55 protein-coding genes, 3 tRNA genes, 1 riboswitch and 2 other annotated features (2 of these 61 cut by a window edge) are annotated in these 57,671 nt (G+C 47.7%); of the genes, 47 read left to right on the top strand and 11 right to left on the bottom strand.

The annotated features are described in order from the left end of the window. A protein-coding gene (locus tag C1710_RS00890) for a methionine ABC transporter permease (protein WP_102279050.1) crosses the window boundary here: on the top strand, positions 1 to 506 show its 3' portion. The gene continues 175 nt to the left of window position 1, outside the view; the window shows 506 of its 681 coding nt (coding positions 176–681); the start codon falls outside the window, past its left edge; it ends in the stop codon at positions 504 to 506. Between the two features lie 21 nt (positions 507 to 527). Further along, the gene (locus tag C1710_RS00885; RefSeq protein WP_102279047.1) at positions 528 to 1,376 is read left to right on the top strand and encodes a MetQ/NlpA family ABC transporter substrate-binding protein; all 849 of its coding nucleotides are present in this window, start codon (positions 528 to 530) and stop codon (positions 1,374 to 1,376) included. A 60-nt stretch (positions 1,377 to 1,436) separates the two neighbouring features. Here C1710_RS00885 and C1710_RS00880 read toward each other — a convergent pair whose 3' ends face one another. Beyond that, on the bottom strand, positions 1,437 to 2,162 hold the full coding sequence (locus C1710_RS00880; protein ID WP_102279045.1) for a hypothetical protein: 726 nt from the start codon (positions 2,160 to 2,162) through the stop codon (positions 1,437 to 1,439). 100 nt (positions 2,163 to 2,262) lie between these two features. Then, a riboswitch (SMK box riboswitch) is annotated at positions 2,263 to 2,364 on the top strand. Here C1710_RS00880 and metK point away from each other — a divergent pair. From metK to C1710_RS00855, 5 genes are all read left to right on the top strand, one after another. Beyond that, a complete protein-coding gene (metK, locus tag C1710_RS00875) occupies positions 2,365 to 3,555 on the top strand; it encodes a methionine adenosyltransferase (protein ID WP_102279042.1) in 1,191 nt (396 codons plus the stop codon). 44 nt (positions 3,556 to 3,599) lie between these two features. Then, positions 3,600 to 3,803, top strand: a binding site (T-box leader). Between the two features lie 57 nt (positions 3,804 to 3,860). Continuing rightward, positions 3,861 to 6,281 carry a leucine--tRNA ligase gene (leuS, locus tag C1710_RS00870; protein WP_102279040.1) on the top strand — a complete coding sequence of 807 codons (2,421 nt, stop codon included), beginning with the start codon at positions 3,861 to 3,863 and terminating at the stop codon, positions 6,279 to 6,281. A 126-nt stretch (positions 6,282 to 6,407) separates the two neighbouring features. After that, on the top strand, positions 6,408 to 6,671 hold the full coding sequence (locus C1710_RS00865; protein WP_102279037.1) for a type II toxin-antitoxin system HicB family antitoxin: 264 nt from the start codon (positions 6,408 to 6,410) through the stop codon (positions 6,669 to 6,671). A gap of 67 nt (positions 6,672 to 6,738) precedes the next feature. Further along, on the top strand, positions 6,739 to 8,382 hold the full coding sequence (locus tag C1710_RS00860; RefSeq protein WP_235857937.1) for a putative polysaccharide biosynthesis protein: 1,644 nt from the start codon (positions 6,739 to 6,741) through the stop codon (positions 8,380 to 8,382). Positions 8,383 to 8,523: 141 nt separating this feature from the next. Then, the gene (locus C1710_RS00855; RefSeq protein WP_102279034.1) at positions 8,524 to 8,961 is read left to right on the top strand and encodes a CopY/TcrY family copper transport repressor; all 438 of its coding nucleotides are present in this window, start codon (positions 8,524 to 8,526) and stop codon (positions 8,959 to 8,961) included. 29 nt (positions 8,962 to 8,990) lie between these two features. On the opposite strand, the gene C1710_RS00850 is transcribed toward C1710_RS00855, so the two are convergent. Further along, entirely contained in the window at positions 8,991 to 9,851 is an 861-nt protein-coding gene (locus C1710_RS00850) for an NAD(P)H-hydrate dehydratase (RefSeq protein WP_102279031.1), read from the bottom strand. A 118-nt stretch (positions 9,852 to 9,969) separates the two neighbouring features. Here C1710_RS00850 and C1710_RS00845 point away from each other — a divergent pair, with 118 nt between their 5' ends. The 8 genes from C1710_RS00845 to C1710_RS00810 all read left to right on the top strand — a co-directional run bounded on the left by C1710_RS00845 (position 9,970) and on the right by C1710_RS00810 (position 17,061). Further along, complete coding sequence (locus C1710_RS00845; protein ID WP_102279028.1) at positions 9,970 to 10,464, top strand: universal stress protein; 495 nt, start codon at positions 9,970 to 9,972, stop codon at positions 10,462 to 10,464. Between the two features lie 80 nt (positions 10,465 to 10,544). Continuing rightward, positions 10,545 to 11,549, top strand: coding sequence for a glycoside hydrolase family 73 protein (locus C1710_RS00840; protein WP_102279026.1), 1,005 nt, complete (start codon positions 10,545 to 10,547; stop codon positions 11,547 to 11,549). Between the two features lie 55 nt (positions 11,550 to 11,604). Continuing rightward, complete coding sequence (locus C1710_RS00835) at positions 11,605 to 12,207, top strand: hypothetical protein (protein ID WP_102279023.1); 603 nt, start codon at positions 11,605 to 11,607, stop codon at positions 12,205 to 12,207. An 86-nt stretch (positions 12,208 to 12,293) separates the two neighbouring features. Then, positions 12,294 to 13,304: a ribose utilization transcriptional repressor RbsR gene (gene rbsR, locus C1710_RS00830; RefSeq protein ID WP_102279021.1), complete on the top strand. Its 1,011-nt coding sequence runs from the start codon at positions 12,294 to 12,296 to the stop codon at positions 13,302 to 13,304. A 50-nt stretch (positions 13,305 to 13,354) separates the two neighbouring features. After that, positions 13,355 to 14,062, top strand: a complete 708-nt coding sequence (locus C1710_RS00825; protein WP_180961265.1) for a CPBP family intramembrane glutamic endopeptidase — start codon at positions 13,355 to 13,357, stop codon at positions 14,060 to 14,062. Positions 14,063 to 14,508: 446 nt separating this feature from the next. After that, positions 14,509 to 14,737, top strand: a binding site (T-box leader). Positions 14,738 to 14,894: 157 nt separating this feature from the next. Beyond that, positions 14,895 to 15,542 (top strand): amino acid ABC transporter permease, encoded by a 648-nt coding sequence (locus C1710_RS00820; protein ID WP_102279017.1) that lies wholly within the window; start codon positions 14,895 to 14,897, stop codon positions 15,540 to 15,542. A 12-nt stretch (positions 15,543 to 15,554) separates the two neighbouring features. Further along, on the top strand, positions 15,555 to 16,196 hold the full coding sequence (locus C1710_RS00815) for an amino acid ABC transporter ATP-binding protein (RefSeq protein WP_102279015.1): 642 nt from the start codon (positions 15,555 to 15,557) through the stop codon (positions 16,194 to 16,196). A 19-nt stretch (positions 16,197 to 16,215) separates the two neighbouring features. Next, on the top strand, positions 16,216 to 17,061 hold the full coding sequence (locus tag C1710_RS00810) for an amino acid ABC transporter substrate-binding protein (protein WP_102279013.1): 846 nt from the start codon (positions 16,216 to 16,218) through the stop codon (positions 17,059 to 17,061). Positions 17,062 to 17,110: 49 nt separating this feature from the next. On the opposite strand, the gene C1710_RS00805 is transcribed toward C1710_RS00810, so the two are convergent. Continuing rightward, positions 17,111 to 17,374 carry a hypothetical protein gene (locus tag C1710_RS00805; RefSeq protein ID WP_102279011.1) on the bottom strand — a complete coding sequence of 88 codons (264 nt, stop codon included), beginning with the start codon at positions 17,372 to 17,374 and terminating at the stop codon, positions 17,111 to 17,113. Positions 17,375 to 17,432: 58 nt separating this feature from the next. Further along, the gene (gene brnQ / locus C1710_RS00800) at positions 17,433 to 18,809 is read right to left on the bottom strand and encodes a branched-chain amino acid transport system II carrier protein (RefSeq protein ID WP_102279008.1); all 1,377 of its coding nucleotides are present in this window, start codon (positions 18,807 to 18,809) and stop codon (positions 17,433 to 17,435) included. 531 nt (positions 18,810 to 19,340) lie between these two features. Here brnQ and C1710_RS00795 point away from each other — a divergent pair. After that, positions 19,341 to 19,424, top strand: a tRNA-Leu gene (locus tag C1710_RS00795). A gap of 207 nt (positions 19,425 to 19,631) precedes the next feature. Here the strand turns inward: C1710_RS00795 and C1710_RS00790 are convergent. Then, positions 19,632 to 20,921: an ISL3 family transposase gene (locus C1710_RS00790; RefSeq protein ID WP_102279005.1), complete on the bottom strand. Its 1,290-nt coding sequence runs from the start codon at positions 20,919 to 20,921 to the stop codon at positions 19,632 to 19,634. Between the two features lie 55 nt (positions 20,922 to 20,976). Then, the gene (locus C1710_RS00785; RefSeq protein WP_235857936.1) at positions 20,977 to 22,323 is read right to left on the bottom strand and encodes an ISL3 family transposase; all 1,347 of its coding nucleotides are present in this window, start codon (positions 22,321 to 22,323) and stop codon (positions 20,977 to 20,979) included. Positions 22,324 to 22,697: 374 nt separating this feature from the next. Here C1710_RS00785 and C1710_RS00780 point away from each other — a divergent pair, with 374 nt between their 5' ends. Together C1710_RS00780 and C1710_RS00775 are read left to right on the top strand one after the other, a co-directional pair. Further along, positions 22,698 to 24,632: an elongation factor G gene (locus C1710_RS00780; RefSeq protein ID WP_102279002.1), complete on the top strand. Its 1,935-nt coding sequence runs from the start codon at positions 22,698 to 22,700 to the stop codon at positions 24,630 to 24,632. Positions 24,633 to 24,678: 46 nt separating this feature from the next. Then, a tRNA-Arg gene (locus C1710_RS00775) sits at positions 24,679 to 24,751 on the top strand. A 75-nt stretch (positions 24,752 to 24,826) separates the two neighbouring features. On the opposite strand, the gene C1710_RS00770 is transcribed toward C1710_RS00775, so the two are convergent. Continuing rightward, positions 24,827 to 25,105: a YbjQ family protein gene (locus C1710_RS00770; protein ID WP_102281687.1), complete on the bottom strand. Its 279-nt coding sequence runs from the start codon at positions 25,103 to 25,105 to the stop codon at positions 24,827 to 24,829. Between the two features lie 112 nt (positions 25,106 to 25,217). On the opposite strand from C1710_RS00770, the gene folB reads away from it, so the two are divergent. From folB to folP, 5 genes are read left to right on the top strand one after another with little or no spacing between them, the layout of a single operon-like run. Then, positions 25,218 to 25,595, top strand: a complete 378-nt coding sequence (folB, locus tag C1710_RS00765) for a dihydroneopterin aldolase (RefSeq protein ID WP_268874799.1) — start codon at positions 25,218 to 25,220, stop codon at positions 25,593 to 25,595. Beyond that, on the top strand, positions 25,588 to 26,088 hold the full coding sequence (folK, locus tag C1710_RS00760; protein ID WP_102278998.1) for a 2-amino-4-hydroxy-6-hydroxymethyldihydropteridine diphosphokinase: 501 nt from the start codon (positions 25,588 to 25,590) through the stop codon (positions 26,086 to 26,088). The genes folB and folK overlap by 8 nt, the downstream gene beginning before the upstream one ends. Continuing rightward, a complete protein-coding gene (gene folE, locus C1710_RS00755) occupies positions 26,088 to 26,666 on the top strand; it encodes a GTP cyclohydrolase I FolE (RefSeq protein ID WP_102278996.1) in 579 nt (192 codons plus the stop codon). Before folK ends, folE begins: the two co-directional genes overlap by 1 nt. Further along, positions 26,647 to 27,945 carry a bifunctional folylpolyglutamate synthase/dihydrofolate synthase gene (locus C1710_RS00750; protein ID WP_102278994.1) on the top strand — a complete coding sequence of 433 codons (1,299 nt, stop codon included), beginning with the start codon at positions 26,647 to 26,649 and terminating at the stop codon, positions 27,943 to 27,945. The genes folE and C1710_RS00750 overlap by 20 nt, the downstream gene beginning before the upstream one ends. 17 nt (positions 27,946 to 27,962) lie before the next feature. Continuing rightward, a complete protein-coding gene (gene folP, locus C1710_RS00745) occupies positions 27,963 to 29,126 on the top strand; it encodes a dihydropteroate synthase (RefSeq protein WP_235857935.1) in 1,164 nt (387 codons plus the stop codon). Here the strand turns inward: folP and C1710_RS00740 are convergent. Next, entirely contained in the window at positions 29,091 to 29,432 is a 342-nt protein-coding gene (locus C1710_RS00740) for a hypothetical protein (RefSeq protein ID WP_102278992.1), read from the bottom strand. The genes folP and C1710_RS00740 overlap by 36 nt on opposite strands. Positions 29,433 to 29,560: 128 nt before the next feature. Between C1710_RS00740 and C1710_RS00735 the strand changes: the two genes are divergently transcribed. From C1710_RS00735 to C1710_RS08185, 11 genes are all read left to right on the top strand, one after another. Continuing rightward, on the top strand, positions 29,561 to 29,938 hold the full coding sequence (locus tag C1710_RS00735; RefSeq protein ID WP_102278989.1) for a hypothetical protein: 378 nt from the start codon (positions 29,561 to 29,563) through the stop codon (positions 29,936 to 29,938). Positions 29,939 to 29,985: 47 nt separating this feature from the next. Next, positions 29,986 to 30,056, top strand: a tRNA-Gly gene (locus C1710_RS00730). Positions 30,057 to 30,302: 246 nt separating this feature from the next. Beyond that, complete coding sequence (gene argS / locus C1710_RS00725; RefSeq protein WP_102278986.1) at positions 30,303 to 31,991, top strand: arginine--tRNA ligase; 1,689 nt, start codon at positions 30,303 to 30,305, stop codon at positions 31,989 to 31,991. A 167-nt stretch (positions 31,992 to 32,158) separates the two neighbouring features. Next, positions 32,159 to 34,270, top strand: coding sequence for a PBP1A family penicillin-binding protein (locus C1710_RS00720; protein WP_102278983.1), 2,112 nt, complete (start codon positions 32,159 to 32,161; stop codon positions 34,268 to 34,270). Positions 34,271 to 34,349: 79 nt separating this feature from the next. After that, positions 34,350 to 34,727: a YlbF family regulator gene (locus C1710_RS00715; protein WP_102278981.1), complete on the top strand. Its 378-nt coding sequence runs from the start codon at positions 34,350 to 34,352 to the stop codon at positions 34,725 to 34,727. Positions 34,728 to 34,803: 76 nt separating this feature from the next. Continuing rightward, the gene (locus tag C1710_RS00710) at positions 34,804 to 36,015 is read left to right on the top strand and encodes a metallophosphoesterase family protein (protein WP_102278979.1); all 1,212 of its coding nucleotides are present in this window, start codon (positions 34,804 to 34,806) and stop codon (positions 36,013 to 36,015) included. Further along, the gene (locus C1710_RS00705; protein WP_102278977.1) at positions 35,996 to 38,506 is read left to right on the top strand and encodes an ATP-binding protein; all 2,511 of its coding nucleotides are present in this window, start codon (positions 35,996 to 35,998) and stop codon (positions 38,504 to 38,506) included. The genes C1710_RS00710 and C1710_RS00705 overlap by 20 nt, the downstream gene beginning before the upstream one ends. Then, positions 38,499 to 39,497, top strand: coding sequence for a 3'-5' exoribonuclease YhaM family protein (locus C1710_RS00700; protein WP_102278974.1), 999 nt, complete (start codon positions 38,499 to 38,501; stop codon positions 39,495 to 39,497). The genes C1710_RS00705 and C1710_RS00700 overlap by 8 nt, the downstream gene beginning before the upstream one ends. Before the next feature lie 92 nt (positions 39,498 to 39,589). Beyond that, entirely contained in the window at positions 39,590 to 40,540 is a 951-nt protein-coding gene (locus C1710_RS00695; RefSeq protein ID WP_102278972.1) for a peptidylprolyl isomerase PrsA, read from the top strand. Positions 40,541 to 40,631: 91 nt separating this feature from the next. Further along, positions 40,632 to 41,156: a helix-turn-helix domain-containing protein gene (locus C1710_RS08285; RefSeq protein ID WP_102278970.1), complete on the top strand. Its 525-nt coding sequence runs from the start codon at positions 40,632 to 40,634 to the stop codon at positions 41,154 to 41,156. Continuing rightward, positions 41,081 to 42,010, top strand: coding sequence for an IS3 family transposase (locus C1710_RS08185; RefSeq protein WP_235857997.1), 930 nt, complete (start codon positions 41,081 to 41,083; stop codon positions 42,008 to 42,010). The genes C1710_RS08285 and C1710_RS08185 overlap by 76 nt, the downstream gene beginning before the upstream one ends. Positions 42,011 to 42,122: 112 nt before the next feature. On the opposite strand, the gene C1710_RS00680 is transcribed toward C1710_RS08185, so the two are convergent. Both C1710_RS00680 and C1710_RS00675 read right to left on the bottom strand, forming a co-directional pair. Continuing rightward, positions 42,123 to 42,458, bottom strand: a complete 336-nt coding sequence (locus C1710_RS00680) for a hypothetical protein (RefSeq protein WP_102278964.1) — start codon at positions 42,456 to 42,458, stop codon at positions 42,123 to 42,125. Then, positions 42,459 to 42,899, bottom strand: a complete 441-nt coding sequence (locus C1710_RS00675; protein WP_102278962.1) for an HIT family protein — start codon at positions 42,897 to 42,899, stop codon at positions 42,459 to 42,461. A gap of 121 nt (positions 42,900 to 43,020) precedes the next feature. Between C1710_RS00675 and C1710_RS00670 the strand changes: the two genes are divergently transcribed. From C1710_RS00670 to C1710_RS00655, 4 genes are read left to right on the top strand one after another with little or no spacing between them, the layout of a single operon-like run. Continuing rightward, a complete protein-coding gene (locus C1710_RS00670; RefSeq protein ID WP_102278960.1) occupies positions 43,021 to 43,758 on the top strand; it encodes an ABC transporter ATP-binding protein in 738 nt (245 codons plus the stop codon). Next, positions 43,751 to 44,965, top strand: a complete 1,215-nt coding sequence (locus C1710_RS00665) for an ABC transporter permease (protein WP_180961264.1) — start codon at positions 43,751 to 43,753, stop codon at positions 44,963 to 44,965. The genes C1710_RS00670 and C1710_RS00665 overlap by 8 nt, the downstream gene beginning before the upstream one ends. A 12-nt stretch (positions 44,966 to 44,977) precedes the next feature. After that, a complete protein-coding gene (trmB, locus tag C1710_RS00660; RefSeq protein ID WP_102278954.1) occupies positions 44,978 to 45,622 on the top strand; it encodes a tRNA (guanosine(46)-N7)-methyltransferase TrmB in 645 nt (214 codons plus the stop codon). 47 nt (positions 45,623 to 45,669) lie between these two features. After that, complete coding sequence (locus tag C1710_RS00655) at positions 45,670 to 48,183, top strand: AAA family ATPase (protein WP_102278952.1); 2,514 nt, start codon at positions 45,670 to 45,672, stop codon at positions 48,181 to 48,183. A gap of 52 nt (positions 48,184 to 48,235) precedes the next feature. On the opposite strand, the gene C1710_RS00650 is transcribed toward C1710_RS00655, so the two are convergent. Continuing rightward, positions 48,236 to 48,562 (bottom strand): hypothetical protein, encoded by a 327-nt coding sequence (locus tag C1710_RS00650; RefSeq protein WP_102278950.1) that lies wholly within the window; start codon positions 48,560 to 48,562, stop codon positions 48,236 to 48,238. 150 nt (positions 48,563 to 48,712) lie between these two features. On the opposite strand from C1710_RS00650, the gene C1710_RS00645 reads away from it, so the two are divergent. The 9 genes from C1710_RS00645 to C1710_RS00605 form a co-directional block, all read left to right on the top strand. Continuing rightward, complete coding sequence (locus C1710_RS00645; protein ID WP_102278947.1) at positions 48,713 to 49,036, top strand: thioredoxin family protein; 324 nt, start codon at positions 48,713 to 48,715, stop codon at positions 49,034 to 49,036. Positions 49,037 to 49,087: 51 nt separating this feature from the next. Continuing rightward, positions 49,088 to 49,732 (top strand): YtpR family tRNA-binding protein, encoded by a 645-nt coding sequence (gene ytpR / locus C1710_RS00640; protein WP_102278944.1) that lies wholly within the window; start codon positions 49,088 to 49,090, stop codon positions 49,730 to 49,732. A 107-nt stretch (positions 49,733 to 49,839) separates the two neighbouring features. Then, on the top strand, positions 49,840 to 51,144 hold the full coding sequence (murC, locus tag C1710_RS00635; RefSeq protein WP_102278942.1) for a UDP-N-acetylmuramate--L-alanine ligase: 1,305 nt from the start codon (positions 49,840 to 49,842) through the stop codon (positions 51,142 to 51,144). Between the two features lie 84 nt (positions 51,145 to 51,228). Then, on the top strand, positions 51,229 to 51,945 hold the full coding sequence (locus C1710_RS00630) for a Bax inhibitor-1/YccA family protein (RefSeq protein ID WP_102278940.1): 717 nt from the start codon (positions 51,229 to 51,231) through the stop codon (positions 51,943 to 51,945). Between the two features lie 124 nt (positions 51,946 to 52,069). Continuing rightward, positions 52,070 to 54,739, top strand: coding sequence for a DNA polymerase I (gene polA / locus C1710_RS00625; protein WP_102278938.1), 2,670 nt, complete (start codon positions 52,070 to 52,072; stop codon positions 54,737 to 54,739). Between the two features lie 13 nt (positions 54,740 to 54,752). After that, positions 54,753 to 55,586 carry a DNA-formamidopyrimidine glycosylase gene (mutM, locus tag C1710_RS00620; RefSeq protein ID WP_102278936.1) on the top strand — a complete coding sequence of 278 codons (834 nt, stop codon included), beginning with the start codon at positions 54,753 to 54,755 and terminating at the stop codon, positions 55,584 to 55,586. Positions 55,587 to 55,590: 4 nt separating this feature from the next. Next, positions 55,591 to 56,193 carry a dephospho-CoA kinase gene (gene coaE / locus C1710_RS00615; protein WP_102278933.1) on the top strand — a complete coding sequence of 201 codons (603 nt, stop codon included), beginning with the start codon at positions 55,591 to 55,593 and terminating at the stop codon, positions 56,191 to 56,193. Continuing rightward, entirely contained in the window at positions 56,190 to 56,660 is a 471-nt protein-coding gene (gene nrdR, locus C1710_RS00610) for a transcriptional regulator NrdR (protein WP_102278930.1), read from the top strand. The genes coaE and nrdR overlap by 4 nt, the downstream gene beginning before the upstream one ends. A gap of 13 nt (positions 56,661 to 56,673) precedes the next feature. Beyond that, on the top strand, positions 56,674 to 57,671 hold the 5' portion of the coding sequence (locus C1710_RS00605; protein WP_180961263.1) for a replication initiation and membrane attachment family protein. Its footprint extends 379 nt past the window's final position; the window shows 998 of its 1,377 coding nt (coding positions 1–998); its start codon is at positions 56,674 to 56,676; the stop codon falls past the right edge of the window.

Raw genomic sequence — 57,671 nt, 5'->3', positions numbered from 1 at the left:
ATAAACCCTTTTTCCAGGTACTCGATAAGGTAGTCAACATTGTCCGGGCCATTCCGTTCATTATCCTGCTGGCGCTGCTGGCAACGGTCACCCAGCACATTGTCGGTACTACTATCGGTTCCAAGGCCGCGTTGGTCCCGTTGGTTGTGTGTGTGATTCCGTTTTACGGTCGGCAAATCGAAACGGCACTGCTGGAAGTTGATCCTGGAGTGGTTGAAGCAGCGCAAGCAATGGGGATTAGCCGGATGGGAATCATTTTCCGCGTCTACTTGCGTGAGGGTCTGATTAGTATCGTTCGGGTATCGGCGTTGACAATCATCAGCCTGATCAGTTTAACGGCGATGGCCGGCGCGGTCGGCGGTGGTGGTCTTGGGGACCTGGCTATTTCTCAGGGCTATAACCGTTTTGAAAATGATATTACTGTCGTCGCAACGTTGCTGATTTTATTGTTAGTTTTGATTAGCCAATTGATTTGTAACTTAATCATCAAGAAACTTAGTCATTAATTTCGAGAGGGGATCATTCATATGAAGTTTAAAAAGTTATTATTAGGTGCCGCCACTATTGCTGCTGTTGTTGGTTTGACTACCACTGTTAGCCTGGCTCACCAAAAGCCTGTCCATGCTGCTGACAAGACGGTCAAGATTGGGTTGACCGGCTCTAATGAAACGCCAGTTTGGAAAAACGTTGCCTCACGACTAAAGAAGCAGGGAATTAACCTGAAGATTGTTACCTTCTCCGACTACAACCAGCCAAACAAGGCGCTGGCTAACGGGGATCTGGACCTGAATGCCTTTCAGACCAAGATTTTCCTTGACAACTACAACAAGGAACACCACACTCACCTGGTCAGCATTGGTAACACGATCGTTTCACCACTAGGTGTTTACTCGAAGAAAGTGAAGTCAATTAAGGCGATTAAGAATGGCTCAACGATTGCTATTCCTAACGATGCCACTAATGAAGGACGGGCCCTTCTTTTGCTGCAGAGCGCGGGGTTAATCAAGGTTAAGAACAACTCCAGCAACACGCCAACGGCAAGTGACATTACTTCCAACAAGAAGCACCTGAAGATTAAGACGCTTGACGCCTCGCAAACTGCCCGGTCACTGCGTTCCGTTGAAGCATCAGTGATTAATGGAGGGGTGGCTGCCGATGCTGGGCTGAAGCCTGCCAAGGACGCCCTGATTCGGGAAAAGCTTAACAAGCAGATTAAGCCGTACGTTAACGTTATCGCTGCTAAGAGCAGTAAGAAGAACGACCCAACCTACAAGAAGGTTGTTAAGGCTTACCAAACTGAAGCAACCAAGAAGGTTATCAACCAAACCAGCAAGGGTGCTGAACTACCAGCATGGAACAAGTTTGGTAAAAAGTAATATATGTACAACAAAAGACGTTGCCGAAAAGCAACGTCTTTTGTTGTGTTAACCGTTAATTTAGCTCCAGTAAGTAAGGATGATTACCAGCATTTCTGTGAAGGAGACGAGGGCCATTTGTTTGTCTAGATCGTCTCTTTGCTGCATGATGAACCAGCTGACGACGATGATAATGACGGCGACAATTACTGGTAGTTTAAGGGACCGGAGACAGAGGCAGGCAATGGCAAAGATACCAGTGATCACCTGGTCGAGCATCCGGTGGTTGTTATGACTAACAAATGGAACAGTTTGATAGAATAAGACGATGGCAAATAACGGGAGTAAGTCTTGGATGTAGGAGGCGGCAACAAAGCCGGTGGTTAAACGAACCAGCGCAATAGGAATACTAAAGCAGAAGGTGAGGCTGTAGGCGATAAGTCCTGTTTCAGCTGGACGATCTAACATCCCGGTCTGGATAAGCAGCATTGTTAATGGAAAGAGGACTAGGAGGGCCACTAGCAGTACATTACCATTCCAGAGACCACTGAAGGCAAAAATGACCGTTGCCAACAAAACGGGAAGATTGAGTGCTGAGCGGAGATGGTGCTCGTACATTATGACAATGGTAAAAGCGGCAAGTAGTTCGTAAATAAAGAGCGGGGCGAGGTGGATCTTGAATGACGTCGTGCTAATTCCTACGGCATAAGCGAGGGGAACATATGACCAGCAGATCATTTGGACAATCACGTTGGGAATAATTAGTGGCCAGTTGATGGCCCGCCACTGCGCGGCAAGTTTATTCATAGTAAGAGGGCTCCTTATTAGTATTCTAAGGACTTATTATAGCAGTTACAGTCACGATAAAGTTGCGTTTAATTATAGAATTGTGATAATATTTTCATCGTTATGAAGCAAATTCCCGATAGGATTCGTGGGTGTCCACGAAGATGCCTTGTAACCGACTATCTACGCAATTGATGCAGCATTAATGGGGGAATTATTAAAGATGAAAGAACGACACTTGTTTACTTCGGAATCGGTTTCTGAGGGTCACCCGGATAAGATTGCCGACCAGATTTCTGATTCACTGTTAGACGCAATGCTGGAACAAGATCCTGACTCGCGTTGTGCAATTGAAACTTCAGTAACGACCGGGCTCGTCCTGGTGTTCGGGGAAGTTTCGACAAAGGCGCACGTTAACGTCCAAAAGGTGGTTCGGCAAACGATCTTGTCGCTGGGCTATACTAATGCGAAGTTCGGTTTCGATGGCAAGACCTGTGCGGTTCTGGTGGCATTGGATGAACAATCACCGGATATTGCCCAGGGGGTTGACGCGGCTCTTGAAAGTCGTGATGAAAATGACAATGATGTATTGAATAAGATTGGTGCTGGCGACCAGGGGTTGATGTTTGGTTACGCCACTGATGAAACACCAGAATACATGCCACTATCACTGGTTTTGAGTCACCACTTAATGCAAAAACAGGCCCAGCTGCGCAAGAGTGGCGAATTGCCATACCTGCGTCCTGATGCCAAGGCTGAAGTGACGGTCGAATACGACAATAATGATAAGCCAGTACGGGTTGACACGGTGGTACTCAGTACGCAGCACGATCCAGAAGTTTCTCAAGAGCAGCTGCACAAAGATGTTAAGGAACATTTGATTAAAAAAGTGATCCCGGCTGAACTCCTCGATGAACGGACCCGTTACCTGATTAACCCGACGGGGCGCTTTGTCATTGGTGGCCCCCAGGGGGACGCGGGGTTAACCGGTCGGAAAGTGATCGTTGACACGTATGGTGGCGCTGCCCACCATGGTGGCGGGGCCTTCTCTGGCAAGGACGCCACAAAGGTGGACCGGTCTGCTAGTTATGCTGCCCGCTACATCGCCAAGAACCTGGTAGCGGCTGGCTACGCTAAGAAGGCCGAAATTCAAGTTGCTTATGCTATCGGGGTCGCTCAACCGGTTTCCATCCGGATTGACACTTACGGTACCGGGACAAAGAGTGAGGCCGAAATGATTGCGGCTGTTCGGAAGGTCTTTGACCTGCGTCCTGCCGGAATTATTAAGATGCTGGATCTGAAACGGCCAATCTACCGGCAGACTGCCGCTTATGGTCACTTTGGCCGTGACGACATTTCCTTGCCATGGGAACAGCTAGACAAGGTTGAAGAATTAAAGAAAATTCTGGGCTAGTTAGTTCTAGCAGTTGAATTTTTTCTCAAAAGTTGCTAGAATATAGCCACTTTATTACCGAGAGATAGTAGAAAATCGCTCATTATCAGCGACCACGTGGTTGGTGAGAACGTGGAATGGGTCTTTTTGAACTGGCTTGGTCAAATTGCCACTGAAGGACAGTAAGTGGCGACGCTGGTTGCGTTATCGCCGCAGAGTGTCCCGCAATGCGGGAAAGATAGGTGGTACCGCGAAGAATCGTCCTGTTGAGTAGTAATACTCGATGGGACTTTTTTGTTGGTACAGAAAAAAGGAGCGATGAATTAATGGCTTACGATCATTCCACAATCGAAAAAAAGTGGCAGAAATTCTGGAAGAAAAACCAGACTTTCAAGGCCGCTCTTAATAAGGATCAGAAGAAGTACTATGTCTTAGATATGTTCCCTTACCCATCGGGGCAGGGACTTCACGTTGGTCACCCCGAAGGCTACACCGCCACCGACGCGGTTGCCCGGATGAAGCGAATGCAAGGATTTAACGTCCTGCACCCCATGGGCTTTGACGCTTTCGGATTGCCAGCCGAACAGTACGCCCTGAAGACGGGTCACAATCCGAAGGGGTTTACTGACAAGAACATCAACCATTTCCGTGACCAAATCCAGTCACTTGGCTTTTCCTACGACTGGTCGCGTGAAGTCAACACGACCGATTCTGAATACTACAAGTGGACGCAGTGGATCTTTGAACAGCTTTATAAGAAGGGCCTAGCTTACGAAGATGAAATTGAAGTCAACTGGGCACCAGACTTCATGGGCGGAACGGTTGTCGCCAATGAAGAAGTTGTTGATGGTAAGACCAAGCGGGGTGGTTACCCGGTTTACCGCAAGCCGATGAAGCAGTGGGTCCTGAAGATCACTGCCTATGCGGACCGGTTGATTAAGGACCTCGACCTGGTTGACTGGCCGGAAAACATTAAGGAAATGCAGCGCAACTGGATTGGTCGTTCAGAAGGGGCTGAAATCCGCTTTGCAGTCGACGGTCATGACGGAAAAGTGATCACTGTCTACTCGACACGACCAGATACCCTTTACGGTGCCAGCTATATTGTTTTGTCACCCGAGCATGAACTGGTTAACCAAATTACCACTGCTGAACAAGAGGCCGCGGTAAAGGCTTACCAGGAACAGGCGGCACGGCGTTCTGAACGGGAACGGACTGACGACAGTAAGGAAAAGACCGGTGTCTTCACCGGGGCTTACGCTATCAACCCGGTCACCGGCGACAAGCTGCCAATTTGGATTGGTGACTATGTCCTTCCATCATACGGGACGGGAGCGATTATGGCGGTGCCAGCACACGATGAACGTGACTGGGAATTTGCCAAGAAGTTTGACCTGCCAATCAAGGAAGTTATCGCTGGCGGCAACGTCGAAGAAAAGCCATACACTGGAAGCGGGAAGCACGTTAACTCGCCACTGGTCGATGGCTTAGATAACAAAGCGGCGATCAAGAAGATGATTGACTGGCTGGAAGAACACCATGCCGGCAAAGCCAAGGTTAACTACAAGCTGCGTGACTGGATCTTCAGCCGTCAACGCTACTGGGGGGAACCAATTCCGGTTATTCACTGGGATGATGGAACGACCTCACTGGTTCCAGAAGACCAGTTGCCAGTAATGCTGCCGGATACCGATGACATCAAACCGTCGGGGACAGGCGAGAGTCCGCTGGCAAACGTCAAGGACTGGGTCAATGTTTACGATGAAAACGGCCGGCACGGCCTTCGTGAAACTAACACGATGCCACAGTGGGCCGGCTCTTCATGGTACTGGTTGCGTTACTGTGATCCGCACAATGACCAGGCCTTTGCTTCAAAGGAAGCACTGGATTACTGGTCACCAGTAGATCTCTATGTCGGTGGTTCCGAACATGCCGTCTTGCACCTGCTCTATGCCCGTTTCTGGCACAAGGTTTTGTACGACTTGGGACTGGTACCAACGCCAGAACCGTTTATGAAGCTGGTTAACCAGGGGATGATCCTCGGGGAAAATCATGAGAAGATGAGTAAGTCGAAGGGCAACGTCGTTAACCCGGACGAAATTGTTGACCAGTACGGTGCTGATACCTTGCGTCTTTACGAAATGTTCATGGGACCACTAACCGAATCAGTGCCGTGGGATCCCAAGGGACTTCACGGGGCCAACAAGTGGGTTCACCGGGTATGGCGTCTCCTGATGGACGATAACAACCACTTGCGTGACCGCGTTTCGACCATTAATGATGGCAAGTTAACGGCGGTTTACAACCAAACGGTTAAGAAGGTAACGGATGACTACGAACGGTTACACTTCAACACGGCTATTTCACAACTGATGGTCTTTGTTAACGAAGCCTACAAGGTTGATGACTTACCGGTTGAATACATGGAAGGCTTCGTGAAGATGTTAGCCCCAATCATGCCACACTTGGCAGAAGAATTATGGAGCCACTTCCACGAAAGCGACACCATTACTTACCAACCGTGGCCAAAGTATGATGAATCTGCTCTGCAGTCCAGCACGATTGAGATGATGGTCCAGGTTAACGGGAAGCTTCGCGCTAAGTTGCAGGTCGAAAAAGATAGTGACCGTGATGACTTGCAAAAGTTAGCATTAGCTAACGAACACGTGAAGAAGTTTGTTGACGGCAAGGACATCAAACGGGTGATTGTTGTTCCAAACAAGATTATCAACATCGTGGCTAAGTAGTTCTTAATACGAAGAAGGTGACTGTCAGTTGGCAGCCATCTTTTTAAGTTGTGAATAAGTTTAGCTTGCTTGCAGGCTCAAAAACCTAGGATGCGTTATAATCAGCAGAAAAATAAGAGGTGCGAAATGAATAAGGTGACATATCCAGCGGTTTTTACCAAGACAAGGAAGGGGATCCGGGTTGATTTTCCGGACCTGCCAGATGCGTTTGCTGAAGGTGATGATAAGCAGCTGGCGATCAGCAATGCTAAATTATCACTGGCGATGGTGATTATTGACCAGCAAACCCACTTTGAAGAAGTGCCAACCCCCAGTTGCCGTTCCTTAGTTGAAGCCAAGTACCCAGTAGGGACAGTTTGCGAGATTACCGTTGACCTTGACCAGTATTAAGCCATTGCAGTGCTGAGGTGACCAGGGTAAAATAGACGGGTCGACTTTACATGAGGGAGTTTTGAAGATGGCAAATCAAATTGGCAGTGGCCAAAGTGGTCAGCAGAGTGCCAAGCAAAAAATGATTACGGGGTCGGCCTGGATGACGGCCGGCAGTATTACCTCACGGATTCTTGGGGCAATTTACATCATCCCGTGGGTCACCTGGTTTGGGATCTATAGTAACCAGGCCAACGCGGCTTATGCCCAGGGGTATAATATTTACAATATGTTCATTACCATCGCCACGGCGGGTATTCCGTCAGCTATTTCAAAGATGGTGGCCCACTATAACGGGTTAAACCAGGCTAACATGAGTCGTAAACTTTACCGTGCCGGCATTACGGTGGCCATTGTTTCTGGGATTATCTGTGCTGCCATCATGATGGTGGGCGCGCCACTCTTTGCCAAGGGGGATAAGACTGTCACCCCGGTGATTCGTTCGCTTTCCTGGGCCATCCTGGTTATTCCGTGGATGAGTATCACTCGGGGGTATCTGCAGGGATACAGTTGGATGGCGCCATCAGCCATGTCCCAGTTTGTTGAACAACTTTTCCGGGTTATTTACATGCTGTCGGCAACTTACCTAATCATGAAGCTTGGTTCGGGTAACTGGGTCCATGCCGTTACCCAGTCGACCTTTGCCGCCTTTATCGGGGCCATCGGCAGTGTCGCCGTCCTCGGTTGGTCTTACCTGCGGCACTTAGGTGAAATGAAAGAAATGAGTGATCGTGCAGAACCGTTAACCCAGGATGTTTCGGCCTTTCGGCTCATTTTAGACATTGTTTACCAGGCCATTCCTTTCATTATTATTGAATCGGGGATTACGATTTTCCAGTTGGTTGATCAGTACACCTTTGACCCGATGATGAAGGCAGTAGGCCACTTCACCCACTACCAACTGGATGTTTTGTACGCCCTCTTCAGCTTTAACGCCAATAAGTTGTACATGATTGTGATTTCCTTGGCTGCTGCCATGGCGGTTACGGCCATTCCATTGCTAGCAGAAGCACGGGTTCAGGACGACCAGCAGGAGATGCGTGACCAAATATCCAACATTTTGATGCTGTTTTACTTCGTGATGATCCCCGCTTCGTTAGGCTTGTCAGCATTAGCCCAGCCTATTTACACTGTCTTTTATCGTTATGACCCGGCGGGGGTGACGATGTTGAAGTTTGCTTCCTACATTTCCATTACCCTGGGCCTTTACACTGTTGCGGCCGCGATGATGCAGGGGATTTCCGAAAACATGCGGATGATGAAGTTCCTGGTTATTGGGCTGGTGATTAAGCTGGTAATCCAGTTTCCGTTGATTTGGCTGTTTAAGGGTGTTGGTCCACTGCTGGCGACCGGCTTATCCATGACGGTGATTAATTATCTGATTTTGCATTCCTTTAACGAGGAATTTCGCCTACCATTTCATCAAATGGCGAAGGATACCAACCAAATTCTGTTGTTTTCGCTGATTATGTACGCGGTAACGGCCGCTTTGGTGATGGTGGTGAATCTCTTTACCAGTCCGTATGGCCGCTTTGCGGCAGCGCTGACGATGGTAGTCGGCGTTATCCTTGGCGGAGGGATTTATGCTTACCTCAGCTTAAGGTCACGGCTGGCCGACCGTCTGCTGGGGCCTCGTGTTGGTGTATTGCGCGAAAAACTACACATTCGGTAAAAATACTTAAATAAGGGTCGTTAAGGTTTCGACAGGTGTCGGGCATTAGCGACCTTTTTGTTATAGTGTAGGTGGGTGGTTGCTTGCTAATTATAGTTGACAGTTGTAAACTAATGAAGAGCAGAAAAAGGAGGGCTGAAAATGGCAGCAAACGAACTGATGATTTCGCCAGCGGAATGGCAGGTGATGCGGGTGGTGTGGACCCGTGGTGACGTGACAAGCACTGAATTGACTCACCTCTTGGCTGACAGTACTGGTTGGCAAGCGGCAACGGTGAAAACACTCTTGCGGCGGCTGGTCAAAAAGGGATTTGTGACAACGACTCGTCAGGGACGTGCCTTTCATTACCGCCCACTAGTTGACGAACGGGCAACGATGGAAAAAGCTGCTGACCAGCTATTTGACTCCCTGTGTGCCCATCAGAATGGGCCAACCATCGCGGAAGTTATTAAGCATGTCGAGTTAAGTACTAATGATATTGATCAAATTGAAAAAGTACTAGATAAGAAAAGAAAAAAGGCACCAGCAGTGGTTAATTGCAACTGTGTCGGTTGCGATCACCAAGCTGATGCTTCTTAATTATTATGGCTCCCAACGGGGAGTCTTTTTTAGTTGTGGAAGCCGATCGTGTGCGGCTTTGTTTGTAAGGACATTTTTTTCATGTAGGCTGGCAGCGCGCGGCTGATCTGGTGGGGCAAGACAATGTATTGGTGGCTGGCAATTTGTTCCGCAACGTCACTGTGGGCGTAAACCGCAGCGAGAACTGCTCGGACCCCCTGCTGGTGAAACTGCGCGGTAAAACCGCCGACCATCCCCGCAAGGGTGTCGCCCATCCCCCCAACTGCCTGGGCAGGAGTGCCAATTGGCAGCTGATAAACCTGGTCGCGATCGTAGATTTCCGTGCGGTGAGACTTCAGGACGACCGTTGCTCCCAGCGATTTGACGATTGGTTGGTTAGCTGTCGGTTGCTGGTTAGCAATTTTGATTCCGGATAACCGTTGCCATTCCATCTGATGTGGTGTTAAAACAACGCGGGCATCAGGCATTGATAAGTTGTCCCGGGCCATGATGGTGATTGCTGACCCGTCGATGACGACTGTCTGCTCCCGCTTGACGTGGTCTAAAACAACGTGGAGGGTGTGGGTGCTGGACTGGTCGTCACCTAACCCGGGACCAACGACGACGGTTGTTGCCTTTTCGACGAGATTAGCTAATTGGGGATCATTATTGATGTCAGCAAACATTGCCTCCGGAACTTGGGCATGGAGTGCTCCGGCATTGAGTGACGCGGTACAAGTGGTGACGAGACCGGCACCAGAATAAACTGCCGCCATTGTCGCCATGATAATAGCACCGCCAAAGTTCTCATTACCGCCAACGAGGGTCACCTTACCATAAGTTCCCTTAAAGCTGTCAGCGGGTCGTGGACGAACTACTTCTGAAACGATCTGACTGTTAATTTTTTTCACGATAAACCCCTTCCTTTGGTACCTTTTGTCCTTATTATGACATTCTTTGACCGACGAAACCAGAAAGGCAGTTGCAGTAATGATATAATTAGCGTAAGTGATGACGGGAGGCGTTATTATGACGGCATATCGGAAAGTGCTGGTGGGAATTGATGGTTCAAAACAATCAACCATGGCACTGAAGAAGGCAATCGCTACGGCAAAGCGCAATCAGGCACAACTTTACCTACTCAGTATTGTTAATGGACCAGCCAATGACCGGCAATCTTCTTTTGGCTTTCTTGACCAGTCGGCTTACCAGCAAACTACTGAGACGATGGAAAAGCTGTTAGCCAAGAAAAAAGAAGAGGCAGTTGCTGCTGGAGTGCCTAAGGTACAAACCCGGGTGCTTAGTGGTAATGCGAAGGTCGAATTAAGTACTGGTTTTGTCGCTCAGGAAGAGATCGATTTAGTTGTCATTGGTGCGTCTGGACTGAATGTTGTAGGACGGATGATTGTTGGTTCAACCACTGCGTACGTTGTCCGGGAGGCACCGTGTGATGTTATGGTGGTTAGAACGGACGAGGATAATAAACCACTGGCAATTGAGAAGGCATCGTACCCCAAAATGTAAACTGATTAACGGTCCAGGCGACCGTTTTTTTCGTGTAGGCTTCGTTTTTTTACCGTACTTGATAGTGAGGGGGTAGAAAAATGAAAGCAAGGATGTTGGTGGCGACTGTGATGGTCACCCAGTTTATTGGTCTTTTCCCAGTGAGAAACGCCAATGCTGTCGAAACGACAGAAGAGCAGCGTTACTGGTCTGGTTACCAGGTAGGAAGAAATGACGCCCGTCAACATTGTCAGCACCAGTGGCAGGACCCTTTTATCTCGGCAGGCTACCAGCGGGGACTGCAGGAACAGCAAGAGGAAGACCGTCGTCAACCGGCAGGGGACTCAAACGATCAGGTAAAATCATCAGCGACACCGGTAGAGACACCAGCGGATGAAGAACCGCAGCAGCCGGTGAAGGCACTCCCCTTGTCAGTTGCTCAGCGTCAGTTTGTTAACCGCTTGGCACCAGCAGCACAGCGGCTCGGTTCGCAGTATGACCTTTTTCCGTCAGTCTTACTGGCCCAGGCGGCACTGGAAAGTAGCTGGGGGCAAAGTGACTTAGCGTTGAACCACCATAACTTATTTGGCATTAAGGCGTTGCCAAACCAACCGGCAGTCAGTCTTCCCACATTCGAAGATGGTAGGTCGGGGATGGTTAAGACAACTGCCGCCTTTTGTCACTACGTTAGTGATGATGAGGCGCTGGGCGCTTATGCTAAACTCTTGCAATCACCACTTTATGCGGGGGTTCACCGGCAACATGCTCACACTTATCAAGCAGCAACGCGGGCACTAACTGGCGTTTTCGCTACAGACCACCTCTATCACCAAAAGTTAAATCACCTGATTGAAGCTTACCAACTTGACCACTATGATCGTTCAGAAATGTCAGAAAATGAGCAAGGGCAGGAGAAACCGCGATTGGTTCAGCCGACTAATGAACAGAAACCGCCTGTCTCAACCAAGCAAAAATCTGTTGGTACGGCGGCCACCAATAATGTAGTTGCAACAAAGAAAATGGCCTGGTACTGGTGGCCAGTTTCGATTATTAGCGGTGGGTCCCTAACCTGGTTGGTGGATTTTTGGCGACACCGGCCCCACTAAGTTTGTCAAACTTCCTCGTCAATGAGAAAATGAATTGTTCGAGGAGGAAATTAAAATGGAGAAAATGAGTGCGGCAGCCATTCGTAGTGAACTAACGATTGCTCAGCAACAGGGGACCTTGGTCGAGATTTATAACTTGGGCAGTGATGACAGCTTTGACGTCGGTTTTGTCATTACGATGGATCACTTGTATGTCCTCATGCTGGTAATTGACTGGGATGGTAAGCTCAATTGTCTGATGGTGACCCGCTTATCTAGTGTGAACCGGGTCCGGAGTAATACCGATTATTTGACCACGGTGACCGCGAAGAGCAAGGTGGCCCGGGAAAACGGGTACTTTGATATTTGGCATTTGCAACACTTTTTACAAACTCATGACTTTACTAACAAGCCACTGTTGATGACATTACTAAAGGATTCCGCGGAAAACCACTTGCCGGTGGTAATTGGAACTAACAAGTACAAGGGTCGTGATGATTTTGAAGGGATCATAACGGTCATTTCACCACGATCACTGACAATGAATTACTATAATGAGCACGACTTGTCGTCTTTGTGGGAATACCAGGTCTTGATGGCTAATGTAGACTACTTACGCGTTCGGGGATATCAGATGGCACAGACGCGTGGGGTCTTTTGCGATATTTTTCATCAATGAAAATCAAGAAAGCGTTTGCTCATTAAAAACAGTTGGCGTAAACTGGATACAGTAAACTGATTTACCAAACCGGAAGGATATCTTTGATGAAGAAAAAAGTAACTATTCGCGATGTGGCCCGTCAGGCGGGAGTGTCGGTAACGACCGTTTCCCAAATTTTAAATGGCAAGGGCCAGCGCTTTAGCAAGCGTACGCGTGAGCACGTTTTAGAGCTACGCGATAAGCTCAACTACGTTCCAGACTTTAATGCCCGTAACCTGATCCTCCATAGCTCGCAAACCATTGGTGTTCTCGTCCCCAGCATGTCGAACTCCTTCTTTAGTTCGTTTATCCAGGGGGTGCAGGACAAGTGCCGGACAAGGGAAATTATGCCATTGGTGTTTGGCGCCAACCATGATGAGAAGCTAGAAAGGTACTATTTAACCCAGCTGGTTGCACGATCGGTTGACGGCCTGATTATTGCTTCGTCGACGATTACCACCAAGACGATCGATGAAATTCTCCGCCCGGCCCACCTACCGTACGTGCTCTTTGATCAAAATGGTAGTCGGGGCGGGGATCGCTTGGAAGTTGATGACTACCAGGGCGGTCGGCTGGCCGCTTTACACCTCGCGTCACTAGGACACCGACACGTCGTGATGGTAATGCCTAATGATGCGACGACCAATGTGCACCAGCGATTAGCTGGTTTTGTATCAGGACTGGAAGAGCATCATATTTCCTTTGTGCCTGACAGAGATGTTGTGTCAGCAAAACTGACAAAACGTGGTGGGTACGAAGCCACCAAGGCAGTTCTCGAAAGGCAGCCAACGGCGGTGTTTGCGGCTAATGATGAAATCGCCATTGGCCTCATGCGCGGTTTCAAAGAGCAGGGCGTGAAGGTGCCAGATGATATTTCGGTCATGGGTTACGACGGGATCGACTTTGACGAGTACGTGACGCCAGCACTAACGACTGTTCAACAGCCTACTCACCAGATCGGGGCGGCAGCTGTTCAGATGCTTTTTAAGCGGATTGACAACAGTGCGATTGAACTGCAGCGGGTCTTTTTGCCGGTTCAGTTAATTAGCCGGCAGAGTACAGCAAAGTTGAAATAATTGCGACTGTCCGTTAAGATGGGCACATCAATAACGGACGGGTGATGACAATGGAAAACAATCGATGGCTGGTGCACCAGCGGCCGTCAACTAGCCTTTGGAAGCGGGTTTTAATAATGGTTGGCCTCGGGTTGGTCATCCAACTTCCACCGACAATTTTGTTGGCGTTACATAATCATCGACATTTTGATAGGTTGACCTGGTCAATTTTAAGTGTTTACCTTGTGGCCTTTGTCTTGATTATCTTGCTTGCCTTGAAAGTGTACCGGACCTATGATCGACATTTGCACCGCCCTCAGGGTTTTGGAAAACGATTGAAATGGGTGATCGGGGGCTACGTTGCAATTCTCATCGGTGAAGGCTTTTTATCACGGTTGAATTACCTGCTTTACCATGAGACGTCAACGGCTAACAATAATAATATTGCGCAGCTCATGGGGAATAACCCGGTGACTGTGATTACGATGGGGCTGACCGCGGTGATTCTGACACCGATTGCGGAGGAGTTAATCTTTCGTGGTGCGTTGATGAACCTATTCTTTAAGGATAATTCAGTAGTTTGGCAGGTTATTTTATCTGGATTAGTATTCGGCAGTGAACATGCCAGCACTAACCCCGTTAGTTTTTTCATCTACGTTTACCTGGGGATGGTATTGGCAGTTGTTTACGTGAAGAGTGGCGACATCAAAAACTCGATGCTGCTTCACGCACTAAATAACCTCATTGCGATGATGGTGCTCCTTAACGGTATCCATTGATGAGCCGAATTTGACTAACGCTTCGCTAGTAGAGCGGGCGTTTTTTGGTTAGTTTTTAAGAAAACATTAAGTCTGTTCTTTTTATTGCAACCGCTTACAAAAAATGGTATATTAAAGATGCGGAAGGATAGATTAGAAAGTACGAGAGTAGCTTTCTGTGGACGCCTGGCAGTTGAAAATTAGTAGGCTAGCAGCAGCGTAAGTATGACTAGAAACAGTAACTATAAAGACAAATCATAAAGTCATCAGCGTGCACCAGTGCTTAAAATTAGCAGCTTTGCGGAAGATTGAATCAAAAGAAAAGATACCAATACTTATCGACACACATGCTTCAGCGCAAAGATGCAAATAGATTCCTTCCCAAAGTGGCTCGTCCCGTCCGGGGGCGGGCTTTTTTGGTTTTAGTGTTGACAAGAGATAAAATGAGTGTATTATTAAAACAACATTAAAAAGCAAAGAACAGACTAGTAGCGGAAAAGTTGTTACCAGAAAGTCGCCGGTTGATGCAAGGGGACAGCAAACTGACCGTGAATCACATCTGCGAGTTGAGTTTCTGAAAACAGTAAGAAATTACGGTGGCTGCCCGTTATAGCGCAGAGTTTACTTTTGAACTTGCTAAGGCTGCTTTTGCGAGAAAGCAGCAAGATGAGGTGGAACCGCGGAATCGCCCTCGTACCAGAAGTGGTACGAGGTTTTTCTTTTTCAGGAGTGAACTTGTTGAGGTGTTCAGTGTGAGCTGTCCACAAATGTGAGGTGGAACCGCGACTAGTCGTCCTCCATGGTGTTAAAGCCATGGGGGACTTTGTTTTTAATTAAGGGGAGGTCTTTAACAATGTCATTACACTACATAAGCGAAATTTTACCGTCGATTTTCAGTGGCTGCGGGGTCACCTTATCATTGTTCTTTTGGACATTATTGGGTTCACTACCGTTGGGGATCCTAGTTAGCCTGGGGTTGAATTCTCGTTTTGCACCGCTTCGCTGGATACTAAACGTTTATGTTTGGTTAATGCGGGGTACCCCACTGCTACTGCAGTTGATATTTGTCTTTTATGGACTGCCAATCTGGGGGATCGTTTTTCAGCGTTACCACGCCGCAGTATTTGCCTTTATCTTTAACTACGCTGCCTACTTCGCGGAAATTTTTCGCGGCGGGTTTCAATCAATTGATGATGGACAATACGAAGCTGCCCGACTGCTGGGGCTAAGCTACGGACAAACCATTCGCAAGATTGTCATTCCTCAAGTGGTCAAAATTGTTATCCCATCCATCGGGAACGAAGTGATTAACCTGGTTAAGGATTCATCACTGGTTTATGTCATTGGTTTAGGCGACCTGCTCCGTGCGGGAAACGTTGCGACGGCGCGGGACGTAACGCTGGTGCCATTGCTGGTAGTTGCGTTGATGTACCTGTTAATGATCGCTATTTGTACCTGGGGATTAAACCGGGTTGAAAAGCGTTATGCCTACTTCAAGTAAGGGGGAATCGAAATGTTAACTGTCAGAAACCTAAATAAGGCCTTCAACGGTCGTCAAATTCTCGATAATGTCAGCTTAACGGTTAACGACGGCGATGTATTGTGCATCGTTGGACCGTCAGGCGCTGGTAAAACTACCTTACTGCGGTGCATTACGGGGCTGGAGGCAGCAGATAGCGGCGAATTTAAACTTAATGATCAGTCCTTCGATCCCCAAACGGATGGAGAACGAATCTTTGGGGTCGTTTTTCAAGACTTTAACCTGTTTCCTAACTTGTCGGTCAACGAAAACATTACGTTGGCGCCGCGATTGGTGCAGAAACTCTCAGTTGCCGAAGCTGACCAAAAAGCAGGAAAGCTGGAGCAAGAACTAGGACTGGGTCAGGTTAAGGACCAGTATCCCTGGCAACTATCGGGTGGGCAAAAACAACGGGTAGCAATTGCCCGTGCTTTAGCAATGAAACCCCAGATCCTTTGCTATGACGAACCAACCTCAGCACTAGACCCCAACCTGCGTGATGAAGTTGCCAAGTTGATTTTGAAGCTTAAACAGGGTGGTACTACCCAGCTGATTATTACTCACGATATGGAATTTGCACAAAAGGTGGCCGATCAACTCTTGCAGGTTGAAGCAATTAACGACGGTCAAGACTAGAATGAAAGGGGGCCGATTTATGAGGAGAAAAGAGCTAAAATACGTTTTATTTTTGTTGCTGGTGCCGTTCTTCTTGCTCAGCGGTTGTACTAATGAAACTCAGCGGGCCAACCACCAGGATACCTGGCAGAGGATTGAGCGCCGTCACAAGGTAATTATCGGTCTCGATGACAGTTTTGTGCCAATGGGATTCCGCAAAAAGAATGGCCAATTGGTTGGCTATGACGTCGACCTAGCGCGGGCCGTCTTTAAGCAGTATGGGATTAAGGCCGAATTTCAGACCATTGACTGGTCGATGAAGGAAACAGAACTAAAAAACGGGACGATCGACTTGCTCTGGAACGGTTATTCGGTGACTCCTCAACGTGCGAAAAAGGTGGCTTTTAGCAGGGTATACTTGAAAAACGCACAAGTATTGGTGACGAAGAAAAAGGCTGGCATCAAGAATTTTAATGACATGAAGGGAAAAACACTGGGGACCCAGAGTGGTTCCACTGGCCAACAGGCGTTGGAAGATAAGCCCCACTTGTTATTGGATAAGATTGCTAAGAAAAAGCCGGTTCTCTACGATACTTATCCCGATGCGTTTATCGACCTTAACGCCGGCCGAATTCAAGGTATTTTAATGGATAAGGTGTACGCGGAATATTACATCAAGCACATGGCTAAACCAGACGAATATTCCATTTACGCCAACCCACAAATGCCGGCCGATCTATTTGCTGTTGGGATGCGGAAAGGTGATAAAACCCTTCGTCGGAAAGTGAATGCTGGCTTAGGACGCCTTCAACATAATGGACAATTGTCTAAGATTAATGAAAAGTGGTTTGGGGTAAAGAGTTCATACCTGGGGCCTGATAATTAAAGACATAAAAAAGCGCAGCAGGGTAATTTACCCTGCTGTGCTTTTGACGTTACTGCTGAGCAATGGCTAAGATACGTGCCTGGGCAGTCTCGAGTTCGTCAGCAGAAAGACTAATGTACTTGGCCACTGTTTGCGGATCGACGTGGGCATCGTTGATTAAGAAATCGTGGATGCTGACAGAATCAGTATGCGCGTGGTACAGGTGTTGGACAGTCATGGCGACGGCTAGTTCAGTAGTTTTTGCCGCTGAAAGAGCTGCTGGTGCTGTCTCAATGACGCCCTGAAAATAGCCAAGCATAAATGTACGATTCATCATAACACCCTCCTTCGTTAATTATATAACGTGAAGGGTGCTTCGGTTATCTATTTGCTTAGTCCAACTCTGTTGCGGTCCGGTTATTTTTGGCAAGAACAAAGTGAACGGCTAAGCCGAGAACTAGCCCGACGAGTGCTGGTACCACCCATGAGAGATCCATGGAAGCTAGTGGTAGCATGGCGCGCCATTCAGCAACCATTTTACCAAAGTGACTGGCACTGACTACGCTTGGGAAAGCTACTACCATGTCACCCAGGGCTGGGAAGACCGTGAAGAGCACGACGAAGAAATAAACAACCCCGTCACGGTGGAAAAGCGGTGATGCAACTGACAAAACGATAAGGACCATTGACAAGGGGTAAAGGAACATCAGCATTGGCGTCGACCAGGCGATGATCTGATCCAAGCCGAAGTTAGCGGTCAAAAATGATGCCAAGCAGGAAAGGGCTAACCAAGTGTGATAAGAAACACTTGGGAAGTGTTTATGGAAGTCCTGGGCAAAGGCGGCCACCAAACCAACAGCAGTCGTTAAACAAGTGACGGTGATTAGAAAGGCCAGAACAACCTGACCAAAAACACCAGCATATGCATTCACTAACTGGTTGAAGGTAACCCCACCATCGGCAGAAACTTTGAAACGTCCCAGGGACATAGCACCCATTAGGATTAGCAGGAGGTAGATTACGCCGATGGCCCCGACGGCGAGAACACCGGACTTGGCAACTACGCGTGACACCGCTGATGCACTGCGTTGGCCCATTGAGCGAACTGCGGTAACGACAGTCACCCCGAAAGCCAGGCCAGCGAGGGCGTCCATCGTGTTGTATCCTTCCAGAAAACCATTAGTTAATGGTGCGCTGAGGTAGGTCTTAGTAACCGGGGCAGTCATTGGGTTGCCAAGGGGCTTGGCAAAAGCGACAACAAAGACAAGAAATAACAGTGCTAAGAAGACGGGATTAAGGACTTTCCCAACGTTAGCGAGGATGTCGTTTTCGCGGTATGAAAAGGCGAAGGCTGCTGCAAAGAAAAGGGCGGAAAAGCCAAACAAGGCCCAGTGCTGAACGCCATTTGGTAAGAAGGGTGCAACCCCGACAGTAAAGGAAACGGTGGCTGTTCTTGGTGTCCCAAAAAGTGGACCGATTGTCGCGTGGATGAGGACCATGAATGTTAAAGCAAAGGCGGTTCCCAGTGGTCGACCAATGTCATAAACCCCGTTGGCCCGGGTGATGGCAACAGCCAGGACTGAAAAGAGCGGAAGTAAAACACCGGTAACCAAGAAACCTAATGCGGCAGTTCCCCAGTTTGCTCCCGCGAGTTGGCCTAAGTGCAACGGGAAAATTAGGTTTCCGGCACCAAAGAAGAGGCCGAAGAGTAGAGAGGCGACTACCAGATAATCTCGCCAGGTAAGCGATCGTTTGCTGAGATCTTGCATGAATAATTCCTCCAATCAATAATTCCAATTTGCTCGACCCCAATAAAAAAGTCCCTTAACCAGCGGAAGCTGATTAAGGGACGCCTGAGCGTGGTACCACCCTTTTATTACAGTGTTAGACACTGCCTTCACATACGGCCACTTGGCGATATGCTGACACGGTAATGGGTGTAACCACTAGGTCTTATTGGTAGTTAAGACCGAGACTCGAAAGTGATTTTCACCAGGCAGCTGAACTATCCCCTTGCACCAAACGGGACTCGCTGGAGCCAAGCTGAGTGGTTACTTTTCTTTCTCATTGAGATCGATTAATTAAATTGTTGGTTAATATTCTAATGGGTTTTTAATGATTGTCAAGGAAAAATTTGACTGAAACTTTTTTAGCAGTGATAATCTTGATTCTACAGTGTTATAGCCGGCTTTAAAAAATAAATTCAAAAAATTTGCTAAAAGGTCTTGCAAGAAAAAGGGATATCGGGTATATTAAATATCGTTGTTTGAGGGAAGCCAATGACAACTAATTGAAGAAATGCCCCAGTGGCGGAACTGGCAGACGCGCAACGTTCAGGTCGTTGTATGGGTAACCATGTACAGGTTCGAATCCTGTTTGGGGCATTAGCGAGGAAATCTGAGAAGATTTCCTCTTTTTTGTTGTTTTTAAATAATGCGGCTCTTTGTCAATCGGTACTGATAGCTAATTTTGACCAGTTCAAGCAACTAGTTTGCTTGGGCTGGTTTTTCTTGTGATTATGGGTGCCTGAACCATGATGTGCGAATTTTTTAGGCTCTTTGTCAAATCCTGTTGACAGGTAAGAATCAAGCTTAAGCGGCTTGATTCTTTTTTTGTGCCATTTGGCGGAAATGAATGCGATATACCAAGTGATTGTAATTTCTGAAACCAAAGGCGGTGCGTTGAATTTGTTTAATCATCCGGTTGATCCCCTCAATAGTCCCGTTACTGTAGTCAAATAGTGAGGCGTTAAGGACGTACATGAGATTATGTCTGAGGGTGTGTAAAACAGCGGTCATTTGCGGACTAAGCTCGGTGCCCGGATAGAGACTTTCGGTCAGTTGATCGAGATTACGTTGTTTGAGGTTTTGCATAACATTTTGGAGAAACTGATAGTCGGCTCGTAAGCGATCATTAATAGCCAAACCTAAATCCACGCGTTCACCACTGGTAACCTTCTGACGAAGGTGACGATCATAATATTCATGCTCGTAAGAAAGATTCGTCGCAGATTTGAGATAGAGTTGCCAGCTAAACTTTAACAGTCGGTACTGGCGACTGGTTTTCGGGAATTGTTTCATGGCTTGGGCCCGATACTGATTGAAAGCACGAGTCATCATGGCAATAATATGAAAACGATCGATGATAATTTCGGCGTGGGGAAACAAGCGACGAGCGATGTCTTGGTAGTAACTGTTTAAGTCCACTGAAATGGTCTTTACCCGGGATCTTTCCGCAGGAGTGAAGCTTAGAAAATAGTTCTCAATCGTCCGCTTAAAGCGATCCGGCAGGATCGTTTGAATGCGATGGTGATCGTTGTCAATACAGATAAAGTGCAGTTGACGATGAACACCGCGAAATTCGTCCATCGCGAGGTTAGTAGGCAACTGGCGTTGGTATAAGGGAGCGATGGAGCGACTTGCGTCTAAATAACGCAGGACCGTGCTTGGAGAGATCGTATTGTCACGGGCAATACTTTCTAGCGAGCGATCGTCTTGAAAACTCATGGTGACCTTATTAGCGATATGGCAGTATTTACGGACCACATTCGATTGAGCCATAAAAATTCGTCGACAATCTTTACAACGCAGGCGCTGCTTATGGATTCGTAGAAACACCGGATGACTGGCGTCATCGGTGGTAAAAACAGTTTGTACCGTAGAATACCCAAACTTTACCAGGCGGCGGTGATGACAGTTGGGGCAAGTGATTAGCTGATTGCGAAGTTTAAATTCGTAGATTCGACATTTACGAATATCGGGATGAAGCTTTTTGCGAGTGCCCTTAGCCAAATTAATAAAGGCATAGAAATAATCCATCAAAATAAGATTGGAGTCTTTCATTCCTAGTGCAAAACAGATAGAATCATTATTAGGAGTCATCCTGAATCATCCTTTCGATAGAAGCTATTTGGTCGTAGATTTTTCCTGAAGGGAGTCAGTGATGGCTCCCTTTTTGTACGAAAAAATCCCNGCTTGGGCTGGTTTTTCTTGTGATTATGGGTGCCTGAACCATGATGTGCGAATTTTTTAATGCTATTAGTATGCGAATCCGGAACCGGAAAAAGTTGCGAAAACCATAAGCCGTCCGTTTGATTACTTTGATTTTGTTATTAGTACCCTCAATGGGACCATTAGTTAACTGGTATTGAAAGCTCCTGATGATTTCTTCCTGGTGTTGCCGTAAAGTCCGCTGGACTTTTTGTAATTGTTTAGGCAGATTAGTGAGTTTGCGTTGTAAGAGTGCCGTTAACTCTGCTGCTTGACCTTGATCCACTGCCTCTATCAAAGTTTGGTAGTAGTCATAAGCTATTTGCAATTCGGGTGACATGGACAAAAGCCGATCAATGACCTCACTATCAGACAACCAGGCGCCACGAAAGTTGCGCCGTGGATAGTGGTGAATATTATCTAAATGAGCGATTTTTTGTAAAAGTAACTTCCAGAAACGCTTTAAAACGCGATACTCGTGGGTGCCATGACCATAACGATTCATTACTTTAATCCGCACCGCTTGAAGTGCCCGATACGCCTGGGCAACGATATGAAAATGATCGGCAATAATTCGGGCATGAGGAAAGAGTTCCTTGATTAAGCTCCGGTAAGGTTGATAAAGGTCGACGACAATCAAACGGACAGCACATCGGGCCCGCCGGGTAAAGTGACGATAAAAGTATTGCTTTAAATAACGCGAGTTCCGGGATTTAATAATATCGATGGTGCGATGATTAGTCGGATTCATTAAGAGCATGCTCATCCCACTATCAGCGAATTGGCCTGACTTGAAGTCATCAAAAGCAATCGTTGCCGGCAGCCAATCTTTCTCAGGAACAAAGGTGTTTTCTAGCGTATCGATGGTTCTGGCAACGGTACTAGCAGACACGTAATAGTTATGGGCTAACTCTTTCTGTGAAATATTACGGTGAAGGTCTTTGATAATGAATTGCTTCACGTTATTAGCAATCCGACAGCCGCGGCTAATGCCTTTAATCGTGGCGATTTTCGTCACGGTTTGCGGACATTTAGTGGACGGCTTACAGATATACTGCTGTTTTTTAATCATGAGAATGGTCTTTACACCAGCGACCGACAGGGCGGTAATGACTACTGGGCGATGACGAAAACCATTCTTCAACATCGGGCGTCCACAAACAGGACAACGACATTCACCAGTCTTGACCAAATGAATGATTTTGGTTTGGTCATCAATAGTCTCAGCCCCTTCTTTATCCAGCTGAAGCCCTGGGTCTTGGATTCCGGTTAAAAAGTTGATATCATTAGTCATGAGGATTAATTTCCTTTCTGGAGGACAATCACCACGATTTAGGCTTTGGGGTGATTGTCCGTTTTTTTTATTGTCATCATAAACGAAAAACGGTACCGATGGAAAATTCCATCAGTACCGAATAGTGTAGAACCAATAATGCGAAGAAGTGTTGCCCTATCAGTACTTGTCGTTATAATCAGAAATGATTATAGAGGGCAAGAAAGTTCCCGCTAGCACAGAAAATTTGCAAACGCGGCATTTTTGCGGGAGCTTTGAATGATTATTTCACTTAAAGTATGCCAGCTGTTAGGAACGTCTGCGGTATGAGTAAGTATGTTTGATTGTAGTGAGATCCAGATCAGTTTGGCTGATGCTGACGAGGGGGATTAGTAATGTCTAAACAAATCACTATCGGGATGGTAGCGCCAGTAGATGCTGGCAAGACGACTCTTTCGGAAGCAATGTTGTACCAGGCAGGGACCATTCATCGCTTGGGCCGTGTTGACCATCAAGATGCCTTCCTTGACCCTGAAGCATTGGAAAAGCAGCGGGGAATTACGATTAGCGCCCACCAAGCACAGTTGTCAGTTGGCCAGACAAAAATCACACTGCTCGATACGCCGGGACACGTGGATTTTGCTTCAACCACGGAGCAGGTATTAGCGGTACTCGACTATGCCATTTTAGTAGTGTCAGCGACCGATGGCGTCACCGGCGCGGTACAGTACTTATGGCAGATGTTACAACGTACTGGGGTGCCCACCATCGTCTTTGTTAATAAAATGGATGCCCCCGGTGTTGACGCTAAAAAGATTATCACTAGTCTGCAGCAACTTAGTAGTGGTTGTTTGAGTTTTGAAGGAGCAAGTCAACAAATGACGAGCGCCGTGGCAGATAATGTTGCTGCAGTCGATGAAACTGTCCTTGCGGATTACCTTACAACAGGAAAACTAACTGACGCTGCTACTTATCGACTAATTAAGAACCGAGAGGTATTTCCCGTATTGTTTGGGGCTGCTCTGCACCAGCAGGGGGTCAGTGAATTATTAGCTGTTCTCAATCAGTGGACCTTAGCGCCAGAGTGGGGGAAAGACTTTGCTGCCCGCTGCTTTAAGATTTTTCACGGGACACGTGGAGAACGGTTGACGTGGTTGCGGGTCACCGGTGGAATTCTCAACGTAAAGGATGAATTGTTGCCTGGACAAAAAGCCGACCAGTTACGGATCTATAACGGCGGAAAGTTTACGACCGTCCAACAGGCAACTGCTGGTCAAGTTTGTGCCGTCAGCGGCCCCACAACGACATTTGCGGGACAGGGATTGGGCCGGGAAACGGATTTTGGCGGAACTGTTCATTCCGTTTTGGAATATGCAGTGCAAACAGCTGTTGACATCAGAGCCGTACGAGAAGCACTAAGGATGATCGCTGACGAGGACCCAGCCATTAACTTATCTTGGCAACCCGAAAGCCAGGAATTAACAGTTGACTTAACGGGAACGGTACAAAAGGAAATCATCGAGCAGCAGATGGCAGCGAAGGGGTTACCGATTAAACTGACGACAGGTAAAATTATTTACCAGGAAACCGTGACACAGTCGGTGGAAGGGGTTGGCCATTTTGAGCCGCTCCGTCACTATGCTGAAGTTCACCTCTTGATTGAGCCGGCACCACGGGGAAGTGGGCTGCAATTTGCCAATGAGGCCCGGGTGGAAGATCTGAAACCCAACTGGCAAAGTCAGGTGATGGCCGCACTGGCTGCAAAGGAGCACCGTGGTGTTTTGGTTGGTGCGCCACTGACTGACGTCAAGATTACACTTCTTGGTGGTCGCGGCAGCATTGTCCATACTGTCGGTGGTGATTTGCGGGAGGCTACGTGGCGGGCAGTGCGCCAGGGACTAATTTCAATCCGTTCCACGGGTTGCCAATTGCTGGAGCCATGGTACCGGTTTAGGCTGGTTGTAGATAACAGTGTCGTTGGCAGAGCACTAAACGATATTGCCAGGATGGGTGGCAAAACCGGTAACCATGTTCCTGCTGGAGCAGCTTTGACCATTCTATCCGGGAAAGCACCAGTAGCCACGATGGTGGACTACGCGGCAGATGTGCGTAATTATACTCACGGGCAGGGACAGCTGTCGTTGGTTGTTGACGGTTTTGAACCCTGCCATAACCAACAAGCAGTTGTCGATCAAAGTGGTTATGATCCTTGTGCTGACCTTGATAATAGTCCTGACTCAATTTTTTGTGCCCATGGTGCGAAGTACACAGTAAAATGGGATGACATTAAACGAGCAATGCATCGGGATTATTACTGGCAAAAAAGTTAATTCTATTTACCATCGTGGATAAAGAATGCTATCCTATAACTATTAGGCGTCCTTAGTGTAACTGGATAGCACATGAGATTTCGGTCCTCATACTCCGGGTTCAAATCCCGGGGGACGCATTACATTCACCTTTTGCCGGTGCAGAAGGGTTCATCAATAAAAAACGGATTGCGAATTTGCAACCCGTTTTCTTGTTATTTAACTAACTTAATCATTGTTCCATAGCCGGTTAACACCAAAAATTTGGGAGCCACTTGGACATTGGCCACCGTTTGTTCAAAGCGAATGCCAACGACGCCGTCAGCCCCATGGCCTGCTGCTCGTTGCTTGAGGATTTCCTGCACGTCAGCAAATAACTGGTCAAAGGCTTCAAACTGGTCAATACTATCACTGGGGAGCATCACCTTGGCGGTACCACTGACGATGCCTAGTACTTGGTGCTTACCAGGAAAATTTTCTGTGGATAAAAACATGATAACCTCCGCGTTTTCTCGAATTGTACCATACTTCTTAACGAAAACTTTTTGTGGACGACGTTTTTGAAGAATAAATGGGTTATGATAGACATGCTGATTTTTAAAGGGGATGATGACAATCGGCTGCATTCGGATCAACAACATGACTTTTTATACGTATAACGGCGTGTTTCCTGAAGAGCAGAAACTGGGACAAAAGTTAGAAATTGACGCCGAATTAGGTTACCCGATTGAACAAAGGGTCCAGCATGATGAACTCAGCGAGACAGTTTCTTATGCTGACGTCTACGAGACGATCAAAAACTTTGTTCACGACCACCATTATCGTTTAATTGAGAGTTTGGCGAACCACCTGCTGACAAAACTTTTGAACGATTATCCACGGCTGACAGCAGTCACCTTGCGTATTCGAAAGTATGGTGTGCCGATGGCGGGCGTTTATGACAACGTTGAAATTGAAGTCCACGGGGGCCAAAATCATGATTAGACGGGCGTACCTCAGTATCGGGACGAATATCGGCAATCGTCATGATAACTTACAGCAAGCGTTAAAGCTGTTAACCAAAAATCCCGCTATTCAATTGGTGGCTGTTTCAGCGCTTTACCAAACTGAACCAGTGGGGCCGGTGCAGCAGCGCAGTTTTTATAACTTGGGATTGGCCCTCGATACTAGTTTGACGGCCTTGGAACTCCTTGACTGGTGCCACGTCGTCGAACAATCACTGCACCGTCGCCGGTTAATTCACTGGGGGCCACGAACTATTGACTTAGACATCATTTTTTACAATCATCAGTCGTTGACTTTGCCCCGCCTGGTGCTTCCCCATCCCGAGGCGCAAAACCGCCGCTTTGTCATTCAACCGCTCCTGGACGTATGCCGGGACGACTCAAAGACGCAGCGACAGTTAGAACTGATGTTAAAACAGACGAGTGATACCAACTGGGTACACCGCCTTGACGATCAAGGAGTGACAATTTAATGGATCAAAAAGCAGTTGAACAAGCAGTTAAACAGCTTTTGATAGCAATTGGGGACGATCCGCAGCGTCCCGGCTTGGTGGAGACACCCCAGCGAGTGGCCAAAATGTACGGTGAAATTGCTTCTTCACTTGGCCGCCAGCCCGAAGACGTGACTAATTATAAGGTTTTTCAAGTTGAGGATACTCCACGAATGGTCATAGTCGAGCACATTCCGTTTTATTCCCTGTGTGAACACCATTTGTTACCGTTTTTCGGGGAAGCCAACGTTGCCTATGTCCCGCGCGATGGCAAGGTCATTGGTCTGAGCAAGATTCCGCGTCTGGTGGATTTTGCTGCCCGGCGGCCGGGAATGCAGGAGCGGGTGACTACTGACATCGTTAAGGAATTACAGCGTTTGTTGAACCCACGGGGAATTGCAGTTACTATCACTGCTCGCCACCTCTGCATGGAAATGCGGGGAATTAATAAGCGTGGCCAAGATACTTACACGAGTCGGTTTACCGGCTTATTTAACGATGACGATGGTCTCCGGCGCGAATTTTTAATGAAGAGTGAACATGGCCAAGTTAACTTATGAGCATTTGCAGGCCAGCTTTAATCGCCAGATGAAGGGTGACCAAGATAACAGAGTAGAACTTCTCCGGGATGTTTTGTCGGCAATGGGACACCCGGAACGTCGCTATAAGGTCATCCATATTGCCGGGACCAACGGCAAGGGCTCAACGGGTCGTCTTCTTTCACTACTTTTACAGGAATCGGGGATGCGGGTTGGTCACTTTAATAGCCCAGCGATGATTGATCAACGTGAGCAAATTAAGATTAATGGCCAGAAAATCAGTAAGCAGGACTTCGTAACGGCCTACCAGCAAATTACTGCAGTTTTGCCTGCACCATTCCAGCCGAGTGATTTCACTATTTTTGAATGGTGGACATTAATTATGCTGCAAGCATTTGCTAATGCAAAAGTTGATTGGGCGGTGATTGAAGTCGGACTAGGTGGGACCAACGACGCGACTAACTGCATTGATGCCCCTCAACTGGCAGTAATTACCCACTTGGCATTAGATCACACCAAAATTTTGGGACCGACAATTGAAGATATTGCCACGGCTAAAGCCGGAATTATCAAACGGGGGACTGCCAACGTAGTCCTTGCACCGCACCAGGCAAAGCAGGCTCGACGGGTCATTGAGCTGCGTGCTCACAAATTGGGCGTCTTACTAGTGGACAGCGCTCGGCAAGCGACGGTAATGACAGTGGGGCAGCCGACACTGGCCGGTCAACCCCTGATAATTAAGAGTAAGAGTGTACCAGAGACCATGGGCAAGCTTCGACTACTCGGTGATTACCAGCTCGACAACCTAACGACGGTATTGGCGAGTGTTGATTGTCTCCGCCAACAGGGAGTACCATTAACCAATTGTGAACTAATCACTGCGATTGAAGGGGCAACTCTCCCTGGCCGTTTTCAGCAGCTTGACCGACAACCTGCCGTTGTTGTGGATGGAGCCCATAACCCAGATGGGACACGACGATTGGTGGAAAGCATTAAGCATCTCGGCTTAGATCGCCGCCCGCTGGCATTGGTAGTTGGCTTTTTAGCCGACAAAGATGTGGCAGCGATGGTTAAACAATATCAGTCTTTGCCAGCAGAAGTTTTTGTGGTGACTCCTGACAATCCGGCCCGAGCATTAGCAGCGGAAAAGTTGGCGCAAATGTGGCCGGGGACGCGGCCGTGTTCTAGCAGCTCTTCCGCACTATCCCGGGCAAAACAAGCGGTTGGCGAGAAGGGCTGTGTGATCGTGGCTGGTTCGTTTTATTTGATTAAGGAAATCGAGAAATTGTATCAACACTAGCGAGGAGGCGATTATTCTTGAAAATCAAGGAGATACCGTTGTCGACAAAGGGTGATTTGATGTCGGTGGTGATGAGGAACCTCCGCGAAGTTGACCAACAGTTATTTCTGTCGTGGCAGGCTGATTCAGAAAGCTTAACAACAGTTCAGCACTTGCTCGCTGACTTTGACGTGCCACAGGTCGTTAGTGGGACAACAATTCAATTTATGCTGCCGGCGAGCGCGCTGACCATGTTAGATAAGTGGAGCCGCCGCTTGTTTGTCGATCAGGAACTAGCGGAATCATTGAACGAAATCAGGGTGGCTCACCGTCAATTGTGGCGTGCCGGACGTTTTTGCTTTGATGTTACTACCACGTCGCTGATTTATGCGATTTTAAACATTACGCCAGACTCGTTTTATGATGGTGGTCGTTACTTTACAGCTAATCAGTGGCAACAACAGGTGGCCCAACTCGCTGAAACCGGTGCAGATATTATTGAAGTTGGTGGCCAAACAACTCGCCCGGGCGGCTTTGTCGAAATCAGTCCGGAAGAAGAAATTAACCGGGTCGTTCCAGCAGTGAAGTTTATTCGTCAGCACTATCCGCAAGTAGCGGTAGCCGTCGATACTTATAAACTACCGGTGATGGCAGCGGTATTGGAGGCCGGCGCCGATATCATCAATGATGTTCAGGCCTTCAATGATCATGAAAAACGGCGGTTGCTGGCTAGTTGCTCGGCCGGCCTGGTCACCATGCACAGTAGTCGGGATCGCGAGTACCAGAACTTAACATCAGAGATGCACCACTTTTTCGAGCAGAACTTAGCTGAATTGACAAGTGCCGGGATCGACCGTGAGCGGATTGTGCTTGATCAGGGGATCGGTTACTCAATGGTGGCAGACGGTAATCAGGACTGTGCGATGATGCGTAATATTGACCAGTTTAATGATTTTCACCGGCCATTATTAGTTGCCATTTCACGGAAAGGCTTTGGGAAAAAGTTATTAGGCTTGGCAAAAAAAGACCGCCTACCAGTAACACTGGTGGCGGAAACTTATATGTATTTGCACGGCGGCAGAATTTTGCGAGTGCACGACGTTGAAGAAACGCGTCAACTGCTGGTGATGCTGTCGGCGATTGAAGAAGGTTATTGGAACCACCAATTAAACGATGAACGTCAGGATGGCAAAGCCGACTAGCAGGACCAGCAAAATGATGTTTAAAAATGGCGAGCCAAAAGTTTCCCGCTGCCGACGGAAGAAACTTTCCAGCAAAGCAGCGGTGACCACAAAGTAGATGACTCGTAGTAGTGGCCATAGCGGAGCAGATTTTATCATTACTAGGAGCTGAACGATGGCCAGAACCAAGATGATAATCGATAAAAGACGGTTAATACCGATGAGTGTATTAACCCTTTTTTCTGACCGGGCTTTGATTGCCGCGATGACTGTTAAGATCAGTAAGGCGGTACACACTAATGGAATAATCGTGTAGGGTAACGACATGACGTTGCCTCCTTTTCGTTCATTTTACCATTTAATCTGTTAGCTGGTTATTTGATTGCATTTTCTTTAAAAAAGGGTATAATTTATCACTGTTACGCTAAGATTTCTACAATGGAGGAGATAGCTGCATGGCAACGCAGAAGAAAAAAGACGATCGGCCAAAGTACGATTTTGCTGCTGGTGACGTGGTTGAAAGCCCTAAACTCGGCCCGCTTGACCATGGCTTCTCCGGTACGGTCGAAAAAGTTTACAACAACTCAATGCTTGTTTCAATTGACAAGTTTGATCCAGCTGACCAAAGTGGGGTCAATGAGCTTAATGGTCGGGCAATTGTTCGGATGAGTGGTGCAAAGGCTCTTTCGAAGGTGCCTCGTCAGCCAAAAGAGGACGAGGACGGTGACGGTGAAGAGGAAGCAAAGAAGTCGTCATCCCGGGAAAAACCGGCGAAGAAAAGCAACGCTAAAAAATCATCAGCAAAAAAATCGACAAAAAAGACTGACAAATAACCGGAAGTAGGTTATACTATTGAGGTGGTCAGAGGCCACCTACTGATGCGGGTATAGTTCAGTGGTAAAACTCAAGCTTCCCAAGCTTGCGTCGCGAGTTCGATTCTCGTTACCCGCTTGTTGCGCTGCTGCTCGTCAGTGGCGCTTTTTTTAACCAGTGAGTAGTAGTTGTGCAGCTTTTTATCAGCGATCCCGTGATGGTGGAAGACGGGGAGACAGCGGCAATGAAGCGTGCACTGGTGATTAATTTCATTACTAATAATCGAGTGGAACTAAACTTCAATTAGAGTGGTACCGCGGGTTGATCTCGTCTCTAAACAGCAATGGCTGTTTAGGGACTTTTTTCTTGAAGGGGGAACTAATAATGAGCGAAAAACAGCAAGTAGCAATGGCAGTTTCAGCGGCATTACCGGACCTGTCATTAACTGAAATTGAAAATAAAATTGAACGGCCGAAGGATTCCAGCAATGGTGACTTTGCTTTCCCAACCTTCTTCTTGGCAAAGAAGTTGCACAAGGCGCCACAAATGATTGCTTCAGAACTGGCAGAAAAAATTAGTGATGAAGGTTTTGATAAAGTAGTCGTAGCTGGACCGTACATCAACTTCTTCTTAAACAAGGGACAAGTAGGAGCCGAAATTATTAAGGCAATCCTGGCAGACCCTGCTAACTACGGGAAGAAGGATCTTGGCCACGAAGCTAACGTGGTAATTGACTATTCGTCACCAAACATTGCTAAGCCGATGGGGATGGGGCACCTGCGCTCCACGATGATTGGGGAAGCAATTGCCCGCATTTTGGAAAAAGAAAACTATCACCTGATCCGGGTGGACTACCTTGGTGACTGGGGGACCCAGTTTGGTAAGCTGATGGCAGCCTACGAAATGTGGGGTAACGATGCAGAAATCGAAAAGGACCCGATCAACACCCTGTTGAAGTACTACGTGCGGATCAATACGGAAGCCGATGAACATCCGGAATATACGGATGCCGGTCGAGCATGGTTTGCTAAGCTGGAACACGGCGATAAGGAAGCATGGCGGCTGTGGCACTGGTTCCGCAAGATTTCTCTGGAACGGTTCCAAAAAGTCTACGATATGCTGGACGTTCACTTCGACTCGTTTAACGGTGAAGCATTTTCTGCTCGTCACATGGACTTGCCAATTCAATTGTTAAAGGATAAGCACTTGCTGAAGGAAAGCCGCGGTGCACAAATCGTTGACCTTGATGCTTACAACCTGACACCGCCGTTGATCATCAAGAGCAATGGGACCACGACGTATATTACCCGTGACCTGGCAACGGCACTGTTCCGTAAGCGGATGTATGGTCATGCCAAGTCACTATACGTGGTTGGTGCCGAACAAGAGAACTACTACAAGCAGTTGAAGGCCGTCTTGAAGGAAATGGGCTTTACTTGGTGGGACCAGTTACAACACATCTCCTTCGGTTTGATGCGGCTTAACGGTAAGAAGATGTCGACGCGGAAGGGGAACGTTGTTTCGCTGGAAGACGTTTTAAATGATTCCATTAAGTTGGCTCGTCAACAAATTGCTGAAAAGAACCCGGATCTGGCTAATGCAGATGAAGTTGCTAAGCAGGTCGGTGTTGGTGCCGTTATTTTCCATGACCTCAAGAATTACCGGCGCAACGCCGTAAACTTTAAGCTGGAAGACGTTGTTCGTTTTGAAGGCGAAACTGGACCTTATGTTCAGTATGCGCACGCCCGTGCAGAGAGTATCTTACGCAAGGGGGGCATCGACGACTTCAGCAATGTCGACTTGACCGAAGTGGGAAGTGAAGCCTGGGATATCCTGAGTTTCCTCGGGCAATACGCTAATGCGGTTGAGCGGGCGGCAGTTAACTACGACCCGTCAATTGTTGCCAAGTATGCCCTTGAATTAGCGAAGAAGTTCAACCAGTACTACGCACATAACCGGATCCTCCAGGATGATAGTGGTCAAGCGGGAAGACTAGCCTTAGTTAAGGCAGTTAGCCTGATCTTAAAGGATGCCCTTGCCATGTTGGACATTAAGGCTCCGGACGAAATGTAGCTGTTAACAAATAACCTCAAAAGTCTCCTAACCTTGGTACAAGCCAGTGTTAGGAGCTTTTTCATGGAATGATATTCTTTAAGAAATATTAAGTGCGTACAGCCTAAATTGATAAAAATGTTTGTGGTAAAATAGGCCGTAACATTTGAGAGAAGGACGACTAGTATATGGATCCACAGCCATCAAAATTCCAGCAACTAAAGACCCGCATTCGAAAGTGGTCGCAACGCTTCTGGGAGCAGGCAAAGAAGAACTTTAAACATTTTTGGCATCGTTTCCAGTTAACTCGCTGGATAATTGCGTTTGTCCTCTTCTTCTTTCTCCTGGCCAGTGTCTATTTGACTTTTGTGGCGAAGACCGCTGGAGTGAAAAATTTAGAAGCGCGGCTTGAACGGCCAACCCAAATTTATGACCAAAGCGGAAACTCAGCGGGAAGCCTTTATTCGCAAAAGGGTAGTTACGTCCCCCTCAGTAAGATTTCGCCTAACGTGCAAAAAGCTGTCATTTCAACGGAAGACCGTGATTTTTACCACGAACATGGCTTTAGTGTTAAGGGGATCGGCCGGGCGTTCTTTCTGCTTGCCAAAAATAAATTACTCCACCGTGATTATATTTCTGGCGGGGGTAGTACGTTAACCCAACAGTTGGTCAAGAACGCTTTTTTGACTCAGGAACAAACCTTTTCCCGAAAGGCCAAGGAAATCTTTATTTCCGTCGAGGTGGAGAATCAGTACTCTAAGAACCAGATTTTAACAATGTACTTGAACAACGCTTATTTTGGCCACGGTGTCTGGGGCGTCCAGGATGCTGCTAAACGTTACTTCAATACCGATGCGGCGGATTTGACGGTGGCTGAAGGGGCCACTTTAGCGGGGATGTTGACTTCGCCGGGCATTTACGACCCGGTCGAACATCCCGAAAACACGAAGAACCGCCGCAACCTCGTTCTTCAGTTGATGGTTAAAAACAACAAGCTGACCCAGGCAGAGGCGGATAGTGCCAAGCAAGTTCCATTAACTGTCCATAACGGGTATCACGGCAACGATAGCTACCGTTACCCGTACTTCTTTGACGCTGTCATTAGCGAGGCGGCCAGCCAGTATCACCTCTCAGAAAAAGAAGTGATGAATAATGGTTACAAGATTTACACCACCCTTGATCAGGGACAACAACGCGCAATGCAGCGTTCGTTTGATAATGATGACAACTTCCCGTCCAACTCCGCGGATGGGAAGATGGTGCAGTCGGCATCAGTCGCCATTAATCCGAAGACTGGTGGGGTAACGGCAATCGTTGGGGGTCGTGGAAATCACGTTTTCCGTGGCTACAACCGGGCAACTCAGATTCGTCGGCAACCAGGATCGGCGATTAAGCCGCTAGTTGTTTACACCCCGGCACTGGAAAAGGGCTATTACTATGACTCCACACTGCAAGACAAGAAGAAGTCATATGGAACTAACCACTATACGCCAAAGAATTATGATGATACCTATAGTGGCACGGTTCCAATGTACAAGGCCCTTTATGAAAGCCTCAACGCGCCAGCAGTTTGGTTACTGAACAAAATTGGGGTGCAGAGTGGCTACAAGAGTGCCCAAAAGTTTGGCCTACCGGTTACGAAGAAGGATCAGAATCTCGCACTTGCCCTCGGGGGGATGACCCACGGGGTCTCACCACAACAGTTGGCCCGTGCCTATACCGTTTTTGCCAACGATGGCCGGATGAGCTCGCCTCACTACATCGTCAAAATTGAGGACGCCTCTGGAAAGGTGATTAAGCGAGCACCCAAACAGCGGAGCAAACGAGTTACGAGTGCTAAGGTTGCCCGAGAGATGACCAGTATGATGCTGGACGTGTTTAAGGTCGGCACAGGTAAGTATGCTGAACCAAGCGGTTATCAACTGGCAGGGAAAACCGGGACCACGAACTCGGGGGTCCATGGCTTTGGGACTGGTGACCGTGATAAGTGGATTGTCGGCTACACTCCCGATGTAGTGGTTGCTACGTGGGAAGGCTATGACGACACTAACGAAAGCCACCAGTTAGACGACATCACCGAAAAGAACATTAACGTGATCTTTAAATCGGAAATGGCGGGAATCTTGCCTGCTACAGCAGGGACGAAGTTTAACGTTAAAGATGCTCAATCGCGGGCAAACGGTGTTGGCGAGTCGACTAAGGGCTCTTTGAACGACTGGCTATCCAAAGCCAAGGATTCAGGTAATCAGATTGGCCAAAAAGTTGGTCAATTTATCCAGGATATTCGCGGACTTTTCTAAGATTGGCGAACTCGGTTTTGGGATCAGACCACTTTTTGGTATAATGAAGAAGACTTATTTTGAGGAGGAATTAACCACTATGGTTGTCAATATTTACGACACTGCAAACGAAATGGAACGTCAAATGCGGGAAACACAAGAATTCCAAGCATTAAAGAAGGCCTTCGATGACCTGCAAAAGGATGCTGATGCATCACTGATGTTCACGAAGTTCCAAGCTAAGCAGGCTGCTGCTGAAAAGAAGGAACGTTCTGGCCAACAGCTGACTAAGGATGAAATTACCGAAATCCAGAGCTTGGCTAAGGAAGTCAGCACTAAACCAGCTGTTCAGAACCTGCTCAACCAGGAACGAGGACTGGATCAGATGATGCAAAAGCTGAACCAAATTATCACGGAACCAATTCGTGACCTCTACAATTCAGCAATGCCAAAGTCCGCTGATAACGAAAACAAGTAGGATTTCAAATAATAGGGAAGATGAGACTACTGGCCATTAATGGCAATGGTCTCATCTTTTTTGTAAGGAGCAGAGAATGAAGTTTATTCATACCGGCGACCTTCACTTGGATAGTCCTTTTCAGGGGTTGTCGAACAGTTTTCCTGAACAGCTGTGGGACCAGGTTCACCAGTCGACTTTTTTGGCCTGGCAGCGGATTGTTGACCTGGCGATTGACCAACAAGTTGATTTCGTCGTGGTGGTTGGTGATATCTTTGATCGTGAGCATCATGGTGTTGCCGCTGAGGATTTTTTTGTTAAACAGTGTCAGCGACTAGACCTGCACCAAATTCCGGTTTACTTGAGCTATGGAAATCACGACTATCAGGATGTTGCTACCGACCCGCTAATGTTGCCTGGTAATGTCCACGTTTTTGATAATAAGGTTGAAACAAAGCACCTCCAATTGGCTGACCACCGGCAGGTCGCCCTGACCGGCTTTAGTTACGGGAGCCGCTGGCTGGAAGATGATGTGGCACTGGCTTACCCTTCGCGAGAAAATGTTGACTTTCACATTGGACTTCTCCATGGGGCTATTATCCAGGGAACTGACAACCACTACGCACCCTTTCAAATTGAAGAGTTAGTAGCCAAAGACTACGATTACTGGGCGTTGGGTCATATTCACAAGCACGGCATCATTAACCAGCAACCGCCAATCGTTTACTGTGGTGATCCCCAGGGCCGTCATATTAATGAAGACGGTGAACACGGTTGCTATTTAGTTGAAGAAGAAAATGGCCGGTTAGTACCGCATTTTCATCCGGTGGCAACGATTACTTGGCAAACGGTGATCGTTAACTTACCGGCTGACTGTGTGAGCTTGCCAGCAGTTCGCTTAGTGATAAGCAAACAACTGAATCAGCAGTTAATAGGTCCGGAGTTGACAATTGTTCGATTGGTGATTAAACCACGTCAGCGGCTAAACATCGATATTGATCGTTTACTTGATTATCTCCAACACGATAGTCAAGACCACCAGTCTATTTGCTGGTGGGTAATGGATATTATGGTGAAACAGGTTACTGAACTACCCGCAATTGACAAAAACGATATTCAATACTGGCAAAAAGCAGCAACGATGGTCTTCAACAAGGATATGATCAAGAAATTAATGAACGACAGTAAGTTGCAACGGTATCATTTTTTAGCAGACCAAGTGGACCAGCAAATGATCAACCAACTACAAGAGCAAGCCGAGCAATTGCTGGGGCAGAGAGGAGTCAGCGATGAAGATTCTTCAAATTAAAATCGATGGTTTTGGTCGCTGGATTGATGCTGATATTAAAGTGGACCCGTCGCTACAGGTTTTCTTTGGCCCTAATGAAGCGGGCAAGTCCACCCTCGTTGAATTTATTAAGGGGATTCTTTTTGGCTTTAAAAATGGCCAGGGTAAAAATAAGTACAAGCAGTACGTTCCTAAGTCGACAGAGGCTTATGGCGGGAGCTTGCTGGTTGAACAGGACGGAAAGCGCTACTGGTTACACCGAACGGGACGGCGACAAGGCGGCCAGGTGACTATTAGTCACGAAGATGGCAGTGCAACTAAGATGACGATCGAAAAACTGTGTGGTCCACTTAACCGCCAGTTAGTTGAGGACATCTTTGTTTTTAGTCAGGAGGAACTTACGCGGATAGGCGACCTCAGCGACGAGGAACTGCGTCAGGACCTGCAGAGCGTCGGTGCGGTCGGCAGTGCACACTGGCAAACGATCAAGGCCGACTTACAGAAGCAGGCACGCGACCTTTACAAGTCACGGGGGCGCAATCCTGAACTGAACCAGGCTCTGACTAAGGTCAAAGAATTACAACAACGGTTAACTGATGCACAATCAAAAACCGCTGATTATCGTCAGCTTGTGCGCCAACAATCAACTACTGCCAATCAACAGAAATTAGTTGACCAGCAATTAGCAGCTGCCCGGCACCATCAAGAGCAACTGAAAAGTCAGCAACAGTTGTGGCCGGTGTTTGAAGAATGGCAGAGAATTCAGAATCGGCACGATTCTCTTAACCAACTGTCGGATAACGATTTGACCCGGATTCAGCAATTACAGGCGTCACTGCCGGAGATCAGCCGGCAGGTGAAAAGTGCTGAAACAGAGGTTGCTACAACCCAAAGGCAAATTGATGACCTGAGTAGTGACGACCTGGTTATTTACCGGCAAAAGTGGCAGGGAGCTAACGACCCAGCAGAAAAGTTGCGGCGTTTGCAGTTGGCGCAACTTTCCCATGAACAGCAACGACCAGCTGCCGAGGCAGCCCGACAAACGTTAACTGGCGTCCAGAAGCGGTTAGGACAAGATAGTCTCCCAGCCCCACTTTCTGCCGACCAGAGAAATCAGTTGGTGGCACTTCTTCAGCCGGCCAGTCGGCAAGCAGAGCCGTCACCCCACTGGACACCTGCTATTGGAGCAGCCCTGAGTGGTGCCGCAGCCCTCTTGCTGGGACTGGTGACGAAGAGCCCGCTATTAGATATTATCGGTGTTATTGCGTTGCTGATCGGTGGCCTTTTGGCTTATCAGCAACAGCAAAAAATAAGTGATTGGAAGCGGCAGGCTGACCGCGCCAGCCAGCAACGCCAGCACGAACTGGCTGAATTTGGCCAACAATATGGTCTTTCAACTTTTGCTCAGGACCAGTGGTTAAGTATGCAGGCCGACCTGGAAAAGGCTGCTGCTGCTCAGAAAACGCTCAGCGAATTTGATCAGGTCGATGACCAATTAGAAGCTGATTACCGACAGTGGCGTAATACTTTTGCTAATATCAACGCTGATAATGCGACTGCTTTTTGGGCACAGACGCTCAATTACCTCAATACTTGCCAGCAACAGGTAAAACGACAAGACGAGTTGCAACGACGGCAAGATGAACAGCAGCAACTTCTCAGCAAGCGCCGCCAGCAGCTGGAAAAACAACGAGCAGCACTCACTGACTTGTACCAGCGAGTGGGGGTTCACAACCAGGAAGAGTTTCAACAGTACCTCCAGCAACGGACGGTTGAACAAAATGAAGCGGCAACGAAGTCGGTTGCTGAAGCACAGCTGACCCCCACGATGAGGGAGAAACTTAGTCAATATGCCGACAAGGATGATTTGGTGGCACAGGTTGGTGCTTCAGCACAACAAGTTTCAACCCTGTTGGAGCAGCAAAAACAGCTGGCCCGGCAAGCAGAAGAAGTTAAGGTGAAGATTAAGAGTCTCGTTGAAGATGGGGCCGTCTCCCGCCTAGAACAAGAGCTAGCTAATGCACAACAACGGGCTAGTACCTTGGCCAAAAAGTGGCTGACAAAGATGCTAACTAGTCAATGGATTGACCGTTCACTGGCGTTAGCCTCGGCAGACCGCTACCCGCAGATTATCCAACAAGCAACCAAGTACTTTGCAACCTTAACCAATGATCGCTACCAGACCATTCAATTTAACGATGATCAGTTAGTAGTTGCCGGGCCAGCGGGCAGCCAGTTTAAAGTCGGTGAATTATCAACGGGAACGGCGGAACAATTGTATATCGCGTTACGTCTTGGCTTTGTCAGTGTAATGAATGACACCGTTCAGTTTCCCCTGGTGGTTGATGATGGTTTTGTCAACTTTGATAATGTTCGCAAGGGCCGGGTCTTAGACCTGCTAAAACAGGTTTCCAAGAACAGTCAGGTAATTTATTTAACTGCCGATGACCGGATTTTAGCTAATAAGGATATTGCAGTAGTCAAGCTGAAAGGAAGTCAGGATCATGAGTAAACATTTGATGGACTACAAAGACGGCGAATCTGTTGACTGTTTTGCACTTATCAAGGACGTTAGCGAACGGCAGACGAAAGCGGGCAAACCATTTCTCAGCCTTACCTTCGCCGATGAATCCGGCGAGCTGGGGGGAATGCTGTGGGATAGCACCGCTGATGATATTCAGCAGTTCAAACCGGGTGTCGTTGTTCACGTGGCTGGCAAGCGCGACTCTTACCGTGACAAACCCCAGCTGAACATTGATGAAGTACGGCTAACCAACCCAGGTGAGCCACAGGATCCAGCGTTGTTTGTTCCCCACGCGCCAGAGAGTACGGAACAGCTCAAAAACGATTTGCGGCCGTACATTCGCGACATCCATAATCATGACTGGCAGCACGTGGTCAATTACATGTTAAAGGCCCACCTGCCAAGCTTTTTTACCAGTCCAGCAGCAAAGACCAACCACCATGCCTATGCTGGCGGTTTGGCTTTCCATACTCTTTCCATTTTAAGGCTGGCTAAGGCAGTTTGTGGTCTCTACGACAGTATCAATCGTTCACTCATCTATGCCGGGGCAATTCTCCATGACCTCGGCAAGACGGTGGAATTATCGGGGCCAGTAGCAACCCAGTATACGACTGTGGGGACACTTCTCGGGCACATCTCCATTATTGACGGTGAAATCGTGAAGGCTTGTGATGCGCTCGGAATTGATAGTGAACGGGGCGACATGATGCTCTTGCGTCACGTCGTCTTAGCTCACCATGGCTTGATGGAATATGGGTCACCAGTCACACCACACCTGTTAGAGGCAGAAATCTTGCACCGCCTTGATGAATTAGATGCTTCCATCATGATGGTCCAATCTGCCACGGCAAAGGTTGAGGCGGGTGAGTTTACTCCGCGGTTGTTTGCAATGGATAATCGTGCCTTCTACCGCCCCTTGCCAGACGAGTTGGGCACGACCAACGAAAGCGAAAATGAAGATAATGTGAACAAAGAGTAATTTATCCGTTGATGTCCTGTGCGAAGTTACCGGTTGTGGTATATTAGACGGGTGAAACTGATATAAATTAATAATTTAAGGATGTGTCAATTTTGAAAAATAAGAAACTACTGGCTATCTTTGCCGGAGTAACATTGATGCTCCCACTGGCTGCTTGTGGCAATAAGGCCGTGGCGACGACGAGTGGTGGCAAGATTACCGAAAGTGAATACTATTCCAGCATGAAGCAGACCAGCCAGGGTAAGCAGGTTCTTCAGCAGATGATCCTGGATAAGGTTCTGCAAAAGCAGTATGGTAAGCAGGTTACCAGCAAACAAGTTGATAAGGAATACAACAGCTACAAGAAACTGTATGGTTCTTCTTTCACCAGCATGTTGGCTCAGGAAGGACTGACCGCTTCGACTTTTAAGCAGCAGATTAAGTCTAACCTGTTATTGAAGGCGGCGGTACGTAACTACTCGCACATCACCAACAAGCAGATTAATAAGCAGTGGAAGAAGTACCAGCCAAAGGTAACCACGGCGGAAATTCTGGTTGGTAGCAAGTCTGAAGCTGAAGACATCATCAACCAACTGAACAACGCTAGCGGCAATAAGTTTAAGACCTTTAAGAAGCTGGCAAAGGAAAAGTCAACTGACTCTTCTAACAAGAACAACGGTGGTCGTGTGCCAGCATTTGATAACACCGATACCCAGTTAGACTCTGCTTACAAGAAGGCTGCCTTTAAGTTAAAGACTGGAGAGTACACCACTGAACCAGTTAAGACCGACAACGGTTACCAAGTAATCTACATGATCAACCACCCGGCAAAGGGTCTCAAGTCAGACCACATCGCTGACCTGAAAGATCAGATTGTGGAAGAAAACATGAACAATACCACCTTCCTCCACAACGTTGTTGCCAAGGTCCTGAAGAAGGGGAACGTTTCAATTAAGGACAAGGACTTGAAGAACGTTCTGGCGGATTACTTGAGCAATTCGACGACTGCTACGGGAACTGGTAGTGCGGGTTCGACAACGCAAAATTCCAATTCTAGCAAGTAAATAGACAACAAAACTCCTCCATTTGACGACAGTCAGCTGTGAAGTGAACCCCCATAGTTGGACAAGGAATTCCAACTATGGGGGTTTTACTATGACTAAGTTTAGTTTAGAAATTAAACTGAAAGCAGTTCAAATGTATTTATCGGGAATGGGTTCAACGACTATCGCCCGACGATTGGGTATAAGAAGTAAAGGTAACGTGTTAGTATGGATAGCTCGCTATCGAAAATATGGTGTTCAAGGCCTAGAAATTCGTTCGTCAAAGTATGATTATGATGGTGATTTTAAGCTGAAAGTCTTAAACTGGAAAAAACAACACAAAGCCTCGTACCGACGAACAGCACTTCAATTTGATATTAGTAATCCAGGGACAATCGCTAACTGGCAAAAGAAACTTAAGGAGCATGGAACTGAGGATTTGTTTACCAGAAGAGGACGGGCAAAGCACATGACTACTAATAATAATCACCAAGCTAGTAAACAACTATCAGAGTTAGAACAGTTGAAAGCAGAGAATCGGGCTTTGAAAGTAGAGAACGAATACTTAAAAAAACTCGACGCCTTAGTTCAACACCGCGGACAGTCAAAGAAGAATACCAAATCATCCAAGAACTAAGGCAAGAATTCGGATTTAGCTTAACGGAGATTCTATCATACACCACCATTAAGCGAAGTACATTCTATTATCAAGCCCATCGCCACGAAGCCGCAGATGATAAAGAACTGCTTCGACTCATTAAAGATATCAAGCAACAGAATCCTGGCTACGGATATCGACCTGTCACAGATGAGCTACATCGTCGTGGAATTAAGGTTAATCATAAAAGAGTTAGCCGTCTAATGCGTGAGAATGGTTTATCGTCACAGATGTATAATCGTCAAACTCGGAAATATGATTCGTCGATTGGTCCTCAAGGTAAGAAAGCCAAGAATCGTCTTCATCGCCGTTTTAAAACTGAGCGTCCATATCAAAAAATGGCGACTGATGTGAGCGAATACCGCTATGACAATATGAGCCAGGATGAGCGAGTTTACCTTTCACCGATTAAAGATTTATGTTCTGGTGAAATTGTTAGTTACAATATTGGCGACCACCCTACTACTGATTTCGTGATGAAACCGCTAATCGAGCTAATTAATAAGCGACCTAAGCTTAACTACCGCATGACCGTCCATAGTGACCAAGGAATCCAATATCAAACGAATGCCTGGCGTCAAACACTAAAGAAAAACCATATTTTTCAAAGCATGTCACGCCGGGCGACCTGTTTAGACAATGCGCCAATGGAAAGTTTCTTTCACACGATGAAGGTTGAAATGTATTATGGACATCATTATCAAACCAAGCAGGAATTGATTAAAGCCATGGAGGAGTGGATAGAATACTATAATCGGAATCGAATCAAGCACATATTAAAAGGCAAGACTCCGATTGAATATCGAAATCTTGCCTTAGAAAAAGTTGCCTAAATTAAAGTGTCCAACTTACAGGGTTCACTTCACTGGAGGAGTTTTTAGTAATTAAGTCCGCAGGATAATAAAAAATCAGCACCAGGGGGGAACCCCTAGTGCTGATGAACCGTTAGTGTTTTGGCTGGTACTTTTGCAGGATATCATGGACTCGCGCCAGTGGTTCCTCGTTGGTACGTTGCCAATGATTTAGCTGACGTTGGAGACGAATCAGCGTTGGTTGGACCTCGACCAACGCTTTTTGCAATATTGTGATTGACCGGCCGAGTTCTTTGCTAGAACGTTGGAGGGCAGTGATTGCTGCTTGAAATTCCTGGCGGCTTTGTTTGGCCGCCGCTACTTTTTTGGTAACTTTAGATTTTACTTGCTCAGCAGTGACAACAGCTTCATTTTTGCACCGGGCCGCAATTGCAAATAAGTTGGGTGAGCCATTAATTGACAGACGCATTTAGTCCTCCAGGTGTTCAACAATCGCTTGTTGAACCTGCTTGTATTTGGCTTCGTCGTAGTTAGCGGAGTTGTCAGTAAAGTGAATAGAGAACTGGTCGGCAGCAGAATAGCGCGGAACTAAGTGAATGTGGGAGTGGAAGACAGACTGGTAGGCAACTTTGCCGTTGTTATTGAGGATGTTCATCCCCACAATTCGAGGGTCAGATTTCTTGATCGCCCGGGCAATCTTTGGTAACCGGCTGAAAACGGCGGCTGCCAAGTCGTCATCGTATGCGAAAATGTCCTTGACGTGCTTTTTTGGGACCACGAGGGTGTGACCAGGGGTGTTTTGCGAGATATCTAAGAAGGCTTTAACAACATCATCTTCGTAAACCGTGTAGCTCGGGATTTCACCGCGAACAATCTTACAGAAGATACAATTCTTTTCTTCCTCTGTCATGACAATCAACTCCTTATTAATAGTTAACCTTAGTATACTTGATTGACCGCTGTTATGCACGGTGCTTGTCAGTAGTGTGATATAATTTGAGCCGATAGGAACGTCAAGAAAGGGTAATCTCATGACTTTACAAGTAAAAAACTTAGTGGGTGGCTATGGTCATCTACCGGTGCTCAAAGACGTTAGTTTAACTGTTCAGCCAGGCCAACTGGTGGGGTTGATTGGCTTAAACGGTGCCGGTAAATCGACAACTATTAACCACATTATTGGTCTCTTGCGTCCTTTTTCCGGTGAGATTTCATTAGACGGACTGACGATTACTAAAAACGAAGACCAGTATAAGAAAAAATTGGCGTACGTGCCGGAAGCGCCAATTTTGTATGACGAGCTCACTCTCAAGGAGCACTTGGAAATGACAATGCTCGCCTACGACCTGGATCCTGAGCAAACGTGGCCTAAAGCACACCGCTTATTAAAAATGTTCCGCTTGGATAATAAGCTGAATTGGTTTCCTGCCGAATTTTCGAAGGGGATGAAGCAGAAGGTAATGATCTGTTGTGCTTTTTTGCCCGACGTGAAGTTATTAATCGTCGATGAGCCGTTTTATGGCCTGGACCCGTTAGCCGTCCATGACCTTCTTCAGTTAATTGAGGAGGTCAAAAAGAAGGGGACCGCTGTTTTGATGTCAACGCACGTTCTGGACACTGCGGAACGTTATTGTGATCGTTTTGTCCTCCTGGCCAGTGGTCAAGTCAGGGCCCACGGGACGCTGGACGAATTGCGCCAAGTAGCTGGCCAGCCAAGCGCGAGCCTGGACCAATTATACCTGCAGATGACGGGAGATGGTGGCCATGAATGAACTTTATCGTGACCGGCGAGAGGGGCACTTTGTCAGCCTGCTCAAGTACTGGCGGTTGGTGTTCAACGACCACTTTGTGATCGCTCTCTTCTTCCTTTTAGGGGCGCTGGCATACTCTTATGCTGGCTGGTTGCCACACCTCACAGGAGGAGAATGGTGGGCGCCACCGGCACTGGCAATTTGGTTTACCTTGGTGGCACAAATAGGTCGTTTTGCGACCTTGTTAAAACCTGCCGACCGCATTTTTCTCCTGCCAAAAAGTGGCCAGATGGAAGAATATCTTCGCGGTGGTTGGTGGATGAGTTTGCTTTGTGGCGAGCTCATTATGGTTGCTGGAATTGTGGTAGCACTGCCAATGGCCACTATTACCCTGCAGTGGCATGGCCCTCAGTGGCTGGTTGCATCGGCAGCCATGCTGCTGGCAGAGGCTAACTGGTTTGTCCTGGCAAAAGACCAGTTCAATTTTAGTTCCCGCTTACAGCAGGGCTGGCGTCACTGGGTTGTCAACCAGTGGGTGGAAACGTTTTTGATTGTGTCTGCTAGCTGGGTTTACCATCCCTTCTGGGGATTGATCCTATCAGTGATCTTTTTATGCCTAAACGGCTGGGCGGCTAATAAAACAGCTTATTCGTTGAATTGGGCCAGGGCAATTGGGGCGGAAAATCGCCGCATGGAGCAGTTGTACCGGTTTTTTAACCTATTTACGGACGTCCCTAGTGTTGCGGGACGGGTTGTCCGGCGACGGTGGGCGGATCGATTAATAAAAAAATGGACGATTACTGGTCACCCGTGGTCTTACCTCTTTGTTCGCGGCTTTTTCCGGGATGCGGAAATGAGCGGACTGGTCATGCGGTTGACGGCGGTAGCAATGGTGGTAGTTTTCTTTATCCCGCTGGGCTGGCTGAAATGTGTGTTATCTTTATTGTTTGTCTACCTGTTAGCGGGTGAACTGACGCCGTTTTATCACCACTTTGACAATAAGGCGATGGTCCATTTGCTGCCAGTAGGCAGGAAGGTGAAGGTGACTGACTTTCAGTCCCTGTGCCGCCGAGTATTAGTATTAGCCACTTGCTTAATTGCGCTTGCCAGTTTGGGCAATACGTTGTTATGGCAGTGGGCAGTTATTAACTTGGTAACGGGATTGTTTTTGGCCGAATTTTTGGTAAGGTTAATGCCACGCCGTTGGAATAAATCTACGAAACGATAATGGAGAGAATAAATGAGAGTAAAACACAAGAAGTGGGCAGCACCGTTGATTGCTGAGCACCCGGAGATGATGGTTAGTGATCCGGCACAATACGCCGGCCACTGGCAAGAACGGTTTGCTAAAAAACAGCCATTGCGGCTGGAATTAGGGATGGGCAAGGGCCAATTCGTCATTGGTATGGCCAAGGCGCATCCGGAGATCAACTTTATTGGAATGGAAATTCAGACGACGGTGGCAGCCATCGCCCTGAAGAAGGCTTTGCCTGAAGAACTACCCAACCTGCAGCTGATTAATGCTGATGGGGCAGACCTGTTAGAATTTTTTGCGCCAGGGGAAGTTGATGAATTATACCTCAACTTTTCTGATCCCTGGCCAAAAAAGCGGCACACCAAGCGGCGGTTAACTTACCAGTCATTTCTGCGTGAATACCAGCAAATTCTTCGCTCGTCAGGGACAATTGAATTAAAAACCGATAACATGGGTTTTTTCGAGTATTCCCTGCAGTCGCTCAATAATTTTGGGATGAAGTTCGATGGTGTGTGGCTGGACTTGCATAATAGCGAAGAAAACGAGCACAATGTCGAAACCGAGTATGAACAGCGGTTTGCGGCGAAGGGACAGCCTATCTATAAGTTAACGGCTCATTTTGCCGGTTAAAACTAATCGCGGTTAACCGCGATTTTTTAATATGGGGGAAATTATTAATGGAGAAGCATTCATCTTTGCCGTCCCGAATTGAGGTTCGGGGAGCAAAAGTCCATAACTTAAAAAACGTTGACGTTGATATTCCGCTTCACCAGTTTGTGGCGATTTCGGGTTTGTCTGGTTCAGGCAAAAGTTCGCTGGCGATGGGGATTTTATACGAAGAAGGCTCGCGTCGCTACTTGGAGGCCTTGTCAACATATACCCGGCGGCGCATTAAGCTGGGCAGCCAGGCTGACGTCAAAAGTGTTAAGCATATTCCGTCTGCGCTGGCTCTCAAGCAACGGCCGTCGATTCCGTCGGAGAGGGCAACCGTTGGGACAATGAGCGAGGTCTTTAACGTGATCCGCCTCATTTTTTCGCGACTGGGGAGCCCCGTTTGTCCAAACGGTCACCGTTTAAAGCCCAGCTTAAAAATTGCAATGGCAATGAGTGATAATGGCGCCCAAATGGGGCAGTTAACCTGCCCAGTATGCGGGGTTCATTTTCCGGCCTTCAGTGCGGAAGACTTTGCCTTTAACTCTGACGGAGCTTGTCCTACTTGTCACGGAACAGGTAAAGTGCGGCAATTAGACGAGTCTAAATTGATTGGCGACCCCAACCTGACTCTGGAACAAGGTGCAGTTGCTTCTTGGCACCTGCCAGGCCGAAATTTCATGCCCAGCGTTGCCCAGCAGGCCGGGGTGCGGATCGATGTGCCCTATAAGGATCTAACGGCGAAGGAAAAAGAATTTATCATTAATGGGCCCAAAAAGAAGTACTGGATGGATTTTCGTTCAGGTACGGGACGGGTTTTCCATGACTTTAATGCCCTGTATGAGAATGCGAAGGAAGCCGTTTATGAATCGGCACGGACTAGTAAGAGCGCCCGGGCTCAGGAACGAATTGCATCCTTCTTTCACTACTCAACTTGCCCAACCTGTCATGGGACACGTTTAAAGCCGGAACTTCTGACCCAGTTAGCTGGCGGATTGAATATTGCCCAGGTCAGCGACCTGACTCTGGGAGAGCTGGAATCATGGAAAAAGAGGGTTTCGGCAGAGATTGCTTCGGATATGAACAAGATGGCTTCTTCTCTTTTTGCCGAGTTTGAGGATAATTTGCAGCCGCTTTTGGAGCTGGGACTCGACTACCTGACACTTTCCCGAAACGGGAATACTTTGTCTACTGGGGAGTTACAACGGATTCAACTAGCGCGGACATTGCGGACGCAGACAACGGGAATCCTCTACGTTCTCGATGAACCGTCAATCGGCTTACATCCGGACAACGTTAGCGGCCTGCTCCATGTTTTCCGTCAACTGGTTGCCCAGGGTAATTCACTGGTCGTCGTTGACCACAACGTCGACATTATTAAAGCGGCCGACTGGATTATTGAAATTGGGCCCGGCTCCGGAGAAAAGGGTGGACAGGTCATCAACCAGGGAATTCCGGCGCAGTTGGCCACTGATCATGGTTCGAAAATTGGCCCCTACTTAAAGGGGACTGCTCAACTAATGGCGCGCAAGCCGAAAGAAATTTCTGATTGTGGCATTCAGTTTGAGGTGACGGGATATAACAACATTGATGATGTTAAGGCCCAGTTGCCATTGCATGCGCTCTCTGCAGTAACCGGGTTTTCTGGTGCAGGGAAGACTAGCCTGATCCTTGATAGTCTGATTCCGGCCATTCAGGCGCAAGCTACGGACCAGCGACTACCCACCCAAGTTAAAAAGCTTACTTGTCCGCTCAAGAAGGTGGTCAGTGTCGACGCGGCACCAATCGGGAAGACGATGCGTTCAACTGTTGCTACCTATACCAGCATCATGAATAATTTACGAAAGTTATTTGCGAGCCAGCCGTTGGCCAAAAAGAAACACTACACCGCTTCGTATTTCTCCTATAATAACAAACAAGGGGCTTGCCCTAATTGCGGCGGTAGCGGTGTCGTGACCCTCGATATTCAGTTTTTACCTGATATGCAGCAGGTGTGTCCGCTTTGTCACGGTGACCGTTATAATGGGGCAGTGCAAGAGGTTAAGTGGCATGGTTACTCGATTGTTGACCTCTTAAAGTTAGACGTTGCCCAGGCGCTGCCGGTTTTTGCTGAAGTACCCAAAATTGAACGGGAATTATCATTGCTTGATGAAGTTGGTCTGTCATACCTCCACCTCGGGGAAAGTACCCCGAGTCTTTCAGGTGGTGAGGCCCAGCGGCTGAAATTGGTCAAGCACCTCCATCACCAACAAAAGACGACACTTTTTGTCTTTGATGAACCGACAATTGGGCTGCATCCATTAGATGTCAAGACGTTGTTGAAGGTAATGCAACGGCTACTAGACCGTGGGGCAACGATTGTGACGATTACTCACGATTTAAATCTGGTAGTCAATGCGGACTACATGCTTGATATGGGACCGCGTGGCGGCAGTGCTGGTGGCCAAGTCGTTGCCAGTGGTCAACCACATGAGCTGATTAAACAGCCGGCGAGCTTAACTACTCGCTACCTGGCAGAGTACTGGTCGCGTTTTAAGTAAATAAAAAGTCTCGGGGAATCAGAACGATTCCTCGCGGCTTTATTTGTTATGCTTAGTTTTCACGTTTTAATTCAATTAGCGAACCGGTACGAGCATCCGCGACAAACTGGTAATTAACGGGGATGCTGTCTTCTAAACGAGTAACGCCACCATGGTAAACGTCCGCTTTGACGGCGTAACGCTGGTATGGCTCAGCTTGTGAGTCAATCCAACTGCCGATGACCGGACCTTCTTTTTTGAAGTCGTCCCGGATCATCTTGAGGATGCGGTTGGCAGACTGCTTGCGGTTGCCAATCAGCTGGCCAAGAACGAAACCGGCGATGCTAGATAAGCCCAGCGTAGCCGAAACTTTCCATGGTGAAATCAGAGAATTATTCATTGAGCTCCTTCTTCCGCGTAGGTTAATATAATCATTCTATCATATAACGAACTAAAGGCAATTAATCCATCGTGCCCGCTGCAGAGCCGGGCAAAATCAGGTATAATAAGGTCAAACTTACAAATAATAAGTGAAGGGAGAAATACTTAAATGGAAAAAGTGGGAAAAACAACGTTGAAGCAATTAGAGCAAGAAATGGCAAAGGGCCAATATGTCCTCTTCTTTAGCGCTGACTGGTGTCCAGACTGCCGCTTTATTAAGCCGTTTATGCCAGCCATTGAGGATGACTTTTCTCAGATGACTTTTTTAGCAATTGACCGTGACGAAAATATGGACTTGGCACGAGAACTGGATATCTTCGGGATCCCCAGCTTTGTTGTTTACAAAGACGGCAAAGAGCAGGGACGGTTTGTCAACAAGGATCGCAAAACGAAGGAAGAAGTGGAAAAATTCCTGACCAACTTCACAAAATAATCTAACATGGTATGCTATTAAGGGTACTTTAAATGGAAAGGAAATAATGCCATGCTAATTGCAAGCTATAATGCCAAGGCCATGGGCGACGTCCTTGTGGTAATCGTTGCTGCCGATGGCGAAAATCAACAGGTAAAGGTCAACGGAAACGTTGTCCAGATTGTGTCCAAAGAGGGGCAACTACTTGGTTACAACTTCATTAATGCCTCACAGCTGATTCCTGAATTGAGTTCAGCAAATGGTCAGGTTCACTTGTCAGCCGACCAGGTGGCGACCTTAAACCAGGCAGTGAAGGAAGCTGGTTTTGATAAGGAAATAGTATACGACGGCAAGCCAAAGTTTGTTGTTGGCTACGTCGAAGAAATGAAGGATCACCCTGATTCGGACCACCTCCACATCACGACTGTTGATACCGGCGATGAAAAACTTCAGATTGTCTGTGGTTCGCCGAATATTGCTAACCACATTAAGGTTGTCGTGGCTAAAGTTGGTGCGATGATGCCCGATGGAAAAATTATTTTCCCTGGGGAATTGCGGGGTGTCAAGAGTAATGGTATGATTTGCTCAGGCCGTGAATTAAAGCTGAAAAATGCTCCTGACCGGCCGGGATGCGTAATTCTCCCGGATGACTTTGGTCAAGCGGGTGACGCCTTTGATTTTGAACGGGGTAACCACCTGTTTACCGCGGCTGATTAACTATGAACTAACAAGCAAGGGGGACGTTGACAATTACCGACCACCGTCGGCCATTTCAATGGCCCTTTTTTAATCAAGCAAATTGTTATATTGGAGGAACTTTGACAATGGCCAAAACGTATTATTTTGTGGGAATTAAGGGTACTGGAATGGCGTCGTTAGCCCGCCTGCTGCACGACCAAGGCAACAATGTCTGTGGGTCCGACATCGAAAAGGAAACTTTTACCCAGGGGCCCCTCGAAAAAGCCGGTATTCAGATCTTTAACTTCGACCCGGCTAACCTGAAGGAAGGGATGATCGTGGTTCAGGGTAACGCCTTTGGTGACGACCATCCTGAAATTAAGCGGGCCCATGAAATGGGGCTGACCGTTTTGTCTTATCCCGCAGCGGTTGAACAGCAAGTTGAAAAATTCACCAGTATCGGGATTGCTGGCGCCCACGGGAAGACTAGTACGACCGGTTTGCTGTCCCACACCCTGCACGAAGTTGCCAAAACGAACTACTTAATTGGTGATGGTGTGGGCCATGGTGAACCAGATGCCCGTTTCTTCGTTTTTGAAGCAGACGAGTACCGCGACCACTTTTTGGCTTACCATCCGGACTACGCGATTATGACCAACATTGACTTTGACCATCCGGACTACTTTAAGGATATCAATGATGTTCGTCAGTCCTTTGAACAATTTGGCAGTCAGGTGAAGAAGGCGGTCTTTGCCTGGGGTGATGATGAGAACCTCCGCCAATTGAAGTTGGATGTGCCGATTTACTACTATGGGACTAGTGACCGTGATGACTTCCGCGCCGTCAACATCAAGCGGACACCGGCTGGCTCAACCTATGACGCCTACTTCCGCGACCAGAAGCTGGGAACTTTCACCATCCACCTTTACGGCGAACATAGTGTGTTGAATAGCTTGGCCGTGGTTGCCGTTGCCTACATGGAACATGAAGACCTCGGTGCCATCAAGGAAGAATTGGCAAAATTCAGCGGGGTTAAGCGACGGTTTAGCGAAACAGATATCGCTGATATGAAGATCATCGACGACTATGCCCACCATCCGTCAGAAATTAAGGCCACCCTTGATGCTGCGCGGCAAAAATTCCCGGACAAGGAAATTATTGCTGTCTTCCAACCACACACCTATTCTCGGTTGGCAGCCTACCTGAAAGACTTTGGGAAGGTCCTATCGACGGCTGACGACGTCTTTGTCACACCAATCTTTGGCTCCATTCGTGAGCACTCGGGGAAGGTTTCCCGGCAGGACTTGGAAGACCTGGTGCCAGGCAGCCATGATATCGATATGAAGTCACTAGGTCAGCTGTTTGATTTCCACAACGCGGTGGTGATCTTTATGGGTGCCGGTGACATTGAAAAGTATGAAGATGCTTATAAAGAAATGCTGAAGAACTAGCGAATTGCTTGTTCTGGGCAGCAAGTTCTGTTAACATTCACTTAACAAATTTGACCATTATTGATCTATTAAGGAGGACTAGAAATGGATAACATGAATCCACAAACTGGTCGTCGCCAGGTCGTCGATCAGATCGGGCTTAATTCCTTTCTGACGAAGATGTACGGCAACATGGCATTGGCGGTGCTGGTGTCAGCCTTATCATCTTACCTGACACTGACCACATTTCGGACAGCAGTGATGGGTTACTTTGTGGCTCACCCGGGGACGGTTTGGTTACTGTTACTGTTGCCAATTGCACTATCAATGGGAATTTCCTTTAGTGCGACCCGCAACCCGGTTGGCGGTTTTATTATGCTAATGGTAATGGCGGTCATCTATGGTGTTGAATTTGCCTTGATTGCTGGCATTTACACGGCAGCTAATATCACAACGGCCTTTATTTCAGCGGCATCAGTATTTATTGTGCTGGCAATCTACGGAACAGTTACGAAGCGCTCGTTGGATAAGGCTGGATCACACGCGATGGCCGCGCTGATTGCGCTGATTATTGCGTCGCTGGTTAACCTGTTCTTGAAGAGTGCGGTAATCAGCTACGTCTTCTCATACATCGCAGTGATTATCTTCGTTGTCTTAACTGCCTGGGATGCTCAGAAGATGAAGCAACTCTACATCGAATATGGTAACCAGGTATCAGTAACTGGTTTGGCAATTACTGGTGCACTGCAATTGTACCTGGACTTTATTAACTTATTCCTGCAGTTGCTGAATATTCTTCAGATGGGCAGTAACCGCGACTAAGTATCGAAATACATCACAAGGGGGTGGGGATTTTTCCTCCCCCTTTTTCTTCTGGAGCAACAAACGCCACGAATTGGTAAACTTTGGTACAATTAAAGCGATTAGAAAAAGGGAGCGACTTTTGATGTCAAAAAAATTACTGCTGATTGACGGTAACAGTATTATGTTCCGTGCCTTTTTTGCCTTGCATAACCAGCTGGGCAAGTTCACCAATGCTGATGGGATGCATACAACCGCCATTTATGGCTTTAAGTTAATGCTGGACCATGTCTTGGAAAACTTTCACCCAGATTATGCATTGGCCGCCTTTGACGCGGGTAAGGTCACCTTCCGGACCAAGATGTACGGCGACTACAAGGGTGGCCGTAACAAGACCCCGGAAGAACTAGTTGAACAGATACCGTCAGTTCACGAACTGGTAGAAGACTGCGGGATCGCCGCCTACCAGCTTGCCAATTATGAAGCCGACGATATCATCGGAACGTTAGCTGGGCAGGCTGACCAGGAAGGCTGGGAAACGTTGGTCGTCACCGGTGACCGTGATTTGACGCAGCTGGCCACCGCCCACACGACCGTTGCTGTGACGAAGAAGGGCGTTACCCAAACAGAACACTACACACCAGCCCACGTTGAAGAGAAACTGGGTCTCAAACCCGCGCAGATTATTGACCTAAAGGCGTTGATGGGCGATAGCTCGGATAATTATCCGGGGGTCAGTGGGATTGGTGAAAAGCGGGCATTGAAATTAGTCCAACAGTTTGGCAGTGTCGAAGGACTTTACGACAACATTGACCAGCTAAAGAAGAGCAAGATGAAGGAAAACCTGGTCAACGAAGAAGAGGTAGCCAAACAGTGTAAGACACTGGCGACCATCCTCCGTGACGCCCCGCTTGGTGTCGGCATTGCAGATATTAAGTACCAGGGTGAACAAACTGACAAACTGGTTCAGTTTTACCAGAAGATGGGCTTTCGCAGTTTCTTGGCGAAAATGAACGCGCCCCTTGAAGCTGGCGGGAGCAAACCGGCCGCCGAAAAGCCGATTAAATATACGGTTTTGAATGCTAATAACCTCGACTTGGTTAACCAGCTGCCGTCACGGGTTTCCTTTATCTTGGAAATGCCAGAAGCTAATTATCACTTGTCGCCGTTTGCCGGTTTTGTCATTGGGGCAGGAGACCAATGGCTGGTCAGTCGCGATTCTGAGTTATTAAAGTCTTCAGAATTATCATCGCTTTTGGCTGATGACCATTATGTCAAAGATGTATTTAATGCTAAGGCACAGATTATTGGTCTCAACCGGTTAGGCGTAGCAATCAACCATGTGGGTTTTGATTTATTGTTGGAATCGTACTTGTTGGATACTAATGACAACAATAACGACCTGGGGATGCTGGCCCACGAACATGATTACTTTGACGTGGAAAGCGACGAGACAGTCTATGGCAAGGGTGCTAAACGCAAGATTCCTGAAGATGACCAGGTATTCTTTACCCACTTGGCGAAGAAGGCACGGGCAATTGAACAATTAGATAAGCCGTTAGACCAACAACTGGATGAACACCAGCAGATGCCGCTTTACACTGATATTGAGCTGCCGCTAACCCGGGTATTAGCCAAGATGGAAATTGCTGGGTTTAAGGTGGATGCCGACTTGCTGAAGCAAATGGGAAGCAAGATGCTGGAACGGCTGAGCGAACTTGAACAGCAGATTTACCAGGATGCTGGTGAGAAGTTCAACATCAATTCTACCAAGCAGCTGGGGACAATCTTGTTCGAAAAGCTGAAGCTGCCGGTGATTAAGAAAACGAGGACGGGGTATTCCACGGCAGTAGCTGTCCTAGAAAAATTGCTGGGGACATCGCCGATTATCGAACATATTTTGGAATACCGGCGGATTAAGAAAGTTCAGTCGACCTATGTTGACGGTCTTCTGAAGGTGATCCACAGTAGTGATGGCAAGGTTCACACTCGCTACCTGCAGACGCTTACCCAGACCGGACGGCTTTCGTCGGTCGACCCGAACCTGCAAAACATCCCGGTGCGGACAGAAGAGGGGCGGCAAATCCGTCACGCCTTTGTCCCGAGTCATGAGGGCTGGCAGATATTCAGTTCTGACTATTCTCAGATTGAACTGCGGGTACTGGCCCACGTTACCGGCGACAAGAACTTGCAACAAGACTTTATCGATGGCAAAGACATTCACGCCAGCACGGCCCGGCGAATTTTCCACCTGGACAAGGACGAAGAAGTAACACCCAATATGCGTCGCCATGCAAAGGCTGTGAACTTTGGGATTGTCTACGGAATTAGTGCGTATGGACTCTCACAAAGCATTCACGTTAGTCGCAAGCAGGCAAAGGAATTCATTGATAGTTACTTCCACGAATTTCCAGGAGTTAAGAAGTACGTCACCGAGATTGTCGAAAAAGCTCACAAACAGGGTTACGTTGAAACGCTGACTCACCGGCGGCGGTACCTCCCGGACATTAATAGCCGAAACCGCCCGCAACGGGCTTTTGCCGAACGAACGGCGATGAACACCCCTATCCAGGGGAGTGCGGCAGACATTATTAAAATTGCCATGATCCGGATGGACCGTGAGCTGGCTAAGCGGGGGCTGAAGGCCCGGATGCTACTTCAAATCCATGACGAATTGGTCTTTGAAGCACCGAAGGAAGAAATTCCGTTACTGGCCAAGGTAGTCCCACAGGTGATGGATTCGGCCATTAAGCTTGATGTGCCGCTTAAGGTGGAAAGCAAGTGGGGCGACACCTGGTATGATTTAAAGAAGTAAGGAGGAACAAGCATTGCCAGAATTACCTGAAGTTGAAACCGTTCGTCGCGGTCTGCTTAAAATTGCCAAGGGTCGGAAGATCAACGCCATTGACGTGTATTACGGAAAAACCATTGATGGTGACGTGGAAGAGTTTCGCCAGGCGTTAATTGGTCAAACCATTACGGATGTTAACCGGCGTGGTAAGTACCTACTTTTCCGGTTTAGCAATAATTTAACGATGATTAGCCATTTGCGAATGGAAGGCAAGTATTTCAACCAGAAACAGGGAAAGCCAATTGATAAGCACACCCACGTCGTTTTTAAGTTTACTGATGGGACGGAGTTGTGCTACCATGACACCCGCAAGTTTGGGCGGATGCGGCTAGTGAAAACCGGGACAGAAATGTCAGTCGCTGGTCTCAAAACGATTGGTCCCGAACCAACTGATCAGGACTTCACGGTGGAGTATTTCCGCAAAATTTTGAAACGGTCACGAGGGAAAATTAAACCATTTTTGCTTAACCAGCGGCACGTGGCGGGCTTAGGTAACATCTACGCTGACGAAGTGCTATGGATGAGCAAGATTAATCCCGAGCAACCAGCTAACAGTTTGTCAGATGAACAGATTCGTCTGCTTCACGACAATATCATTAAAGAAATTGCGGTAGCAACGAAGTATAAGGGGACAACTGTGCATTCCTTTACCAATGCCTTTGGTGATGCAGGAGGCTTCCAGGAGCGACTCCATGCTTATGGTCGCGGTGGTGAGAAGTGTGAACGTTGCGGGACGAAGATGGTCAAGATCAAGGTTGCTGAACGGGGGACAACTTTTTGCCCGCACTGTCAGCCGCTAGTTGAGGGTTAAGCTCATGATTGTCGGAATTACTGGTGGGATCGCGAGTGGTAAATCAACAGTCAGTCGACTCTTTCAAACTGCTGGTTGGCAGGTCGTTGATGCGGACCAAGTAGCCAAGCACGTTCGTGATACGAGCCCGACGGTTAAAGAAGCACTCGTTCATCGTTTTGGTCCGGAACTTTATGTTAGTGGTCGTTTGGATACCCAGCAGCTGGGCCAGCTTGTTTTTGCTGATCCGAAAGCACTGCAGGACTTAAATGAGTTATTACAACCACTAATTCGCGTTGAAATTGCCAAGCAACTCGCTACGATCAACGCCAAAAGGGTGGTATTAGATATCCCACTGCTGTTTGAGCAGGGTTACCAGCAATTGTGCGATGTGGTGGTGGTTGTGGCCGTTGATGAGCAGACTCAGTATGAACGCATTGTTGCTCGTGATGGGCTAGAAAGCACGGCGGCTCGCCAACGGATGGTAGCACAGATGCCATTAGCTGAAAAAATAGCCAGGGCAGACTGGACGATTAACAATAATAGCAGCCGCCGAAAAACAGCCCTGCAAGTATCCTGGTTGATGGATTACCTTGAAGATAAGTTAAGTAAGGAGAAACGACTATGATTTGTCCACATTGCCATCACGATGGCTCACACGTTGTTGACAGTCGTCCCAGCGAAGACGGTACCTTTATTCGTCGTCGGCGGGAATGTTCTCATTGTGGCTATCGCTTTACCACTTTTGAGCGCTACGAGGAACAGCCGCTGTTGGTGGTCAAGAAAAATGGGGCGCGTCAGCAGTTTGATCGGAAGAAAATTCTCAACGGTCTGGTTCGGTCAGCTGAAAAGCGGCCAGTAAGCATTGAACAGCTGACCAAGATTGCCAACACGGTAGAAAATAAGGTCCGGGCTCGCGGTGAAAATGAAGTGTCGACAACCATTATCGGTGAATACGTCATGGATGAGCTAAAGGATGTCGATGAAATCTCCTACATTCGTTTTGCTAGTGTTTACCGGCAGTTCAAGGACGTGGATGCCTTCATGAGCGAGTTGGAGTCGATGATCAACCATAATAAGAAGCATAGTAAGTAAGGACGGGATGAGGATGAAACGGACAATGCCACCAGTTACACCGAAAACGGGATATCTGGTAACGACGACTGTGGGCGACTTTACCATCGAACAGTCGGTGCTAACTAATCTGTATCAGCCATTATTGTCGCCGCTCGCCTATGTTCTAGAAAATGTTTTGGCAAACCAATTGCAAGTACATCCTACGCTGGCCGACAGGCGTTTGCATTCTCAATTGTTAACGTTATTGAATACTGGTACTGGCAAATTGCAAGCGGCTCGCGACCAGCTAGAAGCAGTCGGCTTGTTGAGAACATTTTTTCAAGAGGATGCGGTGGGGCCGATCTTTGTCTACCAGCTGCAACCACTTTTATCCGCACAGGATTTTTTTCAGGAAGACTTGTTGAGTACTAAGCTGCTGCAGGTAATTGGTGAGCAGCGGTTCAAACAATTAGCTTCCCGGCTGAAGCGTTATTACTATGATCCGGCGCAACTCACGGAAACCACGCACAGCTTTTTTGATGTTTTTACCCCTGATCAAACAACGTTGTCAGCAGACCAGCAGGTAACTGACGAGGTTAAGGCCACGCTTTCGGCTAACCATCACCAGGAAGAGCTTTTGCCGGCCGACGGGTTTGATTTTGCTCTGTTGGCCAAGCAACTGGTTGGCGATGGACTCGTCGATGAGGACTTACGGGTTAACCGGCAGTTGATCATCTCCCAACACCTGATGTACGGGATCGATGAGCCGCAAATGCGTCAGTTGGTGTTAAAGGCAGTCGACTGGGGAACCAGCAACCGGATTGACCCGCGACAGTTAAAATTAGTCGTTGCCGGTCAGTTTGAAACACCCGTTAAGGTGGACGATGAACAGCCCGGGGTGGCTGTTGCCGAAAACATGGAGGGGTTGTCCAACGAGGAAAAGCAGCTGGTTAAAGTTGCCAGCGACCTGGCGCCAATGACCTTCCTAGCGACACTCAAGCAGCAGACTGGTGGTGGCTTTGTCACGAGTAGCGAAAAATACATCATCAG

Source organism: [Lactobacillus] timonensis (genome assembly GCF_900240275.1).
Lineage (GTDB): Bacteria > Bacillota > Bacilli > Lactobacillales > Lactobacillaceae > Limosilactobacillus > Limosilactobacillus timonensis.
This window is presented reverse-complemented; position numbering and strand designations above follow the sequence as displayed.

Excerpts from the sequence above, each read along its gene's own strand:
- rbsR (WP_102279021.1), top strand. The coding sequence starts at position 12,294 with ATGAAGAAAAAAGTAACTATTCGCGATGTGGCCCGTCAGGCGGGAGTG.
- nrdR (WP_102278930.1), top strand. The coding sequence starts at position 56,190 with ATGATTTGTCCACATTGCCATCACGATGGCTCACACGTTGTTGACAGT.
- coaE (WP_102278933.1), top strand. The coding sequence starts at position 55,591 with ATGATTGTCGGAATTACTGGTGGGATCGCGAGTGGTAAATCAACAGTC.
- folE (WP_102278996.1), top strand. The coding sequence starts at position 26,088 with ATGGATCAAAAAGCAGTTGAACAAGCAGTTAAACAGCTTTTGATAGCA.
- folB (WP_268874799.1), top strand. The coding sequence starts at position 25,218 with ATGATGACAATCGGCTGCATTCGGATCAACAACATGACTTTTTATACG.
- C1710_RS00650 (WP_102278950.1), bottom strand. The coding sequence starts at position 48,562 with ATGAATAATTCTCTGATTTCACCATGGAAAGTTTCGGCTACGCTGGGC.
- C1710_RS00630 (WP_102278940.1), top strand. The coding sequence starts at position 51,229 with ATGGATAACATGAATCCACAAACTGGTCGTCGCCAGGTCGTCGATCAG.
- C1710_RS00675 (WP_102278962.1), bottom strand. The coding sequence starts at position 42,899 with ATGACAGAGGAAGAAAAGAATTGTATCTTCTGTAAGATTGTTCGCGGT.
- ytpR (WP_102278944.1), top strand. The coding sequence starts at position 49,088 with ATGCTAATTGCAAGCTATAATGCCAAGGCCATGGGCGACGTCCTTGTG.
- C1710_RS00885 (WP_102279047.1), top strand. The coding sequence starts at position 528 with ATGAAGTTTAAAAAGTTATTATTAGGTGCCGCCACTATTGCTGCTGTT.
- C1710_RS00840 (WP_102279026.1), top strand. The coding sequence starts at position 10,545 with ATGAAAGCAAGGATGTTGGTGGCGACTGTGATGGTCACCCAGTTTATT.
- C1710_RS00790 (WP_102279005.1), bottom strand. The coding sequence starts at position 20,921 with ATGACTCCTAATAATGATTCTATCTGTTTTGCACTAGGAATGAAAGAC.
- C1710_RS08285 (WP_102278970.1), top strand. The coding sequence starts at position 40,632 with ATGACTAAGTTTAGTTTAGAAATTAAACTGAAAGCAGTTCAAATGTAT.
- C1710_RS00805 (WP_102279011.1), bottom strand. The coding sequence starts at position 17,374 with ATGAATCGTACATTTATGCTTGGCTATTTTCAGGGCGTCATTGAGACA.
- C1710_RS00835 (WP_102279023.1), top strand. The coding sequence starts at position 11,605 with ATGGAGAAAATGAGTGCGGCAGCCATTCGTAGTGAACTAACGATTGCT.
- C1710_RS00750 (WP_102278994.1), top strand. The coding sequence starts at position 26,647 with ATGGCCAAGTTAACTTATGAGCATTTGCAGGCCAGCTTTAATCGCCAG.
- C1710_RS00715 (WP_102278981.1), top strand. The coding sequence starts at position 34,350 with ATGGTTGTCAATATTTACGACACTGCAAACGAAATGGAACGTCAAATG.
- C1710_RS00880 (WP_102279045.1), bottom strand. The coding sequence starts at position 2,162 with ATGAATAAACTTGCCGCGCAGTGGCGGGCCATCAACTGGCCACTAATT.
- C1710_RS00720 (WP_102278983.1), top strand. The coding sequence starts at position 32,159 with ATGGATCCACAGCCATCAAAATTCCAGCAACTAAAGACCCGCATTCGA.
- C1710_RS00665 (WP_180961264.1), top strand. The coding sequence starts at position 43,751 with ATGAATGAACTTTATCGTGACCGGCGAGAGGGGCACTTTGTCAGCCTG.
- murC (WP_102278942.1), top strand. The coding sequence starts at position 49,840 with ATGGCCAAAACGTATTATTTTGTGGGAATTAAGGGTACTGGAATGGCG.
- C1710_RS00710 (WP_102278979.1), top strand. The coding sequence starts at position 34,804 with ATGAAGTTTATTCATACCGGCGACCTTCACTTGGATAGTCCTTTTCAG.
- C1710_RS00680 (WP_102278964.1), bottom strand. The coding sequence starts at position 42,458 with ATGCGTCTGTCAATTAATGGCTCACCCAACTTATTTGCAATTGCGGCC.
- C1710_RS00820 (WP_102279017.1), top strand. The coding sequence starts at position 14,895 with ATGTCATTACACTACATAAGCGAAATTTTACCGTCGATTTTCAGTGGC.
- brnQ (WP_102279008.1), bottom strand. The coding sequence starts at position 18,809 with ATGCAAGATCTCAGCAAACGATCGCTTACCTGGCGAGATTATCTGGTA.
- C1710_RS00865 (WP_102279037.1), top strand. The coding sequence starts at position 6,408 with ATGAATAAGGTGACATATCCAGCGGTTTTTACCAAGACAAGGAAGGGG.
- C1710_RS00845 (WP_102279028.1), top strand. The coding sequence starts at position 9,970 with ATGACGGCATATCGGAAAGTGCTGGTGGGAATTGATGGTTCAAAACAA.
- C1710_RS00780 (WP_102279002.1), top strand. The coding sequence starts at position 22,698 with ATGTCTAAACAAATCACTATCGGGATGGTAGCGCCAGTAGATGCTGGC.
- C1710_RS00825 (WP_180961265.1), top strand. The coding sequence starts at position 13,355 with ATGGAAAACAATCGATGGCTGGTGCACCAGCGGCCGTCAACTAGCCTT.
- trmB (WP_102278954.1), top strand. The coding sequence starts at position 44,978 with ATGAGAGTAAAACACAAGAAGTGGGCAGCACCGTTGATTGCTGAGCAC.
- C1710_RS00655 (WP_102278952.1), top strand. The coding sequence starts at position 45,670 with ATGGAGAAGCATTCATCTTTGCCGTCCCGAATTGAGGTTCGGGGAGCA.
- C1710_RS00700 (WP_102278974.1), top strand. The coding sequence starts at position 38,499 with ATGAGTAAACATTTGATGGACTACAAAGACGGCGAATCTGTTGACTGT.
- C1710_RS00645 (WP_102278947.1), top strand. The coding sequence starts at position 48,713 with ATGGAAAAAGTGGGAAAAACAACGTTGAAGCAATTAGAGCAAGAAATG.
- C1710_RS00815 (WP_102279015.1), top strand. The coding sequence starts at position 15,555 with ATGTTAACTGTCAGAAACCTAAATAAGGCCTTCAACGGTCGTCAAATT.
- folK (WP_102278998.1), top strand. The coding sequence starts at position 25,588 with ATGATTAGACGGGCGTACCTCAGTATCGGGACGAATATCGGCAATCGT.
- C1710_RS00705 (WP_102278977.1), top strand. The coding sequence starts at position 35,996 with ATGAAGATTCTTCAAATTAAAATCGATGGTTTTGGTCGCTGGATTGAT.
- C1710_RS00735 (WP_102278989.1), top strand. The coding sequence starts at position 29,561 with ATGGCAACGCAGAAGAAAAAAGACGATCGGCCAAAGTACGATTTTGCT.
- C1710_RS00770 (WP_102281687.1), bottom strand. The coding sequence starts at position 25,105 with ATGTTTTTATCCACAGAAAATTTTCCTGGTAAGCACCAAGTACTAGGC.
- C1710_RS00810 (WP_102279013.1), top strand. The coding sequence starts at position 16,216 with ATGAGGAGAAAAGAGCTAAAATACGTTTTATTTTTGTTGCTGGTGCCG.
- leuS (WP_102279040.1), top strand. The coding sequence starts at position 3,861 with ATGGCTTACGATCATTCCACAATCGAAAAAAAGTGGCAGAAATTCTGG.
- C1710_RS00740 (WP_102278992.1), bottom strand. The coding sequence starts at position 29,432 with ATGTCGTTACCCTACACGATTATTCCATTAGTGTGTACCGCCTTACTG.
- C1710_RS00670 (WP_102278960.1), top strand. The coding sequence starts at position 43,021 with ATGACTTTACAAGTAAAAAACTTAGTGGGTGGCTATGGTCATCTACCG.
- metK (WP_102279042.1), top strand. The coding sequence starts at position 2,365 with ATGAAAGAACGACACTTGTTTACTTCGGAATCGGTTTCTGAGGGTCAC.
- argS (WP_102278986.1), top strand. The coding sequence starts at position 30,303 with ATGAGCGAAAAACAGCAAGTAGCAATGGCAGTTTCAGCGGCATTACCG.
- C1710_RS00855 (WP_102279034.1), top strand. The coding sequence starts at position 8,524 with ATGGCAGCAAACGAACTGATGATTTCGCCAGCGGAATGGCAGGTGATG.
- polA (WP_102278938.1), top strand. The coding sequence starts at position 52,070 with ATGTCAAAAAAATTACTGCTGATTGACGGTAACAGTATTATGTTCCGT.
- C1710_RS00860 (WP_235857937.1), top strand. The coding sequence starts at position 6,739 with ATGGCAAATCAAATTGGCAGTGGCCAAAGTGGTCAGCAGAGTGCCAAG.